At 66.1% G+C, this 57,671-nt stretch carries 49 protein-coding genes, 1 other RNA gene and 5 pseudogenes (1 of these 55 running past the window's edge); 32 read left to right on the top strand and 23 right to left on the bottom strand.

What is annotated here, in order from left to right:
• Positions 1–1,504, bottom strand: partial view of a TonB-dependent receptor gene (locus A7D16_RS04480; RefSeq protein ID WP_064630212.1) — the 5' portion only. 1,265 nt of this gene lie to the left of the window's left edge; only the first 1,504 of its 2,769 coding nucleotides appear in the window; the start codon lies at positions 1,502–1,504; its stop codon lies off the left edge, out of view.
• A gap of 285 nt (positions 1,505–1,789) precedes the next feature.
• On the opposite strand from A7D16_RS04480, the gene A7D16_RS04475 reads away from it, so the two are divergent.
• Entirely contained in the window at positions 1,790–2,812 is a 1,023-nt protein-coding gene (locus A7D16_RS04475; RefSeq protein ID WP_064630210.1) for a sugar kinase, read from the top strand.
• A 401-nt stretch (positions 2,813–3,213) separates the two neighbouring features.
• Here the strand turns inward: A7D16_RS04475 and fabV are convergent, their stop codons facing one another.
• On the bottom strand, positions 3,214–4,422 hold the full coding sequence (fabV, locus tag A7D16_RS04470; protein ID WP_064630208.1) for an enoyl-ACP reductase FabV: 1,209 nt from the start codon (positions 4,420–4,422) through the stop codon (positions 3,214–3,216).
• A gap of 297 nt (positions 4,423–4,719) precedes the next feature.
• On the opposite strand from fabV, the gene A7D16_RS04465 reads away from it, so the two are divergent.
• Both A7D16_RS04465 and A7D16_RS04460 read left to right on the top strand, forming a co-directional pair.
• On the top strand, positions 4,720–8,067 hold the full coding sequence (locus A7D16_RS04465) for an nSTAND1 domain-containing NTPase (RefSeq protein WP_064630206.1): 3,348 nt from the start codon (positions 4,720–4,722) through the stop codon (positions 8,065–8,067).
• On the top strand, positions 8,064–8,462 hold the full coding sequence (locus tag A7D16_RS04460; protein ID WP_064630204.1) for a hypothetical protein: 399 nt from the start codon (positions 8,064–8,066) through the stop codon (positions 8,460–8,462). The genes A7D16_RS04465 and A7D16_RS04460 overlap by 4 nt, the downstream gene beginning before the upstream one ends.
• Positions 8,463–8,638: 176 nt before the next feature.
• Here A7D16_RS04460 and A7D16_RS23595 read toward each other — a convergent pair whose 3' ends face one another.
• From A7D16_RS23595 to A7D16_RS04450, 3 genes and pseudogenes are all read right to left on the bottom strand, one after another.
• Complete coding sequence (locus tag A7D16_RS23595) at positions 8,639–8,902, bottom strand: hypothetical protein (protein WP_095522256.1); 264 nt, start codon at positions 8,900–8,902, stop codon at positions 8,639–8,641.
• Positions 8,787–9,116: pseudogene (locus A7D16_RS04455) on the bottom strand (hypothetical protein); the annotation flags it as partial. The gene A7D16_RS23595 and the pseudogene A7D16_RS04455, both read right to left, overlap by 116 nt.
• 328 nt (positions 9,117–9,444) lie before the next feature.
• On the bottom strand, positions 9,445–9,942 hold the full coding sequence (locus tag A7D16_RS04450) for a hypothetical protein (RefSeq protein WP_239686945.1): 498 nt from the start codon (positions 9,940–9,942) through the stop codon (positions 9,445–9,447).
• 388 nt (positions 9,943–10,330) lie between these two features.
• On the opposite strand from A7D16_RS04450, the gene A7D16_RS04445 reads away from it, so the two are divergent.
• Positions 10,331–11,704 carry a hypothetical protein gene (locus A7D16_RS04445; protein ID WP_064630198.1) on the top strand — a complete coding sequence of 458 codons (1,374 nt, stop codon included), beginning with the start codon at positions 10,331–10,333 and terminating at the stop codon, positions 11,702–11,704.
• Positions 11,705–11,800: 96 nt separating this feature from the next.
• Here A7D16_RS04445 and A7D16_RS04440 read toward each other — a convergent pair whose 3' ends face one another.
• The gene (locus tag A7D16_RS04440; protein ID WP_064630196.1) at positions 11,801–12,433 is read right to left on the bottom strand and encodes a response regulator transcription factor; all 633 of its coding nucleotides are present in this window, start codon (positions 12,431–12,433) and stop codon (positions 11,801–11,803) included.
• Positions 12,430–13,629, bottom strand: a complete 1,200-nt coding sequence (locus tag A7D16_RS04435; RefSeq protein WP_064630194.1) for a sensor histidine kinase — start codon at positions 13,627–13,629, stop codon at positions 12,430–12,432. The genes A7D16_RS04440 and A7D16_RS04435 overlap by 4 nt, the downstream gene beginning before the upstream one ends.
• A gap of 60 nt (positions 13,630–13,689) precedes the next feature.
• Here A7D16_RS04435 and A7D16_RS04430 point away from each other — a divergent pair, with 60 nt between their 5' ends.
• Both A7D16_RS04430 and lldD read left to right on the top strand, forming a co-directional pair.
• Complete coding sequence (locus A7D16_RS04430) at positions 13,690–14,256, top strand: methyltransferase family protein (RefSeq protein ID WP_064630192.1); 567 nt, start codon at positions 13,690–13,692, stop codon at positions 14,254–14,256.
• Between the two features lie 134 nt (positions 14,257–14,390).
• Positions 14,391–15,557 (top strand): FMN-dependent L-lactate dehydrogenase LldD, encoded by a 1,167-nt coding sequence (gene lldD / locus A7D16_RS04425; RefSeq protein ID WP_064630190.1) that lies wholly within the window; start codon positions 14,391–14,393, stop codon positions 15,555–15,557.
• Positions 15,558–15,699: 142 nt separating this feature from the next.
• Here the strand turns inward: lldD and ku are convergent, their stop codons facing one another.
• Together ku and A7D16_RS23465 are read right to left on the bottom strand one after the other, a co-directional pair.
• Positions 15,700–16,659, bottom strand: a complete 960-nt coding sequence (gene ku / locus A7D16_RS04420) for a non-homologous end joining protein Ku (RefSeq protein WP_064630188.1) — start codon at positions 16,657–16,659, stop codon at positions 15,700–15,702.
• Positions 16,659–17,057, bottom strand: a complete 399-nt coding sequence (locus tag A7D16_RS23465; protein WP_064630185.1) for a hypothetical protein — start codon at positions 17,055–17,057, stop codon at positions 16,659–16,661. Before A7D16_RS23465 ends, ku begins: the two co-directional genes overlap by 1 nt.
• 148 nt (positions 17,058–17,205) lie before the next feature.
• On the opposite strand from A7D16_RS23465, the gene A7D16_RS04410 reads away from it, so the two are divergent.
• Positions 17,206–17,385, top strand: coding sequence for a hypothetical protein (locus tag A7D16_RS04410; RefSeq protein WP_064630372.1), 180 nt, complete (start codon positions 17,206–17,208; stop codon positions 17,383–17,385).
• 240 nt (positions 17,386–17,625) lie between these two features.
• Here the strand turns inward: A7D16_RS04410 and A7D16_RS04405 are convergent, their stop codons facing one another.
• Both A7D16_RS04405 and adh read right to left on the bottom strand, forming a co-directional pair.
• Positions 17,626–18,021, bottom strand: coding sequence for a DUF779 domain-containing protein (locus A7D16_RS04405; RefSeq protein WP_064630370.1), 396 nt, complete (start codon positions 18,019–18,021; stop codon positions 17,626–17,628).
• A gap of 144 nt (positions 18,022–18,165) precedes the next feature.
• Positions 18,166–18,789 (bottom strand): annotated as a pseudogene (adh, locus tag A7D16_RS04400) (aldehyde dehydrogenase); the annotation flags it as partial.
• 63 nt (positions 18,790–18,852) lie between these two features.
• Here adh and A7D16_RS04395 point away from each other — a divergent pair.
• Positions 18,853–18,920: non-coding RNA, sX9 sRNA (locus A7D16_RS04395), on the top strand.
• 32 nt (positions 18,921–18,952) lie between these two features.
• Here A7D16_RS04395 and A7D16_RS04390 read toward each other — a convergent pair.
• A complete protein-coding gene (locus A7D16_RS04390; RefSeq protein WP_064630182.1) occupies positions 18,953–19,474 on the bottom strand; it encodes a hypothetical protein in 522 nt (173 codons plus the stop codon).
• Positions 19,475–19,665: 191 nt separating this feature from the next.
• Positions 19,666–21,804, bottom strand: a complete 2,139-nt coding sequence (locus A7D16_RS04385) for a TonB-dependent receptor family protein (RefSeq protein ID WP_064630180.1) — start codon at positions 21,802–21,804, stop codon at positions 19,666–19,668.
• 156 nt (positions 21,805–21,960) lie between these two features.
• On the opposite strand from A7D16_RS04385, the gene A7D16_RS04380 reads away from it, so the two are divergent.
• The 14 genes from A7D16_RS04380 (at position 21,961) to A7D16_RS04325 (ending at position 39,526) form a co-directional block, all read left to right on the top strand.
• Positions 21,961–23,163, top strand: coding sequence for an amino acid aminotransferase (locus tag A7D16_RS04380; protein ID WP_064630176.1), 1,203 nt, complete (start codon positions 21,961–21,963; stop codon positions 23,161–23,163).
• 267 nt (positions 23,164–23,430) lie between these two features.
• Complete coding sequence (locus A7D16_RS04375; protein ID WP_064630175.1) at positions 23,431–24,441, top strand: class 1 fructose-bisphosphatase; 1,011 nt, start codon at positions 23,431–23,433, stop codon at positions 24,439–24,441.
• Between the two features lie 309 nt (positions 24,442–24,750).
• On the top strand, positions 24,751–25,203 hold the full coding sequence (locus A7D16_RS22910; RefSeq protein ID WP_153043124.1) for a hypothetical protein: 453 nt from the start codon (positions 24,751–24,753) through the stop codon (positions 25,201–25,203).
• A 240-nt stretch (positions 25,204–25,443) separates the two neighbouring features.
• Entirely contained in the window at positions 25,444–25,971 is a 528-nt protein-coding gene (locus A7D16_RS04370) for a hypothetical protein (protein ID WP_064630368.1), read from the top strand.
• A 376-nt stretch (positions 25,972–26,347) separates the two neighbouring features.
• The gene (locus A7D16_RS04365) at positions 26,348–27,976 is read left to right on the top strand and encodes a TldD/PmbA family protein (RefSeq protein ID WP_064630174.1); all 1,629 of its coding nucleotides are present in this window, start codon (positions 26,348–26,350) and stop codon (positions 27,974–27,976) included.
• Between the two features lie 146 nt (positions 27,977–28,122).
• Positions 28,123–29,757 (top strand): TldD/PmbA family protein, encoded by a 1,635-nt coding sequence (locus A7D16_RS04360; protein ID WP_064630172.1) that lies wholly within the window; start codon positions 28,123–28,125, stop codon positions 29,755–29,757.
• A gap of 14 nt (positions 29,758–29,771) precedes the next feature.
• On the top strand, positions 29,772–31,106 hold the full coding sequence (locus A7D16_RS04355; RefSeq protein WP_064630171.1) for a TldD/PmbA family protein: 1,335 nt from the start codon (positions 29,772–29,774) through the stop codon (positions 31,104–31,106).
• Complete coding sequence (locus A7D16_RS04350) at positions 31,103–31,930, top strand: DUF4159 domain-containing protein (protein WP_193395437.1); 828 nt, start codon at positions 31,103–31,105, stop codon at positions 31,928–31,930. The genes A7D16_RS04355 and A7D16_RS04350 overlap by 4 nt, the downstream gene beginning before the upstream one ends.
• Positions 31,931–32,036: 106 nt before the next feature.
• Entirely contained in the window at positions 32,037–33,029 is a 993-nt protein-coding gene (locus A7D16_RS04345; RefSeq protein WP_064630170.1) for an AAA family ATPase, read from the top strand.
• Positions 33,030–33,048: 19 nt separating this feature from the next.
• A complete protein-coding gene (locus A7D16_RS04340; protein ID WP_283161857.1) occupies positions 33,049–33,939 on the top strand; it encodes a DUF58 domain-containing protein in 891 nt (296 codons plus the stop codon).
• Positions 33,940–34,084: 145 nt separating this feature from the next.
• Positions 34,085–35,284 carry a BatA domain-containing protein gene (locus A7D16_RS04335; protein ID WP_064630169.1) on the top strand — a complete coding sequence of 400 codons (1,200 nt, stop codon included), beginning with the start codon at positions 34,085–34,087 and terminating at the stop codon, positions 35,282–35,284.
• A complete protein-coding gene (locus A7D16_RS04330; RefSeq protein ID WP_064630162.1) occupies positions 35,281–37,575 on the top strand; it encodes a hypothetical protein in 2,295 nt (764 codons plus the stop codon). Before A7D16_RS04335 ends, A7D16_RS04330 begins: the two co-directional genes overlap by 4 nt.
• Positions 37,572–37,736, top strand: coding sequence for a hypothetical protein (locus A7D16_RS23460; protein WP_161945018.1), 165 nt, complete (start codon positions 37,572–37,574; stop codon positions 37,734–37,736). Before A7D16_RS04330 ends, A7D16_RS23460 begins: the two co-directional genes overlap by 4 nt.
• Positions 37,733–39,526 (top strand): hypothetical protein, encoded by a 1,794-nt coding sequence (locus tag A7D16_RS04325; protein ID WP_064630160.1) that lies wholly within the window; start codon positions 37,733–37,735, stop codon positions 39,524–39,526. Before A7D16_RS23460 ends, A7D16_RS04325 begins: the two co-directional genes overlap by 4 nt.
• Positions 39,527–39,709: 183 nt before the next feature.
• Here the strand turns inward: A7D16_RS04325 and A7D16_RS04320 are convergent, their stop codons facing one another.
• Entirely contained in the window at positions 39,710–40,357 is a 648-nt protein-coding gene (locus A7D16_RS04320) for a DUF938 domain-containing protein (RefSeq protein WP_064630157.1), read from the bottom strand.
• A 191-nt stretch (positions 40,358–40,548) separates the two neighbouring features.
• Positions 40,549–41,343 (bottom strand): EcsC family protein, encoded by a 795-nt coding sequence (locus A7D16_RS04315; protein ID WP_064630155.1) that lies wholly within the window; start codon positions 41,341–41,343, stop codon positions 40,549–40,551.
• Between the two features lie 172 nt (positions 41,344–41,515).
• Between A7D16_RS04315 and A7D16_RS04310 the strand changes: the two genes are divergently transcribed.
• On the top strand, positions 41,516–41,989 hold the full coding sequence (locus A7D16_RS04310; protein ID WP_064630362.1) for an SRPBCC family protein: 474 nt from the start codon (positions 41,516–41,518) through the stop codon (positions 41,987–41,989).
• 22 nt (positions 41,990–42,011) lie between these two features.
• On the opposite strand, the gene proP is transcribed toward A7D16_RS04310, so the two are convergent.
• The 5 genes from proP to A7D16_RS04290 all read right to left on the bottom strand — a co-directional run bounded on the left by proP (position 42,012) and on the right by A7D16_RS04290 (position 46,017).
• Complete coding sequence (gene proP, locus A7D16_RS04305) at positions 42,012–43,502, bottom strand: glycine betaine/L-proline transporter ProP (RefSeq protein ID WP_064630153.1); 1,491 nt, start codon at positions 43,500–43,502, stop codon at positions 42,012–42,014.
• A 410-nt stretch (positions 43,503–43,912) separates the two neighbouring features.
• Complete coding sequence (locus tag A7D16_RS04300) at positions 43,913–44,242, bottom strand: thioredoxin family protein (protein WP_064630360.1); 330 nt, start codon at positions 44,240–44,242, stop codon at positions 43,913–43,915.
• A gap of 145 nt (positions 44,243–44,387) precedes the next feature.
• Positions 44,388–44,786: a host attachment family protein gene (locus tag A7D16_RS04295; protein WP_064630151.1), complete on the bottom strand. Its 399-nt coding sequence runs from the start codon at positions 44,784–44,786 to the stop codon at positions 44,388–44,390.
• Between the two features lie 103 nt (positions 44,787–44,889).
• Positions 44,890–45,030, bottom strand: coding sequence for a hypothetical protein (locus tag A7D16_RS24515; RefSeq protein WP_239686944.1), 141 nt, complete (start codon positions 45,028–45,030; stop codon positions 44,890–44,892).
• Between the two features lie 543 nt (positions 45,031–45,573).
• Positions 45,574–46,017, bottom strand: a complete 444-nt coding sequence (locus A7D16_RS04290) for an NUDIX domain-containing protein (protein ID WP_064630149.1) — start codon at positions 46,015–46,017, stop codon at positions 45,574–45,576.
• A gap of 258 nt (positions 46,018–46,275) precedes the next feature.
• On the opposite strand from A7D16_RS04290, the gene A7D16_RS04285 reads away from it, so the two are divergent.
• The 3 genes and pseudogenes from A7D16_RS04285 (at position 46,276) to A7D16_RS04275 (ending at position 48,400) form a co-directional block, all read left to right on the top strand.
• Positions 46,276–46,932, top strand: coding sequence for an SDR family oxidoreductase (locus A7D16_RS04285; protein ID WP_064630148.1), 657 nt, complete (start codon positions 46,276–46,278; stop codon positions 46,930–46,932).
• 109 nt (positions 46,933–47,041) lie between these two features.
• A pseudogene (locus tag A7D16_RS04280) lies at positions 47,042–48,092 on the top strand (M4 family metallopeptidase).
• Complete coding sequence (locus A7D16_RS04275) at positions 48,089–48,400, top strand: protealysin inhibitor emfourin (protein WP_064630146.1); 312 nt, start codon at positions 48,089–48,091, stop codon at positions 48,398–48,400. Before A7D16_RS04280 ends, A7D16_RS04275 begins: the two are co-directional and overlap by 4 nt.
• Before the next feature lie 318 nt (positions 48,401–48,718).
• On the opposite strand, the pseudogene A7D16_RS04270 reads toward A7D16_RS04275, so the two are convergent.
• Positions 48,719–48,988: pseudogene (locus tag A7D16_RS04270) on the bottom strand (SRPBCC domain-containing protein); the annotation flags it as partial.
• 204 nt (positions 48,989–49,192) lie between these two features.
• On the opposite strand from A7D16_RS04270, the gene A7D16_RS04265 reads away from it, so the two are divergent.
• From A7D16_RS04265 to A7D16_RS04255, 3 genes and pseudogenes are all read left to right on the top strand, one after another.
• Positions 49,193–50,362: an HDOD domain-containing protein gene (locus tag A7D16_RS04265; RefSeq protein ID WP_064630144.1), complete on the top strand. Its 1,170-nt coding sequence runs from the start codon at positions 49,193–49,195 to the stop codon at positions 50,360–50,362.
• A 124-nt stretch (positions 50,363–50,486) separates the two neighbouring features.
• Entirely contained in the window at positions 50,487–50,942 is a 456-nt protein-coding gene (locus A7D16_RS04260; protein ID WP_147308489.1) for a hypothetical protein, read from the top strand.
• Between the two features lie 14 nt (positions 50,943–50,956).
• A pseudogene (locus tag A7D16_RS04255) lies at positions 50,957–52,078 on the top strand (XVIPCD domain-containing protein).
• Positions 52,079–52,372: 294 nt separating this feature from the next.
• On the opposite strand, the gene A7D16_RS04250 reads toward A7D16_RS04255, so the two are convergent.
• Positions 52,373–53,341 (bottom strand): hypothetical protein, encoded by a 969-nt coding sequence (locus tag A7D16_RS04250; RefSeq protein ID WP_064630140.1) that lies wholly within the window; start codon positions 53,339–53,341, stop codon positions 52,373–52,375.
• 162 nt (positions 53,342–53,503) lie between these two features.
• Between A7D16_RS04250 and A7D16_RS04245 the strand changes: the two genes are divergently transcribed.
• The 3 genes from A7D16_RS04245 (at position 53,504) to A7D16_RS04235 (ending at position 57,157) form a co-directional block, all read left to right on the top strand.
• A complete protein-coding gene (locus A7D16_RS04245) occupies positions 53,504–55,024 on the top strand; it encodes a helix-turn-helix transcriptional regulator (protein ID WP_064630138.1) in 1,521 nt (506 codons plus the stop codon).
• Between the two features lie 132 nt (positions 55,025–55,156).
• On the top strand, positions 55,157–55,336 hold the full coding sequence (locus tag A7D16_RS04240; protein WP_047693228.1) for a CsbD family protein: 180 nt from the start codon (positions 55,157–55,159) through the stop codon (positions 55,334–55,336).
• A gap of 639 nt (positions 55,337–55,975) precedes the next feature.
• Positions 55,976–57,157 (top strand): MFS transporter, encoded by a 1,182-nt coding sequence (locus tag A7D16_RS04235; RefSeq protein ID WP_064630137.1) that lies wholly within the window; start codon positions 55,976–55,978, stop codon positions 57,155–57,157.
• An 81-nt stretch (positions 57,158–57,238) separates the two neighbouring features.
• Here A7D16_RS04235 and A7D16_RS04230 read toward each other — a convergent pair.
• A partial coding sequence (locus tag A7D16_RS04230; protein WP_064630136.1) for an IS481 family transposase occupies positions 57,239–57,671 on the bottom strand: 433 nt, incomplete at its 5' end.

Raw genomic sequence — 57,671 nt, 5'->3', positions numbered from 1 at the left:
TGGCGCGGCGCAGTTCGACGGTGCTGAAGGTGTAGTTCTTGGCCAGCACGCCACCCTTGAGGCGGAAACCGGGGCTGACGTTCCAGTTGAAGTCGATCTGGCCGGTGTCGAAGTCGTTGTCCACCGACTGCGGACGCAGGCGGATTTCGGCCAGCTCCCATCCGTTGGGATTGGTCGGGTCTATCCCGTAGTTCAGCACCGGCGCGCGGTTGTTGCCGCGGTAGTCGTAGCTGTACCCGTCGACGTCGTACTTGTCCATGATGATGGTGGTCTGGATCGGGTTCTCGTGCGCAGAGCGCGAGGTGCCGACCCGGGCATTGACGCTGAAGGCATCGTTGAAGCGATGCTCCATGTCGAAGCTGATCTGCTTGAACTCGGTGTTCCATTCGTCGTGGCGGTTTTCGGTGCGGATGTCGACATTGTCGAACTCGCCGTAGACCAGTGCGTTGTTGCGGATCTCGCCGTTGCGCACGACGGTGGCCGGCTTGCCGACGAGCACGGGGCGGGCATTGCCGCCGCGGCTGAAGGAGATCGCTTCGATGTAGTGCTCGTCGCGCTTGGCATCGATCTTGGAATACAGCATGTCCAGCGACAGCGTGGTGCGGTCGGACGGCTTCCACTGCAGCGAGCCGGTGACGCCCAGGCGCTGCTGGTCGTGGATCTGCTGGGTGTAGCGCGGGAAACGCGGGTGATAGACATTGGCCGAGCGCGCCGCGGCGAACGGCGAGGCGGCACTGAAGCCGCCGTTGCTGGGGCCATTGGCCCAGCGGCCGGTGTTGGACCCTTCTTCCAGCACTTCGCGCTCGGTGTAGGCCACCGACAGCAAGGCGCCGAAGGTGTTGTCGGCCCAGGTGTTGGCGATCAGGCCGGCCACGCGCGGGTTGGCCTTCTCGGCCATGGCGTTGTAGGCGGCCTGGGTGCTGGCGGCGAAGGTGAAGCCGTTGTAATCGAACGGACGCGCGGTACGCAGGTCGACGGTGGCGCCGAGCGAGCCTTCTTCCACGTCGGCCGAGGCGGTCTTGCGCGCGATCAGCTGCGAGAACAGGTCCGAGGCGAACACGTTGAAGTCGAAGCCGCGGCCGCGGTTGGTGCCGCCGCTCTGGTCGCCGGCGCCCACGGTGGTGAGCGCCTCCATGCCGTTGATGCGCACGCGGGTGAATTCCGGCCCCAGGCCACGCACCGAAATGGCGCGGCCTTCGCCGGCCTCGCGGGTGATCACCACGCCGGGGATGCGCTGCAGCGACTCGGCCAGGTTGAGGTCGGGGAACTTGCCGATGTCCTCGGCGACAATGGCATCGACCACGCCGGCTTCGCCGCGCTTGATGTCCAGGGCCTTTTCCACCGAGGCGCGGTAGCCGGTCACCGTGACGGTGTCCAGGTCCACGGCGGGCTCGACGGGTGGTTGGGTGGTGTCCTGCGCAGCAACGTGGCCGCTCAGCGCCAGGCCGATCGACAGTGCAAGCAAGGTAACCGGTGTCTTCCGGTTGGTGGTCCGAAATTGCATGTCCTCCCCTCCCAAGGGTCCATGAACAATGTGAAATGGCAGGTAGTGAGCGGCAATGACACCGCTGGTCAAAACGACGTTACCAGCTGAATCGTCGTTCAACATCTTGCAGCGCAGCACAAATGCGTCCGGAATTCGCCTAAATGGGGCGCAAGCCGTCACGCCGTGTCGCATAGTGGGTCTCACCCACCGTGTTCCCGGAGGGCTAGAATGACACCGATGGTCATCCTAATGCGCAGCGGCTTCCCCACCCCGTGACGCACCACACAGCCGAGGTACTACCGCATGAGTCGAGCCCGCATCCTGTGTTTTGGCGAGTTGTTGCTGCGCCTGGGGGCGCCTGGTCATGGGCTGCTGCTGCAGCAGCCTCGGCTGGACGTGCACTGCGGTGGCGCAGAGGCCAATGTCGGCGTGTCGCTGGCGCATTTCGGCCATGCCGTGGCCATGGTCAGCACGGTGGCGGACAACCCGCTGGGTGCGGCGGTGCTGGGTGAGTTGCGTCGCCATGCGGTCGATACCCGCCATGTACGGCAGGTGGAAGGCCGCATGGGCCTGTACTTCTTGACCACCGGTGCTATCCATCGCCCCAGCGAAGTGGTCTACGACCGCGCCGACTCGGCGTTCGCGCTGGCGCCGGCCGATGCCTACGACTGGCCTGCCCTGCTGGAGGGCGTGCAGTGGCTGCACCTGTCCGGGGTGAGCCCGGCGCTGGGCGCAGACGTGGCGCAGGCCACGCTGGCAGCGGCGCGTGCCGCCCGTGCGGCCGGGGTCAAGGTGTCCTTCGACGGCAATTACCGGCCCAAACTATGGCAACGCTGGCAGGGCGATGCCCGCGGCATCCTGCATCAGCTCTTTGAATGTGCGGATGTGGTGTTTGCCGATTACCGCGACATCGGCGTGGTGCTGGGCGGCCAGTTCCCGCAGGACACGCTGGAAGCACGCGTGGAAGCGGCCGCGCAACAGGCGTTTGCGGCCTTCCCGCAGCTGCAGTTGATGGCCTGCACCCAGCGCGTGGCGCACAACGTGGACCACCACAGCCTGGGCGCGATGCTGGTGCCGCGCGAAGGCGCGGTGGCGCGCGCGCCTAGCGAAGAACTCACCCCCATCATCGACCGTATCGGCGGTGGCGACGCCTTCGCCGCCGGCGTGCTGCACGGCCTGATCGAAGGCTGGCCGCTGGAAGATACCGTGCGCTTCGGCCTGGCGGCAGGTTGCTTGAAGCATTCGATTCCAGGCGATTTCAATCCGCTCTCGGTGGCCGATGTGCAAGCGTGCGTGGGGGATGCGCGGTTTGATGTGCGGCGCTGATGCGCCGGGAATCGGGAATCGGGAATCGGGAATGGGAAAGCGGCGCGTGCTGCGCGTTTCTCCCTTCTCCCCTCGGGACATTGTCCCCCTTTATGGGGGAGAAGGTGCCCGAAGGGCGGATGAGGGTACGGCCGCTCGACGTCGCGCCATCTGCCGCGTTGACCCAATGGCGGCGTTACAGATTCGTCGACCAACTCACCGAAAGCCGCGACGCATGCACTGCGGCAGCGCGTCATATCAGCGCGCGTCGATAACGCATCGCGCCGCGGAGCCAACCACCACTGCCCGCCCCACTAAAAAAAACAGCCGGCAGTGATGCCGGCCGTTTTTATTGCGCTATGCGCCCGGAAATTCAAAGAAATCAGGGAACCATGCTCTTGCGATTCCCCATTCCCGATTCCTCACCCCAACTCGATGCAATCGAAGGTGACATCCGTCGCCACATCGGCGTCGTAATCCACATCGTCGCGCTCGAAGCCGAACAACTTGAGGAACTCGTGCTTGTAACCGGCGTAATCGGTGAGTGCGAACAGGTTCTCGGTGGTCACCTGCGGCCATAGCGCCTTGCAGGCGTCCTGCACGTCGTCGCGCAGTTCCCAGTCGTCCAGGCGCAGGCGGTTTTCGTCATCCACCTCGGCCGGCTGGCCGTCTTCGCGGTACAGGCGCTCGCGGAACAGGCGGTCCAGCTGGTCGATGGTGCCTTCGTGCAGGCCTTTCTCTTTCATGATCTTGTAGACCATGGAGATGTACAGCGGCATCACCGGGATGGCCGCGCTGGCCTGGGTGACCACCGACTTGAGCACCGCCACATTGGCGCTGCCGCCGCGGGCGGCCAGGCGTGCGTTCAAGCGCTGCGCAGTGTGGTCCAGATCCACCTTGGCCTTGCCAAGCGCGCCGTGCCAGTAGATCGGCCAGGTGATTTCGGTGCCGATATAGCTGAAGGCCACGCTGCGCGCGCCGTCGGCGAGCACGCCGGCGCCGTCCAGCGCGTCGATCCACAGTTCCCAATCCTGCCCGCCCATCACGGTGATGGTGTCGTCGATCTCCTGCGCGCTGGCCGGCTCGATCGAGGCCTGGATGATGCTGTCCTTGTTGGTGTCGATGGCGGTGGCGGTGTAGGTGTTGCCGATCGGCTTGAGCGCCGAGCGCTTCACTTCGCCGCTGCCCGGCAGCTTGCGCACCGGCGAAGCCAGCGAATACACCACCAGATCGACGCTGCCGCCCATTTCGGTCTTGATCAGTTCGATCACCTTCGCGCGCGCCGCGTCGGAAAACGCATCGCCATTGATCGACTTGCTGTACAACCCCGCCGCCTTGGCATGTTTGTCGAATGCGGCCGAGTTGTACCAGCCGGCGGTACCGGCCTTGGTGGCAGTGCCGGGCTTTTCGAAGAACACGCCCAGCGTATCTGCGCCGAACCCGAAAGCGGCGGTGATGCGCGAGGCCAGGCCGTAGCCGCTGGACGCGCCGATCACCAGCACCTTCTTGGGGCCGTCGTTGCGCACGCCACGTGCACGCGTTGCGGCGACCTGCTCGAGCACATTGCGCTCGCAACCAAGCGGATGCGTGGTGGTGCAGATGAAACCGCGCACTTTGGGATGGATGATCAACGTGGACTCCTGGTCAGCAAGATGCTGGCGGCATCTTAATCGGTGCATCGCATGCGAAACAGCCTGATGCGCAACACACGCTGCTGTATGGAAGCGCGTGAAGGCCGCCGCAGGCGCCGCACGATGCCAGCACGTGCGTGCACGCGCAGCACGAACAGCACGAACAGCACGAACAGCGACCGCAATCGAATTACAGGGCAGGCAGCTGTGCTACGTTTCCGGCCTGCCGTGCCGTGCCTGGCCGCGCCTGTTGGCGATTGTCGAGGCCCCTTCCACCGTGCGACCGGTATCCGAGCGATGTCTCTTCGAAGCGAGCGCGTCACGCAGCTAGGCTCCGTTCCGCGGTTTCGGCTTGGGCCATTGCTGGTCGAGCCGGAGCGGCTGACGCTGATCGACGACGGCCAGACCATCGCGCTGGAACCGCGCATGATGGAAGTGCTGATCGCCCTGGCCGAGCGCGCCGGCGAGGTCATCAGCGCCGAGCAGTTGTTGATCGAGGTGTGGCACGGCAGCTTCTACGGCGACAACCCGGTGCACAAGACCATCGCCCAGCTGCGCCGCAAGCTGGGCGACGACAGCCGCCAGCCGCGCTTTATTGAAACCATCCGCAAACGCGGCTATCGGCTGCTGCCGAAGGTGGTGTTTCCGGACGATTACCGCGGCGCGGTGATCGGTACGCAGGCGTGGGGGCACGGCAACCCGTACATGGGGCTGCAGGCATTCGACCCGGCGCATGCAGACGTGTTCTTCGGCCGCAGCCATGCGATTGCGCAGGTGGTGGGCGCGTTGCGTGCGCAGTTGCACAGCCGGCGCGGGTTGGTGCTGGTGAGCGGCGCCAGCGGCTGCGGCAAGACCTCGTTGCTGCGCGCCGGCGTGGTGCCGTTGCTGTGCCAGCCCGGCGGCCTGGACGGGCTGGAAGCTGTCGCGGTGGCGTACTGCAACCTGGCGCAATGCCGCGGCGGCGACGTGCTGGGCACGCTCGCGCGCGCACTGGGCGAATGGACACCGGGCGAACGCGCGGTGTTTTCGCCGGCGCAGATGGCACACCTGCCAGAGTGGCTGCAGCAGCCCACCTGGCTGCATGCTGCCATCGACGCGGCCGTGCGCCAATGCGCCCCAGCGCGCGACAGCGCACAGACCCAGCACCATCTGCTGCTGGTGATCGACCATGCCGAAGCAATGGTGGCCACGCCCGGCATCACCACCGCCGATCGCGCTGCGCTTGCTGCGGCCTTGCAGGCATTGTGCGCCAGTACGCATGTGGCCGTGCTGATGGGCACCCGCAGCGATTTTTATCCGCGCCTGATCGATGCGTTGCCAGACATCGTCGAGCTCAAACGCGGCGATGGGCATGTGGATCTGCTGCCGCCAGGCGATGGCGAGATCGGGCAGATCATCCGCGTGCCGGCGGCAATGGCGGGGCTGCGCTTCGAAGAAGACCGCAACGGCGCCGGCCGCCTGGACGATGTGCTGCGCGATGCCACCACACACCAGCCCGATGCCTTGCCGTTGCTGCAACATCTGCTGCATGCCTTGCACGCACAACGCAGCGACGACGGCTTGCTGACGTTTGCGGCGTATCGCGCCCTGGGCGGGCTGGAAGGCGCGCTTGCGCATCATGCCGAGCACACCTTCCGCGCATTGCCCGGCGATGCGCAGGCCTCGCTCGGCGAGGTGCTGACCCTGCTGAGCGTGATCCACCCCGACAGCGATGCAGTGACCGCGCGGCGTGCGCTGTGGGCGGCATTGCCGGCAAGCAGCGCAGCGCGCGTGCTGGTAGATGCGTTCGTGCATGCGCGCCTGTTCGTCAGCGAGCTGGTGGCCGGAGACCCGGGCTTTGCGGTCGCCCACGAAGCGGTGTTGCGGCAATGGCCGCGCGCGGCCGAGTGGATCCATGAAAATCGCCGCCTGCTGCAGGCGCGCAAACGCCTGCAACTGGCCGCGCAACGCTGGGCCGCCGAAGGCCGCCGCACCGACCACCTGCTCAACAGCGGCCGCCCGCTGAGCGAAGCCCGCGAGGCGGCGCGGCGCATGCCGCAGGACCTGGATACCCTGGACCACGCATTCCTGCACGCCTGCGGGCGCTCGCAACGCCAGCGCCGCGGCCTGTACGCCGCCGCCGCCGCCTTGCTGGTGGTGCTGGCCAGCTCCTCGCTGCTGCTCGGCTGGCAGGCACGCCAGGCCCAGCAAGTGGCCGAACAACGCCGCGACCAGGCGCAGCAACTGGTGGGCTACATGCTGGGCGACCTGGCCGAGCAGTTGCGGACCGTGGGCAACCTGACATTGCTCGACAGCGTGGGCAGCCGCGCGCTGCGCTATCTGGAAGATTTGCCTAGCGCCAGCATGCACACCGGTGATTTGATCAACCACGCGCGCGCCCTGCGGACCACCGGCGAAGTGTTGATGAACCAGGGCAAGGTCAAAGAGGCCCATGCCGCGTTCACGCGTGCCGCCGCTACCGCCGAACAGGCGCGCATGCGGGCGCCAGATGCATTGGAAGCGCATGCGGAAACCGGTCAGGCCGCGTACTGGCTCGGCTATCTGGCGTATCAGGCCAAGCAGCTGCCGTCGGTGCGCACGTACTGGTCGCAGTATCTGGCGGCTTGCGAACACCTGATACGCGCAGCTCCGCAGGATCCGCGCTGGCAGCTGGAGTTGTCGTATGCGCTCAACAATCTGGGCACATTGTCCAAAAGCGAAGGTCACGCAACTGCGGCGATCGAGTTCTTTGCGCGTTCCATCGCACTCAAGAGTCAAGTATTAGCGCGCACGCCACATAACGCGGCCGTGCGGTACGAACTTGTCGATAGCCTGTCCTGGCTAAGCCTGGCGCAGGAAAATCAGGGCTTGCTGGCGCCAGCAGAACAAGGCTACCGCGAGCAGATCGCGGTGCTGCGCGTGTTGGTGAAGAACGATCCGGATGCCGATTCATGGCGACGGCGCATGGCTACCTCGTTGCTACGCACCTCCAATCTGGCGCTGGCGCGCGGCCAGCTTGCGCAGGCGCAGGCAGACGCGCAAGCCAGCGTACAGATACTCAAACCGCTGGTCGCGCAGCAGCCGGACAACCGGACGTGGCAACGCGATCTGGCGCATGCCTACGCGCAGGCCGGTTGGGTCGCCGCGCTGGACGGGCACGCAGACGCGGCCACCCAACAACTCGCACAGGCGCGGCAAACGCTGGCAGGCGTGCTACAGCTCCAGCCGCTGCCGGAGTGGCAATGGCTGGACGCCATCATCGCGCTGCGGTTGAACCAGGTGCAGGGGCTGCATGGCAGCAACCAGACGTCCAGCCTGGCGACGATCGTGGCGCGGCTGGACGCCTTGCATCGGGCCAGGCCCGCCGATCTGCTAGGTGTCTCGTCGCTGGCGCATGCCCTGGTTTGGTATGGCGAACAACTGGACGCCAGCGGCGATCACGTTGGTGCACGCGCGGCCTGGCAGCGCGCGGTGGCAGTGGTCGGCGTCGATATCGGCAATAGTCGCGACAAGACCTTGCTCGACCCATGGATTCGCGCACAGATCCATCTGGGTCAGCGCTCTGCCGTTTCGCAACAGCTCGGATGGCTGTATCAAGCGGGCTACCGCCACCCGGGATTCGTTTCCCTCTATGCCCCGCTCTTCAAGGAATTACCAACGTCATGACGGACTCCAAGATCATCCCCATCGAACTGACCGTGGCGCACGTGGCCTTCGGCGGCAATACCGGCAGTGGCGCCTACTTCTACAGCTTCTCGCCGGATCTGCTCATCTGTGGCAAAGGCGAACAGGGCGTGATCCTACGCTATGCGTTCTGCAAGTCGGTGCCTCACCACTTCAAGATCATCAGCCTGCTGAATTCGGATGCGACGGGGCAGATCGGCCCGCAGCAGATCGACCCCGACGGTCGTGGTGTGCAGGTGGTCAATGCCAATAAAGAACGGACATTGATCTTTTTCAGCGTGGTGGTGAAAGACACCCACACCGGCGCGCATTTCAGCTGCGACCCCCAGGTCGGCAACGATCCAGAAATTTCACCGCAGGAATTTGGCCGTAGCTGACAGGCAGACACCTTCCCGTCCGATGGTTCCCCGCCGGACGGGAGCACGCCGGGCGATCGACGGATAGCGCAGTCGCAACCTGGCGGCATGTCCGCTCGCTACAGCCGGTGAGGAAGAGAAAAAGAGTAGCGCTGCACCGGATGTCCTGTGCGCGCGATACGCCTTCATGCGGGCGATCAGTTGGTGTCCCGAACGTAGGTATCGATTGCCTTGGGCGTCAGGGCAATCACCCGACCGGCAGGAAAATTGGATATCGCATAGTTGTCTGGCGCATCGCTTCTGAAAGGCAAATCGGATGACCACGTCCCTTTTTCCAGCATCGGCGCCTCGACGGTCACGATCACCGGCCATGCCGGGGCCGGTACCCGCGCAATCAGGGCCACCGGTTTGGCCGAACTTGCGTGGCCGACGCGCCAAGCCTTGCCGACAACCCTCCTCATCCAAGCGCCTGGTCGGCCGATCGCAGGCGTGGGCAGCAGCTCCCTGCACAACCGACCCGCATCCCACGACGACGCGCATGTCGCGTTCGGCGACCGCTTGGGGCGGCAACGCTGCGCGGGGCCAGCTGATCGACAATTCGGCCTGGGTCGACGCGCCCGAGGCGCTGGTGGACAGCACGACGATCAACACGAACCACGACCGGGCCAGGCGCACGACGGACTCCGTAGCAGACCGGAGCGCGGCGCGTCCCCGAGCAGCCTTGATGGCCGCCGGATCACCTTCGTGCATGCCCGCGCGCTGGACCTGACGGCAACCTTACGGTTGCTGGTCGCCTACTCCGAAACTTGAAAAATTCGTTCAGAACAAAAATTTGCTACACCTGGACGGGCGTTTCGACAGGCCCCGACAGATCGGCCGGGCCGCGGTGGCGCCGGACTGGCGTACCGCCTGCTGCGTTCGCTGTGGATACCCGGACCGCGCTGCGGCGAGGTTGCCGTCGCCGCAGCGTCCCTGGCGGATCGCGTCCGCCAGGGACCGCCGTTCAGTCCGCGATCTTCTTGCAGTCGTTCAAGGTGCTGGTTGCGTTTTTCAGCGCGAGTGCGTGCCCCGGCTGGCCGTCCTCGATCTCTTTGATCAGCGCGGCCATGGCGCTCCTGCCCTGCTGTTTCCAGTTCTTGTAGCTCGGCCCCGTCTTGAACGAATTCAGGTCCCTGAACGTGCTGTCGAACGCACCATTGATCAGGGTGCGCCGGTCCACGCAGTTCTGCCACGCAGCCAGGCGCAAGCGGTTGGCGTCTTTGCCGGCCGCCTTCTGGCACGCCAGCGCATCGCAGGCAGTCGGACCATGCAGGCCCGCATTCTGGTCCACGCAGGTGCTGCGCTTGGTGTCGTAAGGGATCAGCTGACAACCTTTCAGCTTGGAGCGCCTGATCACGTCGGTTTCGGAGACGTCGATGCTCTTGAACAGCGCCTGCGGCGGCGTCGCGGGCGCGGAACGCGGGACGGGCGCGCTGCATGCCGCGAACAGCATCGACAACATCAACAACACAAACTTACGGAACGAGCTCATGGCGGTGGTCCTGGTCGGAGGCCGGAGTGCGCGATGCGGTCTCCGGGCGGCGCAAGGGCCGCCGCGCCACCCTGTCGGCAACCCGCCGCGCACACCTGACCGGCAGCTTACGGTTGCGGCCCGCGCGTTCGGCCGCTCGTCTCGCACGCTGGCGCCGGCGCCGCCCCCAATGCCGCTACACCACCAAATTGCTTTTTGGATCAGTTACTTGCATTCGGGCAGGTTGCGGTAAGGCGGCGCCGAGGCAGGGTCCGGCACGGTGGATGGCGTCCGGCTCCGTGCCAACCGGACGCCACCGCCATGCCGGCGGCCCCAGGCACCTGCCGCGGCGACCGTCGCGATCCACCGAGACACACCCATGCTCACCCGTACCGACACTGTTTCCCATACCCGGGCCACCGAAGAACACGATTCCCCGGTGTCGCTGTTCCGACAGACCGCCTTGCAACGCCGCCAAGCCGATACCGGCGCGCTGCTGGCCGCGGACTACGACCAGAAGCCCTGGGGCCTGCTATACCGCGCGCTGACCGACGCCATCGGGGCCAGCCCGGATAACTTCCAGATGGTCTATCCGTTCACCACCTGGGCCTGGCCGTTGCAGCAGCCCGGCTTTATCGGCACCGCGCAGTACGATTTCTGCTCCACATCGCCGCAATGGAGCGCGGTGGGCGCCTTCGTCTCCAGCGGCGACCGCCTCAACCAGGCTTACCAGGAATTTCTCAATGTGATTCCGGCGGCGACCGACGACGCCTCGCTGCGACAGCAGATCAAGGCCGCCGACGACGCGGTGACCGCCGCCAGCAATGGGTACACCATCGCCTACAACCAGGCGCGGTCGGTGTACCAGGACGAGGTCGCCGATAACACGCCGACCTTCACCGATTGGCTGGGGTCGCCGGCCGGCGCCGGTTGGCAGACCAAAATCGCCAGTACGCAGACCAAGATGCTGCAGGCGCAGGTGACCTACAACGCACTGGTGGCGCAGGCCAACACACCGGGTCTGGGCGAGGCGCAGAAGCAGATGGCCAACCAAGACTTCTACGCAAAGCTCAACGACCCGGCTCTGTCTAAGTTCCCGTCGGTGCCGAACTGGTCGGTCGCGCAGAGCGCCAGCGAATGGGTCGATGCCGTGCAAGCCGGCCAGGGTCCGGCGGGCGCCACCATGGGCTTCAGCAGCCGCGATGCCTCATACGACTACAGCAAGACCTGGGCCGGCGGGTCGGCCAATATCCGCCAGTTGTTCTGGGAGGTGCGCGTGGCCGGCAAGTGGGAGCGCATCAACGAGTTCGAGACCGACAATGAACTCAACGTCTCGGTGGAGTTCGAGGCGCTGGACCTGATCCAGATCCAGCCCAGCGATTGGTACAACGGCCCATTCGTGCGCAGCAAGCGCAGCGGCCCGTTTGTGAAGGGCTACAGCGCCTTCGGCGAAGGCGGCACCCAGGCCGTATTCGGCGAGAAGGGCTTCTTCGGCCTGCTCAAGACGGGTATGTATGTGGGCTACAAGCCGACCTTCACCATTACCACCAGCAAGGCGTCCTTCACCAAGTTCTCTGAGAAGTTCAAGGCCTCGACCGGACTGCGCATAGGGCCGTTCACCTTCGAGGCCGAAGGCGGCAGCGAGAAGGCAGGGTGGAGCCTGAGCGAGTCCGGGCAAAGCTTCACCGGGACCACAACCTCCGAGCAGCCGCTGATCGTCGGGGTTGCAATCTCCAAGCTGCCGCCGGAGTAATTGCCGGCCGTCGCTGCATGCGCGGCGCCGCAGCTGCGGTGCCGCGTTTTGCGTTTTTGGTTGCGCTGCGGGGAATGGAACGGCGGGCGCGCCGGCTCAAATCACCCGCAGCGTGATCGCCTTCAACACCGCCCGGGTGCGGTCGCGGGTGCCGAGCTTTTCCAGAATGGTGGAGATGTAGTTCTTCACCGTGCCTTCGGCCAGGAACAGGGTGCGGGCGATCTCCTTGTTGGAATAGCCACCGGCGAGCAGGCGCAGGATCGCCACCTCGCGCTCGCTGAAGGTCTCGCGCGGGGGCTGCTGGTCGCGGAACTGGTAGCGGGCGCGCACCGGGTCGGTGCTGACCGGCTGCAGCAGGGTCTCGCCGTTGGCCACGCGTTCGATCGCCTCGCGCAGGTCTTCCGGGGCGGCGTCCTTGAGCAGGAAACCTTGCGCGCCGGCCTCGGTCGCCCGCAGCAGCAGGTCGCTGTCGTCGAAAGTGGTGAGCAGCAGCACCGGGGTGCGGTCGCCACGGTCGCGGAGGTGTTGCAGCGCCTGGATGCCGTCCAGGCCGGGCATGCGGATGTCGCTGAGCACCACGTCCACCGTGTTGATGACGAGCGCGTCCAGCAGGCTCTGGCCGTCGTCGGCCTCGCAGACCACCTCCACGCCCTGCTGCTGCAACAGCGCGCGCAATCCGGCGCGCACCAGCACCTGGTCGTCGGCCAATGCGATACGGCGCGCGCTCATGCCGGCAACCTCGCGGTCAACTGCATGCCGCCGTGCGCGGCGCGGCCGAGCTGCAGTTGGCCATGCAAGGCCGCCAGCCGCTCGCGCATGCCGGCGATGCCGTTGCCCTCGCGGATCTGCTCGGCGCAGTGGCCGTCGTCCTGGATGTCGATGTGCAGCTGGCCGTCATGGGTCTGCAGCGACACCTGCACGGTGTCGGCCTCGCCATGGCGCGCGGCATTGGTCAGCGCTTCCTGTACCAGCCGCAGCAGGGCTTCGGCGATTTGCGGGTCGCTCACGCGTACGGCCGGGTCGATCTGCAGCTGCAGCACCGGTTTGGGAAACGGCGCGGCCAGGGCATGCAGCGCGGTGTGCAGATCCAGCCCGGCATCGTCGCGCAACGACTGCACCACGCTGCGGATGTCGCCAAGCAACTCACGCGCAAGGCCTTCCAGCATCGCCAGCTCCTGGCGCGGCGCCAGCGTGGGGTCGGCACGCAGCAAGCGCAGATGGATGCTCATCGCGGTGAGTTTGTGCCCGGCCACGTCGTGCAGCTCGCGCGCCAGGCGCAGGCGCTCGGCATCGCGCGCACTGTCGGCCAACAGCGCGCGGGTGGCCAGTAGATCGGCGTTGACGTACGCCAAGGTGTCGCGCGCACGCTCGGCACTGCGCGCGTAATGCGCGGTGAGTGCGGCAAAGGCCTGGAAACCGGCATAGATGCTGACGATCGACCAGGCGCGATCGAAGCCTGCGTGCACCAGCACCGCGTACATGCCCGCGTTCAATACCAGTGCCAGCAGCAGCACGCGCAACGGCGGCCAGGCCATCCCTGCCTGCGCCACCAGCAACACCAGCAGCACCGGGGCCGTGCCGGCATGCGGCTCCATCCACACCAGCAGCAGCGCCATGACCGCTTGCAGCAGCAGCGCGCCGTTGCGCAACGCAGGCAGCGGCCGCAACAGGGAGTGCAGCAGAAACAACGCGGTGAAGCCGGCCAGCACGCCCCAGCGCCAGGCGCCGTGGGGCGAGGCATCGGGCATGAACGACAGCGCCACTGCAGCAATGGTGAACGCACCGGCCAGACGCAGGGGATGCAGAAGATGCGGCAGGGAAGAGTTCATGCGGCGATGCTGACGGCCGCGCGGCCACTCGGCAATGGCGCGCATGTAGAAAGTGACTTCCGGCAGGTGGGATCGATGACCTGCGGCCCCTGGCATGGGTGCAGCGGGTGCGCACACCGGCATCACCAACCCACCCCATCGCCAAGGAATTACGCCATGTCTGCTTCCAGTCTGTTTGTTGCGCTCAATCTGGTCTGGGGCGGCTATGAGCTGCTGCTCAGCCGTCGCCGCCGTGCCAGCGATGGCGGCGCGCTCAATCGGGGCACGCTGCAGCAGTTGTGGCGGGTGCTGTCTGCGGCAGTGGCGGCTGCGGTGGTGCTGGCCTACAGCGGCCTGGCGCATTGGCCGCAGGGCTGGGGTGCCTCGCTGCAGTGGGCCGGCTGCGCCTTGATCGGCAGCGGGCTGGCGTTGCGCGTGTGCGCCATCCAGGTGCTGGCACGCTGGTTCACGGTGGATGTGACCATCCAGCCGGATCACCAGCTGGTGCGCCGCGGCCCGTATCGCTGGCTGCGCCACCCGTCCTATACCGGCGCGCTGCTGGCGTTCTACGGGCTGGCATTGGGCATGGGCAACGCGTTGTCGGTGGCGGCGCTCGTGGTGCCGGTGACCCTGGTGTTCCTGCACCGCATCCGCATCGAAGAAGCCGCGTTGCAGCGCGCCCTCCCGGTGGCTTACCCGGCGCATGCGAAGCAGAGCCATCGGTTGCTGCCGTTGGTGGGGTGAGCACAATGCTGCCATGCAGCCGATAGCATGCTGCTCGCCAGACGGCTCGCACACCTTCGCAGCAGCGCCATCCACCTGCTGCACCGATCGCCTTACACTCGGCGGCTCCCCTCGCAGCCGCCGTCCCGTCTTCGATGATCATTTCCGCCGCTTCCGACTACCGCGCCGCTGCGCAGGCGCGCCTGCCGCCCTTCCTGTTCCATTACATCGATGGCGGCGCGTATGCCGAGCACACCTTGCGGCGCAATGTCTCGGATCTGGCCGATATCGCGCTGCGTCAGCGGGTGCTGCGCAACATGACGGACCTGAGCCTGAGCACCGAGCTGTTCGGCGAAACGCTGGCGATGCCGGTGGCCTTGGCGCCGGTCGGGCTCACCGGCATGTACGCGCGGCGCGGCGAGGTGCAGGCCGCGCGCGCGGCGGCGGCGCGCGGCATTCCGTTCACCCTGTCCACGGTGTCGGTGTGCCCGATCGAAGAAGTGGCGCCGGCCATCAGCCGGCCGATGTGGTTCCAGCTGTACGTGCTCAAGGACCGCGGCTTCATGCGCAATGCGCTGGAGCGTGCCAAGGCGGCCGGGGTGACCACGCTGGTGTTCACCGTGGACATGCCCACGCCCGGCGCGCGTTACCGCGATGCGCACTCGGGCATGAGCGGGCCCAATGCCTCGCTGCGTCGCATGTTGCAGGCGGTGACGCATCCGCGCTGGGCGTGGGATGTGGGCCTGCTCGGCAAACCGCATGATTTAGGCAATATTTCCGCTTATCGCGGCAGCCCCACCGGCCTGCAGGATTACATCGGCTGGCTGGGCGCCAACTTCGACCCGTCCATTGCCTGGAAAGACCTGGAATGGATCCGCGAGTTCTGGACCGGGCCGATGGTGATCAAGGGCATCCTGGACCCGGACGATGCGCGCGATGCGGTGCGTTTCGGCGCCGACGGCATCGTGGTCTCCAACCATGGTGGGCGCCAGCTCGACGGCGTGCTGTCCAGTGCGCGCGCGTTGCCGGCGATTGCCGATGCAGTGAAGGGCGAGCTGAAGATCCTGGCCGACTCGGGCATCCGTAGCGGGCTGGATGTGGTGCGCATGCTTGCGCTCGGTGCCGATGCGGTGCTGCTGGGCCGCGCCTTCGTCTATGCGCTGGCGGCCGGTGGGCAGGCCGGCGTGGAAAACCTGCTGAGCTTGATCGAAAAGGAAATGCGCGTGGCGATGACCCTGACCGGCACGCATTCGATTGCCGAGATCAGCGCCGATGCGTTGAGCCGGGTAACGCGCGAGCAGGCGGGCTCGGTATCGCCTTAACGGCCGCATCGTGGTGGATGTTGTCGCAAGGGCAGGCAAAACGCTGAGCGGTCGAACGTGCGGTGCACTCACCGCTCGCGGAACACGTCGCCAACCCGTCCATGAGGGACCGCTGGCGGCATCCATGCCTGCGTATGCCCGCCTACCCTGCCTTGCGCCTCGGCGCAGCGGCCTTGGCGGCGGTCTTCTTGCTGGCCTTGCCTGCAGTTTTCTTGACGGCCTTCTTCGCAGCCTTCTTGGTTGCGGTCTTTTTCGCAGGCGCGCTGGCCGCTTCGGCCGTACTGGCCTTCTTTGCCGGCGTACGCGTATTGGCCTGCAGGCTTTTTTGCAGCAGCGACATGAAATCCACCACGTTGGTGGTGGCGTCTTCGTGTTGCGTTGGCTCTACATCCACCGTGGTGGTGCCGCCCTTGTCCTGGATGCGCTTGCGCAGGATCTTTTCCAGCTTGCCGCGGAACTCATCGTGATAATCCTCCGGCTGCCAGCTGCCGGACATCGATTCGATCAGCTGCTTGGCCATCTCCTGTTCCTTGGGCGTGATGCGGTACTCGCCCACTGCACCGGCCGGCAGCTTGAAATCCTGCGGGTCCACCACTTCCTGCTGGTAGCGCAGCAGCAGCAGGATCAACGCATCGCCATGCGGCATCACCGCGGCCAGATATTCGCGGGTTCGGATGACCACTTTTGCGATGCCCACCTTGCCGGTGTCGCGCAAGGTCTCGCGTAGCAACACATAGCCTTTTTCCGCTTTCTTGCCGGGTACCAGGATGTAGGGCTTTTCGAAATAGCGCGGGTCGATGTCGGCGGCGTCGACGAAGGTGTCCACCTCCACGGTTTCGTGGCTTTCCGGCGAGGCCGAGCGAATATCCTGCTCTTCGACGATGACGTAGCTGCCCTTGTCGTATTCGAATGCCTTGACGATCTCCTTCCACGGCACCTCATCGCCGGTATCGGCATTGACGCGTTCGAACCGGATCGGCTTCTTGTCACGCGAATCGAGCATGCGGAAATGCAGATCCACCTTGCGTTCGCCCGACATCAGCGCCACCGGCACATTGAGCAAGCCGAAAGACAGGGTTCCGGTCCAGATCGGTCGTGCCATCAGTGCGCTGCTCCATGGATTGCTGCATCGGGAATGTGGTCCAACGCCAGCCAGGCGTCCTCGACAATGGCGCGCACATGCGGCCAATCCAGCCGCGAGGCGCCACGCATGCTGTCCCACTGCGCGGCCAGGGCCTGCTCGCAAGCGGCATCCGCACCGCGCGGCCAGTCGGCGGCGTGGGTGATGCGCGCGAACGCATAGGCCGGCGACAAGTCACGCCAGGTGGGTCCACCACGCCGACGGCGACGCTGGTAGTCGGCCAGGCTGTAGCACTGGAAGTCCTGCGCCACACCCACCGTGTCCGGCACCCGCGATTTCCGATGCGCGCGCGTAGGCGGTACCGGGTCGACATGGGCACTGAACAGGCGACGATCGGGACGGCGGTCCAGGGGGCGCATGGGCGGCTCCACGGTGCGGCATGGGGCTGACATCAGTAACGCCGCCGCCGTGAGCCATGCGTGAGAAATGCGCATGCACGTTGCGATTTGCGTGTTCTTCACCGCAGGCGCGGTGAACTGCGGCTCCTACTTGTTTCAGGAGCACGCCATGTCCCGCGACCCGCTACGTGACCAGCCCACCCAACCCGGCGAGCAGCATGGCAAGCGCGATGCCGAACATTACGAAGACCGCGGTGCCGGCGACACGCCCGGGCGCCTGATTCCTGCCGATGGCAAGACGCCGGCCAAGAAGCCGGGAACTGCGCCGTCGACGGCGACGGGGGACTAAACCGCCAACAACGCGTAGGGTGCAGTCGTCAGATGCGGGCAGACATTGCGGCAGCGCCGCCCTGCATGCCGCATCATCCGGGCACCACCTGCCCTGCCCGGATGGCGATGAGTGCAGTCGTTGTGTTGGCCGCTCCAGGCGCGTGGTGTGCGGGTTTCTTGTTGGAGGGATGTTGTCGAAGGCAAACCAGCTGGCGTCAACCTGCTACGTGGCGAGAATTGCTGATCGCACGGCCACTGCCTACGCCCGGCCGGCGCGCTGCAAGCGAGCGAATTGGCCATCGTCAAACAGCCGCGACCGCACCAGGAAGCGCACGCCTTCGCCGTTTTCCAGCGAGAACATGCCCCCGCGCCCCGGCACGACATCGATGATCAGCTGGGTGTGCTTCCAGTATTCGAATTGCGGCGCGCTGATGTAGAACGGCGCGCCGCCAATCTCGCCCAGCAAGACGTCGCGGTCGCCGACGAGGAACTCGCCGACTGCAAAACACATTGGCGAGGAGCCGTCGCAACAGCCCCCGGATTGATGGAACACCACATCGCCGTGCCGTGCGCGCAGCGTGTCGATCAACTGCAGTGCGGCCAGCGTGGCTGTCACCTGCGCCGGTAATTCCACTCGCGTGTCGCTGTCCTGCATGGGCCGATTCCCGCGGCCAGCTGCGGCCGCCATGCCGCGCACGATACGCCTGCGCGCGTAGCGGCGTTCATACACCCTCGATGCGGACACGCGGTGCCTGCATTGTGTCTGGCGTGCCGCCCGAACAGGCGGCCCGCCGTCGGCTCAAAAGAACCCCAGCGCCTTGGGCGAATAACTCACCAACAGGTTCTTGGTCTGCTGGTAATGGTCGAGCATCATCTTGTGATTCTCTCGCCCGATGCCCGACTGCTTGTAGCCGCCAAACGCAGCATGTACCGGATAGGCGTGATAGCAGTTGGTCCACACGCGGCCGGCCTGGATTGCGCGGCCCATGCGATACAGGCGCGATGCGTCGCGGCTCCACACGCCGGCGCCCAGGCCGTACAGCGTGTCGTCGGCAATCGCCAGCGCCTCGGCTTCATCCTTGAAGGTGGTCACCGAGACCACCGGGCCGAAGATCTCCTCCTGGAACACGCGCATCTTGTTGTGGCCCTTGAACACGGTCGGCTTGACGTAGAAGCCCTCGGCCAACTCGCCGTCGAGCGTGTTGCGCTCGCCGCCGATCAACACTTCGGCGCCTTCCTGCTTGCCGATGTCGATATAGGACAGGATCGTTTCCAGCTGCTCGCTGGAAGCCTGCGCACCGACCATGGTGTTGGGGTCGAGCGGGTTGCCCTGCTTGATCGCGGCCACGCGCTTGAGCGCCTTTTCCATGAACTTGTCGTAGATCGATTCCTGGATCAGCGCATGCGACGGGCAGGTACATAGGCTTTACAGCAGCGGGTAAAGGACGGCCCAGGCGCGCGTACGGCGCGCGGAATGGCGTCTACCACGCATACGCTTCGGTTCCTGTGCGCCGTCCACACCGTCTGACGACTGCTCGCCAGGTGTTGTTGCCCGCTCATGGTCAGGCTGGTCTGCCCATCACGCGCTACGGCTTGTCAGCCACCCCCACTGCATCGTGCCTTGCGGCTGTTTCGATGGGTATGGGCTCTTCCGCCGGCACCTGGCAGTCGGCTACCGTTTGCTGCCGGTACGAGCGCAGCTGCCATGCGGCGCTGGCACCGGCCTGCGCCCAGGCGTAGACCCAGCGATAGCGTTGGCCGGCATTGCAGGCGTCGATGCTGATCTCGTCGCGCGGCTGGCCACGCACAGGCAGCGGGGCCGTGTTAGTCGCGGTATCGGCACGCGTGCTCAACGGACGATCGAACAGAGCGGTGCTGATGCGCACCGGGCCTAACGCGGCGGCAGCGGCCGGCGGCGGTGTTTGCCTGGGCTGTGTACTCAGTCTGGATTGCTGCTGCAGCCAGGCGTGTATTTTTGCGATGGCGGGGGAGCCGGCTGGATAGTCGCGCACGATGCGCATATCCACGTGGTCTGCCCACGCTGCGCTGCAGACCAGCAGGCCGGCCGATATCGCCGAAGCCATCATCTTTCGTTTCCACATCCTCATCGTCGCACTCCATGCCGTGAATGAGTGGCAGAATTTAGCATGCCGCTTCCACAGTCTCCGGTCTCACGGCCGACCATCATGCTGGTGCGGTATGGCAGGGTGGTATGTGTTATCGGGAAGGCTTCATCGCGCCCGGGGGCGCTCCTGCAACGCCAGGGTGCGTGTTGTCGTGCGGGGCGTCGGTGGCTTGCTCACCCACCATAATCCCACTGCAGCCCCACCGTGTAGGTGCGGTCAGGACCCGGCTCGTAGTAGCGCCCATTGCCGTCGTTGACGATCACCGAGCCGACGTACTGGCGGTCCAGCGCGTTGTCGATGCGCGCGAAGGTGCGCAGTGCGCCATACGTGGTAGTCCAGCGCCGCGAGGCTTCCAGATTGAGCAAGGCATAGCCGGGTGCGCGCTCGGTGGCCAGGTCGTTGACCACGGTGGCGCCGGAGGCCACCGATTCGGCGGCGAACTGCCATTGCGCGGGCTGCCACTGCCAACGCGCGAACAGCTGCTGCCGCGGCACGCCCGGCAGGCGCGCGCCGCTGGCCACCGACGCGGTGGGGGTGGCGCAGCCGCTGCTGGCACAGGTGAGGTAGCCATCGCGCACGGTGGCGTCGACAAACGTATACGCCAACTGCACTTGCTGGGTGTCGCCAATTGGTTGCTGCCAACTCAACTCCGCGCCCTGGCGGCGGGTGGCACCGATGTTGCGGAAGGTGCTGCGGCCGTTGGTGTTGCTGGCCACCGCCAGCTCGTCGTCGGTGTCGGCGCGGAACAACGCGAACTCCACCGCTGCTCCGCTTTGCGCGCGCCACTTGCTGCCCACCTCGTAGTTGCGGCTTGTCGCCGCGCCCAGATCCAGCGCCAGGCCGGCGCCGCCATCGTTGCGGTAGCCCAACTCATTGAAGGTGGGCGTTTCGAAACCGCGACCGACCGAGGCATAAAAACGCAGATCTTCGTCGGCACGGAACACGATGCCGGCCACCGGCGTGGTGGCCGAATAGTCGCGTTGGCCGCTGTCGTCGGGATTGCGCCCAATGATGTAGTGGTCGTCCGAATCGAAGCGCACCTGGCTATGGCGCACGCCCAGCAGCGCGGACCAGCGCTCGCTCCACTGCCACCACAGCTGCGCGAACTGGTCGATGTTTTCCACCTGATCGCGCTGGTTGCGGCGCAATGCGCCCTTGACGCCCAGCGTGTCGCCGACGAAGTTTTCGTAACCGGTGCGGTGCTGCCGCTGGCGATCGACATTGGCGCCGACAGTCAGCTGCAATGGCCGGCCCAATGCCTGCCCTTGCCAGGCCCAGCGCGCATCGGCGCCTTCGTAATTGCTGTCCAGATCGATCACGCCGCCCGAATGCAGCGGGTTGCGCTGCACCGCGACCGGGATCGCCAGATACTGCTCCACGCTGCGCTGCCCGCCGTAGGCCATCAAGCGCAGCGTCTGGTTGTCGAATTGCTGGGTGAAGATCGCCCCGGCCTGCGACTGACGCACCGATTTGCGGGTGTTGAACTGGGTCGCCACCGAAGTGGCTTGCGCCGGGTCGGCGTTGAACTGGGCGCGGGTCAGGCCGAGCGGGTCCTGCGCATCCGGTGCGTCCAGGTAATTGAGCACCAGGTCCAGCCGGCTGCCTTCGGCCAGGTCGAACCCGAGCTTGGCATTGACCGATTCGCGCCTGGCGCGGCTATGGTCGCGAAAGCCATCGGTTTCGAAATGATTGGCGGCCAGGTTGTAGTGCACCGCGCCCTGCTGGCCGAGCAATTGCGCGCCCGTGTTGACGGTGGCATTGCTGCCATAGGTGGCGCGCAGCCGCCATGGGTCGTTTGGGGCGCCATCCGCACTCCACAGCTGCAGCACGCCGCCGGACGAGTTGCCGTACAACGCCGAAAACGGGCCGCGCAGCACTTCCACCCGCTGCGCGCCCAGCACGTTGAAGTGCGAGAGCTGGCCCTGGCCGTCGGGCATGCTGGCCGGGATGCCATCCACCAGCAGCCGTACCCCGCGCACGCCGAAGGTGGAGCGCGCGCCGAAGCCGCGGATCGACAGCTGGGTGTCCTGCGCGTAGTTCTGGCGGTCGCGCGCCACCAGCCCGGGGATGCCGTCCAGCAGCTCGGACACCTGCGCGCCGCGCCGGTTGTCGTCGTCGGCCGACACCACGGTGAACGAGGCCGGCAAGTCGAAATCGTCCACCCCGTGCACACGGGCGGCGTCTACCTGCACGGCGGGCAAGCGCTGGTTCGGTGCGGATAAGGGCGGCGCCGGTTCGGCGGCCAGGGCGAGCGGCGCGAAGCCACCGGCGAACAGGCCGCACGCAGCGGCCAACAAGGTGAGTCTGAGCATGGGAGTAGTGTCCCTCATCCGTACTGTAGCCGCATCGTTGCGTACGGAACGAAGCATGCTACGCCGGCCATGGGCTGCTACGATGAAGTGGTTTGGTCCAGCAGCGGCCAACGATCCGGAAGTACCCCACTCTTTCGTCCTTCAGCGAGTCATGCCGTGTCCTTCTTTGCAAACGTGGAACAGGTTCCAGGCGATCCCATCCTGGGCCTGACCGAGGCCTACAACGCCGACAGCCGCCCCAACAAGGTCAACCTGGGCGTGGGCATCTATTACGACGAAAACGGGCGCATCCCGCTGTTGCGCGCCGTGCACAAGATCGAGCAGCAGCTCGCGCAGGAGGCCAAACCGCGCGGCTATCTGCCCATCGACGGCCTGGCCGCCTACGACAAGGCTACCCAAGAGCTGCTGTTCGGCGCCGAGTCGGCGCTGGTGGCCTCCGGGCGCGTGGCGACCTCGCAGACCGTCGGCGGCAGCGGTGCGCTGCGCGTCGGCGCAGACCTGCTCAAGAAGCTGCTGCCCACCGCCACCATCGCCATCAGCAACCCAAGCTGGGAAAACCATCGCGCGGTATTCGGCGCGGCCGGCTTCGAGGTGGTGGATTACACCTATTTCGATGCGGCCAGCCATGGCCTGAACTTTGGCGGCATGCTCGCCGACCTGGCAAAACTCGAACCGGGCACGGTGGTGCTGCTGCACGCCTGCTGCCACAACCCCACCGGCGCGGACCTGACCAAGGACCAGTGGAAGCAGGTTGCCGGCGTGCTGAAAGAGCGCAACCTGTTCCCCTTCGTCGACATCGCCTACCAGGGCTTCGACAAGGGCATCGAGGCCGATGCGTATGCGGTGCGTCTGCTGGCGGCCGAAGGCATCGACAGCTACGTGGTGGCCAGTTCCTATTCCAAGTCGTTCTCGCTGTATGGCGAGCGCGTGGGCGCATTGTCGGTGGTCTCGGCCACCGCGGCCGAAGCCAAGGCCGTGCAGTCGCAGGTCAAGCGCATCATCCGCACCATCTACTCCAGCCCGTCCACGCACGGCGCCGCCCTGGTGGCCGGCGTGCTGACCAGCCCGGAGCTGCGCGATCTGTGGGAGCAGGAACTGACCGAAATGCGCGAGCGTATCCACGCCCTGCGCGCGGGGCTGGTGGAAAAACTCGCCACGCTGGGCGCGCCGGAGTTCGACTTCATCCAGCGCCAGGCCGGCATGTTCTCGTACTCGGGCCTGACCAGGACCCAGGTGGACCGCCTGCGCGACGAGTTCGCGATCTACGCCGTCGGCACCGGCCGCATCTGCGTGGCCGCATTGAGCCAGCGCAACCTGGAATACGTGGCACAGGCCGTGGCGACTGTCAGCCGGGTGTGATCCAACGCGCCAGCTGACATCGGCCACAACGGCCAACTGAAAACCGGGAGCGCACACGCCTCCCGGTTTTTTTTATGGCGGTGTGCCACGCGTTAGGGCGCGGCGCAGTGCGCAACGTGGGCGCGGCATGCCAGCGGCCAACACGATCGGCAACACATGCGCGCATGTTCGATCAGTTTTGCTGCAAATCGCGCAGCAAGTGATCGAAATCTAACGGCGCAATGGCGACAATGGCGGCCCACTTCCTACAACAGGCTGCCCGTTCCCATGTCGCGTCCCTCGCTGACCCGCTTCCTGATCGAAGAACAACATGCCGGCCGTATCGATGCGGAATTGCGCCAGCTGATCACCATCGTTTCGCGTGCCTGCAAGCGCATCTCCATCGCCGTGAGCAAGGGCGCCCTGGGCGGCGTGCTCGGCGATGCCGGCACCGGCAACGTACAGGGCGAGGCACAGAAAAAGCTCGATGTGCTGAGCAACGACATCCTGCTCGAAGCCAATGCCTGGGGCGGCCATCTGGCCGCGTGCGCGTCCGAAGAGATGGATCACAGCCAGCCGGTGCCCGACCAGTATCCCAGCGGCGATTTCCTGCTGCTGTTCGACCCGCTGGACGGCAGCTCCAACATCGACGTCAACGTCTCGGTCGGCACCATCTTCTCGGTGCTGCGCGCGCCCAAGGGCACCGAAAAGCCCGGCGACGAGCACTTCCTGCAACCGGGCACCCAACAGGTCGCCGCCGGCTACTGCATCTATGGCCCCAGCACCATGCTGGTGCTCACGCTCGGCCACGGCACCCACGCCTTCACCCTGGAGCGCGAGGAAGGCAGCTTCCTGCTGACCCAGGCCAACATGCGCGTGCCCGACGACACCGCCGAATACGCCATCAACATGTCCAACCAGCGCCACTGGGAACCGGCGATGCAGGCCTATGTGGGCGACCTGCTGGCCGGCAAGGACGGCACCCGCGGCAAGGACTTCAACATGCGCTGGATCGCCAGCATGGTCGCCGACGTACACCGCATCCTCACCCGCGGCGGCATCTTCATCTACCCCTGGGACAAAAAGGACGCATCCAAGCCCGGCAAGCTGCGCCTGATGTACGAAGCCAACCCGATGAGCATGCTGGTGGAGCAGGCCGGCGGCGCGGCCACCACGGGGCGCGAGCGCATTCTGGATATTCAACCGACGCAACTGCATCAGCGCGTGCCGGTGTTTTTGGGCTCGAAGAACGAAGTGGCCGAGGCCACGCGGTATCACCTGGAGGCGGATAAGGCATAAGGCTACGAGCCTGCCTTAGAAACCAGCAGTCGTGTTTGACCAAAAGACACCCGCGTACTGCGGGTGTCTCTTTACCCGGCGCCCCAACGCTGTATCGGCGGGATGCCGGTTGAAGCAGTTGCAGATCCCAGGTGTCTGGTGCACGCGCGCACATTGTGGAACGACACGTGGCGATCTCCAGTTAGCGCGTGCCAGCGAACAGCTGCGCATCAAGCAAGACCTGAGCTTCCAGCTGTCTCCTGCTGACTGCCCCCTCATCGGAACCGGCTTGCTGAGCGCGCATATCATTTTTTCTTCGAGGAAACCCGCGTGAGAGACGCCTTGCTCGCAACCGCACGCGCAATAAAAGTGAGTCTGGTCTTCTTGGGTTCGGTGCTGTTGTCATGCGTCGCCGCGACGATACTGAGCGGCTTTCTCATTGCTGTTGTCGTAGCAATGTCGGGCAGTGGCGGGATGGCGACTACATTTTTTCTGTATTACTGTTTTTTCGCATTTGGCATTGGCTCACCTTTCTTTCTTCTATTGGGTGTCCCAACGCTGCACTTTGTTCCTGGACTGAAGCATGCACATCCCTACAGTGCGGCAGTCGCTGGAGCAGCAATTGCGGGCTGCCTCTATCTACTCTTGCGCGTAATGCACGGGTCTTCAGGGCCATTCGACTCATTGGCCTCATCGGCCTCGTTTGTCGCTTTTCCATCGCTTTGGGCAGCAACTGCAAGCTGCATTTATCAGCGCACCAGAGAACTGAGATCTGCTGCGTGATTGCAGTGCCGGGCTCTGTCGGCAATCTCGTTTCAAAAATCCAGTCGCGGCTTTCTTGCGAGGGTGCAACCAGTTGGCGAACAGCTGCTTGTGTTCCTGCAGAGCAGGCTGCGCAACCAGGCACGCTCTGCCGAGAGCCGATTGCCTTGCTGGAAACATTCCTTGGTATTATCTCCCTGATTCGATCCAGTACCGAAGCTCGCAGGCTATAACGAAATGCTGATCTCATACGACTCTGCAATGCGCTTTATCGAAGCGTACAAAGCGGTGTTGTTGCATATCTTGGCCGATGCCAAGCTGCGAACGACCACGTCGATCCACCACAACCTGATCTCTGCCCGGACGTTTGCCTCGAAACACCCAGGCTTGCTCGGCAAGACCATCGATGCAATGGAAGCGGCCCAAGAGCCACTTGCGCCTTCGGTCGCCAGCGCTGTGCGAAGCATGCAGGTGAAGCAGTGGATTTACCTGCGGCAGACCACGCGCTATGCGGTCTTTCTCGACACCGATACCGACAATGCATTCGAAGTTCGGGCATTGACCGATCCGCTGAATGCAGTCGCTGAGGCTCCTCCGATCTTGGTCGAGACCGGCCTATTCCGCTACGAAGGCGTCGTGGTCTGTGATGGACTTCTGCTCAACACTATTTTCCTGGGGCGAGGCTACAAGGCCAGCTTCGACGCGAATTACACGCGCTTGCGTAAAGCTGGCCGGCTCTACAAAACAGCAGAGCAGTTCGAGCAGGTGTTTATGCCTGTGCAGCGTTGATGTACCTGCATAAGTGCCGCAGCGTGACGGCGACTGAAATGCGCCAGATCCGGGGCGTGCCGGTTGAAGACCTCACCGCTATCGGCACCGGGTACGGGTAGAGGCCGCTGTTACGCCAGAAGCCACCGGCCTTGAAGCCAGTGCCGCCGCCTAGCGGCGCCATGTCGGTCTCGAAACCGTTGTGGGAGGCCCCGTTGGATGGTGGCGCGGCCGACACCGCGCTCCGGTTCGGTTATCGCAACCCGTCTTCCGATAGGCGCGCGCGTGATGAGCGAAGTGCGTGCTAGCCAGCACTTGACCAATCGGGCCTGCGCGGTAAGTCTCGGGCATTGGCGTGCGGCACTGGCCACGCACGCATCGATCGGAGAGACCGCACGTGGACCGTCGTACCTTTCTCACCCTGTCCGGCATCGGTGCCGCCGGGTTGCTGCTGCCGCACACACGCCTGATCGCTGCAGAGCAACTGCTCACCCCTGCCGATGCGGCGCGCAACCGGCGCCTGGCCGACAGCGCGCTCACCACCGCCAAGGCCGCCGGTGCCAGCTACTGCGATGTGCGTGTGGGGCGCTATCTGCGCCAGTTCGTGATCACCCGCGAGGCGCAGGTAGAGAACGTAGTCAACGCCGAATCCAGCGGGGTAGGCGTGCGTGTGCTGGCCGATGGTGCATGGGGCTTCGCTGCCACCAATACGTTGACCAGCGACGGCGTGGCCACTGCCACGCGGCAGGCGGTCGCCATTGCCAGGGCGAATGCGCGCTTGGGCGGCACGCCGGTGCAACTGGCGCCGGTGACGCCGGCCGGGCAGGTCAGCTGGAAGACGCCGATCAAGAAGAACGCCATGGAAGTGCCGCTGCAGGACAAGGTGGCGCTGTTGATGGACGTCAACGCTGCGGCGCTCAACGCCGGTGCCACCTTCGTGGCCTCGCGCATGTTTGCGATCAACGAGCACAAATATTTCGCCAGCAGCGATGGCTCCTACATCGATCAGGACGTGCATCGTTTGTGGCTACCGTTCACTGTGACCGCAGTGGACAAGGCCAGCGGCAAGTTCCGCACCCGCGATGGGCTGTCTTCGCCGATGGGCATGGGCTACGAATATCTTGACGGCGATGCCAGCCAGAAGCACCGCCTGCCCGGCGGACTGGTCGGCTACGGCCACAGTTACGACGCGCGCGAAGATGCGATTGCCGCGGCCAAGCAGGCACGCGCCAAACTCACCGCACCGTCGGTGAAAGCCGGCAAGTACGATCTGGTGATCGACCCGAGCAATCTGTTCCTCACCATCCACGAATCGGTGGGCCACCCACTGGAGCTCGATCGCGTGCTCGGTTACGAGGCCAATTACGCCGGCACCAGCTTCGCCACGCTGGACAAGCGCGATGCCAGATTCCGCTGGGGCAGCGAGGCGGTGACCTTTGTCGCCGACCGCACACAGCCGGGTAGCCTGGGGGCGGTGGGTTACGACGATGAGGGCGTCAAGAGCAAGCAGTGGGAACTGGTGCGCGATGGCATCCTGGTCGATTACCAGTGCACACGCGATCAGGCGCACCTGCTCGGCAAGACGGCCTCCGATGGCTGCAGCTATGCCGATTCGTGGTCAAGTGTGCAGTTCCAGCGCATGCCCAACGTGTCGTTGGCGGCAGGCAAGCAACCGCTCGGCGTTGCCGAGATGATAAAGGATGTGGAGCGCGGGTTGTACATCCACGGGCGCGGTTCGTATTCGATCGACCAGCAGCGCTACAACGCGCAGTTCGGCGGGCAGTTGTTCTACGAAATCGAAAACGGCCAGGTCACGCGGTTGGTGGAAGATGGCGCGTATCAGATCCGCACGCCGGAATTCTGGAATGCCTGCAGTGCGGTATGCGATCAACGCGACTTCCGTCTGGGTGGTTCGTTCTTCGATGGCAAGGGCCAACCGAGTCAGGTCTCTGCGGTGTCGCATGGGTCATCCACCACACGCTTTGACGGCATCAACGTGATCAACACTGCGCGCTCGTTGGGTTAGGCGGACAACGTTTGCCCACCGACCCCTGCCGAAAGTCATTTGACGCAGCATTCATCGCCCGGCAAGAATCGGGGATACCGCGCGCAGAGCCATGCGCGTGTCACCACACCACCTGCGCGCCGCGCGGGACTATTGGGGAGTTGCCCGTGCAGCGACGTGATTTCCTGGCCCTGACCGGGCTGACCATGGGCGGGCTGATCGTGCCGGCCTACTTCGGCAAGGCGATCGCCGCCGAGCAGTTGTTGACGCCCTTCGATGTGGGCCGCAAGAAGCGCCTGGCCGATGCCGGGCTGAATGCCGCGCGTCAGGCCGGCGCGAGCTACTGCGATGTGCGCATTGGACGCTATCTGCGCCAGTTCGTGATCACCCGCGAAGACAAGGTGCAGAACGTGGTCAACACCGAGTCCATCGGGGCCGGCATCCGCGTCATCGTGGGCGGTGCGTGGGGCTTTGCGGCCACCAACGAGCTGACCGAACAAGGCGTGGCCAAGGCAGCCGCGCAGGCAGCGGCGATCGCCAAGGCCAACACCAAGGTGCAGGGCACGCCGGTGCAGCTGGCGCCGACACCGGGCGTTGGCGAAGTCAGCTGGAAGACGCCGATCAAGAAAAACGCGATGGAAGTGCCGATCAAGGACAAGGTAGATCTGCTGCTGGGTGTCAATGCCGCCGCCACTGCCGCCGGCGCCAACTTCGTCAATTCGATGCTGTTCGTGGTCAACGAACAGAAGTACTTCGCCAGCACCGATGGTTCCTACATCGATCAGGACGTGCACCGCATCTGGGCGCCGATGAGCGTGACCGCCATCGACAAGGCCAGCGGCAAGTTCCGCACCCGCGACGGGTTATCCGCCCCGATGGGCCTGGGCTACGAATATCTGGATGGCGCCGCGTCCGGCAAGTTCGTCTCGCCCAACGGCGTGGTGAATTACGGCCTGTCCTACGACATGAAGGAAGATGCGATTGCCGCGGCCAAGCAGGCGCAGGAAAAACTCAAGGCACCGTCGGTGAAGCCGGGCAAGTACGACCTGGTGCTGGACCCCTCGCACACCTGGCTCACCATCCACGAATCGGTCGGCCATCCGCTGGAGCTGGACCGTGTGCTCGGCTACGAGGCCAACTACGCCGGCACCAGCTTCGCTACGCTGGACAAGCTCAAGGCCGGTTTCCAGTACGGCAGCGACAAGGTGCACATTCTCGCCGACAAGACGCAAGCAGGCAGCCTGGGCGCGGTTGGCTACGACGATGAAGGCGTCAAGACCAAGCAGTGGGATCTGATCCGCGACGGCAAGCTGGTGGATTACCAGGCCATCCGCGATCAGGCGCATATCCTGGGCAAGACCGCCTCCGATGGCTGCTGCTACGCCGACTCGTGGTCGAGCGTGCAGTTCCAGCGCATGGCCAATGTGTCGCTGGCGGCCGGCAAGACGCCGCTGAGCGTGAGCGATTTGATCAAGAACGTGGAAAACGGCATCTACATCATTGGCGATGGGTCATTCTCCATCGACCAGCAGCGCTACAACGCACAGTTCGGTGGCCAGCTGTTCTACGAAATCAAGAATGGTGCGATCACCCGCATGCTCGAAGACGTGGCCTACCAGATCCGCACGCCGGAATTCTGGAACGCCTGCAGCGCCGTGGCCGACCAGCGCGACTACCGCCTGGGCGGCTCGTTCTTCGACGGCAAGGGCCAGCCGAGCCAGGTCTCGGCGGTCTCGCACGGTTCGTCCACCGCACGCTTCGATGGCATCAACGTCATCAGCACCGCCCGCTCGCTCGGCTGACAGGAGAAACCCACATGAGCATCCTTACCGAAGCGCAGGCCAAGGCCATTCTGGACAAGGTCATCAAGCTGTCCAAGGCCGACGAGTGCACCGCCACGCTCACCGGCTCGATCGACGGCAACATCCGTTTTGCGCTCAACAATGTGTCCACCAGCGGCATCGTCGACAACACCGACCTGCAGGTGCAGGTCGCATTCGGCAAGCGCGTGGGCATCGCCACCATCAACGAGTTCGACGACGCCTCGCTGGAACGGGTGGTGCGCCGTGCCGAAGACCTGGCGCGGCTGGCGCCGGAAAACCCGGAGTTCATGCCGGCGGTCGACAAGCAGACCTACAAGCCCAGTCCGACCTTCAGCGAATCCACTGCCGCTGTCGACCCGGCGTTCCGTGCGCAGGTGGCCGCCGATTCGATTGCACCGTGCAAGGGCAAGGGCTTGATTGCGGCCGGCTTTCTCGAAGATGGCCAGAGTTTCACCGCGTTCGCCAACAGCAAGGGCAACTTTGGCTATCAGCGCGGCGCACGCTTCGACTACACCTGCACCGTGCGCACCGAAGACGGCCGCGGCTCGGGCTGGGTGGGGCGCAACCTGAAGGATGCCGCCGACTTCAAGGCCGAGCAGGACATCCGCATCGCGATGCGCAAGGCCAGCGATTCGGCCGAAGCCAAGGCACTGGAACCGGGCAAGTACACGGTGATCCTGGAGCCGGCCGCGGCAGCCGGGCTGATCTCCTTCATGATGAATTTCTTCGACGCACGCCGCGCCGATGAAGGCCGCAGCTTCCTGTCCAAGAAGGGCGGCGGCAACAAGCTCGGTGAGCAGGTCTACGACCCGCGCGTGAACATCACCGCCGACCCGTGGGATGCGCGTGCCGCAGTGTTGCCGTGGGACGAAGAGGGCCTGCCGCGCGAGAAGATGTCGATCGTGGAAAACGGCAAGATCGCCAACCTGCAGTATTCGCGCTACTGGGCGCAGAAGAACGGCAAGCGCGCGATCGGCGAGCCCGGCAACCTGCTGATGGCCGGTGGCGACAAGAACATTGCCGAGCTGGTGCGTGGCACCGAGAAGGGCATTCTGGTCACGCGCACCTGGTACATCCGCATGGTCGACCCGCAGACCGTGCTGCTCACCGGCCTGACCCGCGATGGCACGTTCTACATCGAAAACGGGCAGATCAAGCACCCGGTGAAGAATTTTCGCTTCAACGAATCGCCGGTGATCATGCTCAACAACATCGACGAACTCGGCAAGCCGGTGCGCGTGGCCGGTGACGAGTCCAACTTCGTGATGATGATTCCGCCGATGCGGCTGCGCGACTTTACGTTTACCTCGTTGTCGGATGCGGTGTGAGTAGCGGCCGGGACCGGGGACCAGGGACCGGGGACCGGGGAAGCAAGAGCGCGTTGCTGCAGCTTGGAGCTTCACCGATCCTCGCACTCCGGGTCCCGGGTCCCCGGTCCCCGGTCCCGGATTCACCTGCGCGTCGCCACTTCCTCGGCCTGTTGCTCGGTAGCGCTGCCACATTGGCGCTGCCGCAACGCGCGCGTGCGGCCGGTAGTTACGATTTCTGGTTCACCCGGCTGCGCTACGACTCGGGCGATTGGGACGTGGATGCGCGCATGCCGTCCAACCTGATCACCTCGTTGATCGACTACACCCAGCTGCGCGTGGACCCGCAGGAACATGTGCTGGATCTGGCCGATGCGCGCATGTTGCAGGCGCCGTTCTGCTATCTGTCCGGGCACAAGCTGGTCGAGTTCAATCCGGCCGAGCGGCGCAACTTCGAACGCTATGTGCGCAACGGCGGCTTCGTGTTCGTGGACGATTGCAATCACGATATCGACGGCTTGTTCGCCACTTCGTTCGAAGCGCAGATGGCATCGCTCTTCGGCAAGACCGCGTTGCAGAAACTGCCCAACAGCCATCGTCTCTACAACGCGTTCTTCAAGTTCCCCGATGGCCCGCCGGCCACCGGTTTCGAGCTCAATGGCTGGGGCGACGACCTGGTGCACGACTATCTCAAGGGCATCAGCATCGATGGCCGCCTCGGTGTGCTCTACAGCAACAAGGATTACGGCTGCGAATGGGATTACGACTGGCGCAACAAACGCTTCCTGGCCGAAGACAACACCAAGTTCGGCGTCAACATCGTGATGTATGCATTGACCAATTGAGATCGATCCGTAGGAGCGCGCTGGCGCGCGATGCCGCTTTATCGGTAACGCCACATCGCGCGCCAGCGCGCTCCGACGCCAGCAGCCACAGAACGAGACGTTTTCCATGACTTCCCCCAACGACGACACCCTCACCGCCCAGCTCTCCCAACTCGGCGCGCTGCGCGCGGCCTTGGCCCAGGCGGTGGTCGGCCAGGACGCGGTGGTGGAGCAATTGTTGATCGGCCTGCTGGCCGGCGGCCATTGCCTGCTGGAAGGTGCGCCCGGTCTTGGCAAGACGCTGCTGGTGCGCTCGCTGGGCCAGGCATTGGAACTGCAGTTCCGCCGTGTGCAATTCACCCCCGACCTGATGCCCAGCGACATCCTGGGCACCGAGTTGCTGGAAGAAGACCATGGCACCGGGCATCGGCATTTCCGTTTTCAGCAGGGGCCGATTTTCACCAACCTGCTGCTGGCCGATGAACTCAATCGCACCCCGCCCAAGACCCAGGCCGCTTTGCTGGAAGCGATGAGCGAACGCACGGTGAGCTATGCCGGCACCACCTATGCGCTGCCGGCGCCGTTCTTCGTGCTGGCCACGCAGAACCCGATCGAACAGGCCGGCACCTATCCGTTGCCGGAAGCGCAGCTGGATCGCTTCCTGCTGCATGTGCGGGTGGATTATCCCAGCGAGCAGGAAGAGCGCGACATCCTCACCCAGACCACCGGCAGCGCCAGCGCACAGGTGCCCAAGGTGATGGACGCCGCCAGCGTGCAGGCGCTGCAGCAGCATGTGCGGCAGGTGCACGTGGGCGCGGAGTTGCTGACCTGGATCAACCGTCTGGTGCGTGCCAGCCGTCCCGGCGCGCAGGCCAGCGAAGAAGTGCGCCAGTGGATCAAATGGGGCGCCGGCCCGCGCGCCGGGCAGTCGCTGGTGCTGGCCTCCAAGGCGCGCGCATTGCTGCATGGCCGCTTTGCCGCCACCCGCGAGGATGTGATTGCGCTTGCGGCGCCGGTGATGCGCCATCGCCTGCTGCTCTCGTTCGCCGCCGAAGCCGAACAACGCACAGCCGACGATGTGGTCGCCGCGCTGCTGCGCGCCGTGCCGTTCCCGGCGTGAGGCGCAGCCCCGCGTGAGCATGCAGGTGCCGGCCCTGATTCCTGTGGACGTACGCAGCCGCCTGCGTGGCCTGCAGCTGCGTGCGCGTCACGCGCAGGGTGCGCACGGCATCGGCCAGCATGCCAGCCGCAGCCGCGGCGCCGGGCTGGAATTCGCGCAATATCGCGCTTACGAACCGGGCGATGCGCTGCGCCAGATCGACTGGAAGCTCTACGCGCGCTCGGACCGCTTCTTCGTGCGCGAAGCCGAGCGCGAAAGCCCGCTCACGCTGTGGCTGTTGCTCGACGCCACCGCCTCTGCCGGCCAGGCCGACCAGGCGCGCCCCGGCCACACGCGCCTGCAGGCGATGGCGACCCTGGCCGCCTGCGCTGCGGAGATCGCGCTGCAGCAGGGCGACCAGGTCGGCCTGTTCGCGGTTCATGGCGGCGGCCTGGTGGCGGTGCCGGCCGGTGGTGGGCCGCGGCAACGCGACCGGCTGTGGCTGGCCCTGCACGGATTGCGTGCTGGCGGGCAGTGGCCGGGCATGGACGCGGTGCGCCCGCTGTGGGAACGCATCGCCACGCATGCGCTGGTGCTGTCCATCGGCGATGGCTTCGACGAAGAACTGAACGCTGCGCTGGAAAAACTCGCCGCCGCGCGCCGCGAAGTGATCCAGCTGCAAGTGCTGACCTGCGACGAACGCGATTTCAGTTTCAGCGGTGGGCACCGGTTTCGCGACCCGGAAACCGGCGAAGAACTGCTCGGCGATGGCGCAGCGATGCGCGCGGACTACCTGCAGCGCTTTGCCGCCGCACAGCGCGCGCGACAGGCGCGCTGGCAGGCCGCCGGCATTGCGCATGCCGTGCACTATCTGGATGCACCGCCCGACGCCACCCTGCGCCAGGTGTTCGCCCGGAGCATGACGCGATGAGCGCACGGGTGCAGCGCGCCGTACGGCGGGCGTGGTTGGCGGCCAGCCGGTCAGCGGCCGGCACCCCCGCCTCGCAGTGGCGCCGTCCACGCTCCTGCAGCGCAGCCGCGGTACGACCGTGTTGCGGTAACGCCGGAGCGTGGCAATGAACCTGCTCCTGCTCTTCCCCGCCGGCCTGGCCGCGCTGGCGGCGCTGCTGCTGCCGCTGCTGATCCATCTGGCCCGGCGCAGCGAACACCGGCCGACCGACTTCGCTGCGTTGCGCTGGTTGCGTGCAATGCCGCGCCCGCGCCACCGCGTGCGTTTCGACGAATGGCCGCTACTGCTGGTGCGCTTGCTGCTGCTGGCCGCTGTGGCGCTGCTGCTGGCCGAGCCGGCCATGCGCGAGCATGACGATGCACGGCCGCGCGTCGCGCTCAGCCCGGGGGTCGATATGGCCGCCGCACGCCAGCTCGGCCACGCCGCGAACGCGCAGTGGGTCTGGCTGGCACCGGGTTTCCCGCCGGTCGATGCAGATGCGGATGCCGATACCCCGACCACAGCCGCCACGCCCGCCAATGCCCCGCAGCCGGTCTCCAGCCTGTTGCGCGAACTCGATGCCAGCCTGCCGCCGGGCGCCGCGCTCAGCGTCGTCGTGCCGGCCCAGTGGGGCCCGCTGGATGCGCAACGCCTGCAGGTATCGCGCCAGGTGCGCTGGCACGTGGTGCCCGGCCGTTCGCCGGTGACGGCGCCCGCCGCTGCCGCGCCGCTGCGCCTGCAGGCGATTGCCGACGATAGTGCCGCACCGGCCCTGCGCTATCTGCGCGCCGTGCATGCCGCCTGGGCGCTGCCGGGCAGCCTGCCGGTGGGCACGCCGGCCGCGGCCCAGCCGGCGCGCTGGGCTCCCGGCATGGTGGTGGCCTGGCTGCCGCACAGCGCCCCGCCGGCGCCGGTGATGGCCTGGGTCGCAGCCGGTGGGCAGCTGCTGGTGGATGTGCAGACACCCCTCCCGCCCTCGCTCGCCGCCACGCTGCAGCCGGTGCAACAGGCCGCCTCCGGCGAACCAGTGATCGATGCCGCCGCACTCGGCCGCGGGCGCGTGCTGCGGTGGGCTGCACCGCTGCAGCCGCAGCAACTGCCCGCGCTGCTGGAGGCCGATTTCCCCACCCGCCTGCACGACGCCCTGCAGCCGGCGCCCACACCACAGCGCGCGCTGGCGCAGACCCAGCAACCGCAGCGCGGTGCCGCCACGCGCCTGAGCACCGCACCCTGGCCGCTGGCGCCGTGGCTGATCGGCCTGGTGCTGCTGCTGTTCGCTCTCGAACGCTGGCTCGCCACCTCGCCGCGCCGGGCCAACGCCGCATGAGCACGCCGGCGCTGCAGCAGGCGTGGCAGGCGGCACGGCGGCGCCAGGCCGCAGGCGTGCTGCTGTTCGGGCTGCCGCTGGCGGCGGTGCCGGCGGCGCTGGCGTGGCGGGCCGGTGCGCCGGCAGCGGTGGTTGCGCTGCTGCTCCTGGGCCTGCTGGCAGTGCTCGGCGTGGCAGCGCTGGCGGCGCGGCGGCTCGACCAAACCTGGCTGATCCGCCGGCTGGACCGCGAGACCGATCTGGAAGACAGCAGCGATTTGCTGTTCGCCCCGCTCACCCAGCTCGGCCCGCTACAGGCCTTGCAACGGCAACGCCTGGAGCAGCGCCTGCGCAGCAGCCCGCGCGATCTGCGCCCGGCCTGGCCGTGGCGGCGCGCATGGCCGTGGAGCGCGGTCGGTGTGCTCGCCTGCGCCACGTTGCTGCTGTGGCCATCACCGGCCACCCAACGCACGCCGCCAGCCGAGCGCGTGGCCGCCGCGCGCGCCGGCAGCGGCGCGCCCACGCTGCGGCAGGCGCAGCTACGCAGCAGCCCGCCCGCCTACACCGGCCTGCCTGCCACGCGCCTGCCCGGGCTGGATGCGCGGGTGCCCGCCGGCACCCGGCTGGATTGGCAACTGCAGGTCAGCCCAGCGCCGCGCAGCGTGGCGCTGCGGCTCACCGATGGCCGCACCGTCGCACTGGCCCGGCAAGGCGGCAGCGATACGTGGCAAGGCCACTGGATCGCCGAGCGCGCCAGCCTGTACCGCGTCCTCATCGACGGCAGCCCGGCGGACCGCCAGCTGCATCGGCTGGACGTGCTGCCCGACCGCCCACCGCAGGTGCGCGTGCTCGCGCCCGAGCAGAGCCTGGTGCTGTGGACGCCGGCCAATGGCAGCTGGGCGTTGCGCTTCGAAGCCAGCGACGATTACGCCGTGGCCGCCAGCGCCGAGCTGCGCCTCACCCTGGCCCAGGGCAGCGGCGAAAACATCACCTTTACCACCCAGCGCCGCACGCTCACCGGCAGCGGCCCGGCCCGGCAACGCAGCTTCGCCACCACGCTGCAGCCGCAGGCCTTGGGCATGGCGGCCGGCGACGACCTGATTGCCCAGCTCATCGTGCACGACACCCGCCAGCCCGCCCCGCAGGAAGGCCGCAGCGCCAGCGTGATCCTGCGCTGGCCGCCGCCCGAACAGACCATGGCCGCCGGCCTGGAAGCCAGCGTCAAGCAGACCTTGCCGGCCTATTTCCGCAGCCAGCGCCAGATCATCATCGACGCGCAGGCGCTGCTGAAGGAACAGCCGCGCCTGGACGCCGCCACGTTCCTCAAGCGCTCCGACGCCATCGGCGTGGACCAGCGCCTGCTGCGGCTGCGCTACGGCCAGTTTCTGGGCGAAGAAAGCGAAGGCGCGCCGCAAGGCCCACCCACTGCCGACGCGCCCCCCACCAGCGACGCCCCGGCCAACGACCTGCCGACCGCCGACATGCCCACTGCCGATGCGCCAAGCCCGCCCGCCGCTCCTGCAGACACCCATGCGCACGCCGGGCATGACCACGACGATCACGACCAGGCCAGCGCCGCCGAACCCGGCGCCGCCGCGCTGGACGATCACGATCACGATCACGATCACGACCACGGCAGCGACCACGGCAGCGGCCGGCCCGAGCGCAGCAGCTTCGGCCAGGCGCAGAACGTGCTGGCTGAATTCGGCCATACCCACGACCACGCCGAAGCCGCCACCCTGCTCGACCCACAGACCCGCGCCCTGCTGCGCGCCGCGCTGGACCAGATGTGGCAATCCGAAGGCGAGCTGCGCCAGGGCCTCCCCGTGCGCGCGTTGCCATACGCCAACAAGGCGCTGGGCTTCATCAAGCAGGTGCAGCAGGCCGAGCGCATCTACCTGGCGCGGGTCGGCACGCAGCTACCGCCGATCGACCCCAGCCGGCGCCTGAGCGGCAAGCGCGATGGGCTGGGCGACCGCGCCGCCGGGCTGGACACCCGCCCGGACCCGGACCCGTCGGCGTTGCAGCTGTGGGAGGCACTGGGCGAGCCAGCCGCGGTGCCCGACGCCACCCTGGCCCGCTACGCGCAATGGCTGCAGACCCGGCAGGACCAGCTGCACGACCCGCTGAGCCTGGCCGCGGCCGTGGAAACCCTGCGCGCAGAACCCGGCTGCGCCAGCTGCCGCGCCCAGCTGCGCGCCCAGGTCTGGCGCACCCTGCTCGCCCCGCCGGCAGCGCCGCATCGCCGCGCCGCACCCGACGCCCGCGGCCAGCGCTACCTGGATGCGCTGCGCCAGGAGACGCAACCGTGAGTCCGCGCCTGATCCGGCTTCTTCCGATGCACCCGTCGATCGGCCCGACGATGTTTGCAGGCGTGGCAGCAAACAGTCCGCTTGCGTGGGCGCAGACCGCATCGCCAGGTGTGTCCGACCGCTGCTCTCTGGATGCGCTGCGCCAGGAGCAGCAAGCATGACGCTCGCCTTGCCCTGGCTGGTCGGCGCGGCATTGCTGCTGATCGCCGGCATCGGCTGCACGCGCCTGCTGCGGGCGCACGCCCGGCAACCGCGTTCGCGCACCCGGCTGTGGCTGCTGCTTGCTGCCCAACCGCTGCTCGCCGCATTGCTTTATCCGGTGCTGCTACCACCGCCGCGCACCGCCAGCGGTGGGGAACTGCATGTCGCCACCGCCGACACCACCGCCGCGCAGGTCCCCACCAGCGATGCTGCACACTGGGTCGCCTTGCCCGAGGCGCCCGCGCTACCTGGCGTGACGCGGGTGCCGGATCTGGCCACTGCGCTGCGCCGCGCGCCCGGCACCACCGCGCTCGTCGTGCATGGCAGCGGCCTGCCCGCGCGCGACCGCGAAGGCATGCGCGTCCCGCTGCGGCTGGCGCTCAATCCGCCGCCGCACGGGTTGGTCGCCGTGTCGACAGCGCCGCCGGTGGCGCCGGGCGAGGTCATCACGGTCAGTGCGCAGCTGCAGGGCATGCCGGGCGGGCGCGTGGAACTGCTTGATCCGGCCGGCCAGGTGGTGGACGGCGCAGTGGCCGATCGCGCCGGGCGCGTGCGCCTGCGTGGCCTGGCCCGCGCGCCCGGCCAGGTGCTGTTCGCCGCGCGCGCGCGCGATGCCGATGGTGTCGAACGCAGCCGCGTGCAGGTGCCGGTGCTGGTTGCCGCTGTAGCGCCGGCGCGCGTGCTGCTGCTGGCGGGCGCGCCGCAGCCGGAACTGAAATACCTGCGTCGCTGGGCCAGCGATGCCGGGCTGGAGGTGCGCAGCCAGATTGTGGTCGGCCCCGGCATCCAGCTCGGGGACGGCGCCACGCTGGATGCGGCCAGCCTGGACCGGCTCGACCTGCTGGTGGTCGACACACGCCGCCTGGTCGCACTGGGCAACGCGCAGCGTCAGACCGTGCACGCGGCGATCCAGCGCGGCCTGGGCGTCCTGGTGCGCACCGACGGGCCACTGGACGCCGCCACCCGCGCCGCCCTGGCCGAGCTGGGCCTTGCGGTCAGCGGCGGCAGCACCAGCAGCCCGCTGCCCGCACCGCAGCGGCTGGCCTCGCCAAGCTTGCCCACCGAAGCGGCCGGCCCCCTCGGCGACACCCCGACGCTGGCGCCGCTGCAACGTCGCGAGCTGCAACCGCAGGCCACCGACGCCCTGATCGCCGCACGTGCCGACGACGGCAGCGCCCTGGGCTGGTGGCGCGCACAAGGCCGCGGGCGCATCGGCATCGGCCTGATCGAAGACAGCTTCGCGCTGGTGCTGGCCGGCCGCAGCGACCTGCATGCCGCGCTCTGGGCGCAGTTGTCCGGCGCCGTCGCCCGCCCCGGCGGCGGCGCCCCCGCCCCGGTGCAGCAAGGCTGGGCGCAGCAACGCATCACCCTGTGCGACCTCGGTGCCGGCGCCTTCGTGACGGACCCCAACCAGGCCCGCCAGCCGCTGCTGCCCGAGCGCAACGGCAACGCGCCGCCCTGCGCCGGCTACTGGCCCGCAACCCCTGGCTGGCAGCGCCTGCACAACGGCACCACGCAACGCTGGCTCTACATCCGCGCGCCCAACGACGCCCCGGCCATGTACGCGCAGCAACTGCGCGCCGCCACCATCGCCCTGGCGGCAACCACCGTCTCGGCTCCCATCGCCACTGCTGTCTCCCAACCCGGCGCGCGCTGGCCGTGGCTGCTCGCCTGGCTCAGCGTGGCGGCAGCGCTGTGGTGGCTGGAACGGCGGCGACCTTCGCCACCGGTTGCGGTGGCAGGCGCTTGAACGCTCTACAAGCCAACCTTGCAGATGGCATTGCCCGGCGAGCTAACCCGCTGCGGCAACCAGCGCCACGCATGCTCAAGCGCAGCGTGTGCTGGTCCAGATCAGATAGCCCTGCCGATCACACCGTTCGCTCGTAGCATCGATAACCGCTTCTCAATCGGCTGCGCTCGGCGAGCCGGCGATTCAATTCTCAACCGTCATCCGCCGCCACACCCGGCAGTGATTGTTCGCCGGCATTGCAATGTCGTCGATCAGCTGCAACCCAACCGATGCTGCCAGCGCATCCACCGCTTCGGCATCGCGGATGCCCGATGCAGGGTCGCGTTCGCGCAGCATCGCATCGAAGGCGCGATTGCTGTCGCTGGTGAACTGACCATCGCGGTTGAACGGCCCGTACACCACCAGCACTGCCTGCGGTGCCATCACTGCGGATAAGCCTGCAAACAGGGCCTGCACCTGCGGCCAGCCCATGATGTGCAAGGTGTTGGCGCTGTAGATCGCATCGAAACCATGCTGGCCATCGAGCAGTACGGGCAAGGCCGGCAGTGGCGCCAAACCAGGCGTCGGCGTCAGCACCGCCTGCATGGCGATGGGCCGCAGCGTATTGGGCAACGCGGCCTCGTCCAGCCAGAGCTGCATGCCCGGCAAGTGATCTGCATGGTCGCTGGCCTGCCACTGCAACCACGGCATCGCCGCGGCGAAATACACGGCGTGCTGCCCGGTGCCTGCGCCGATTTCCAGCACGTGCTGCCGGTCGGCGAAGTGCATACGCAACACATCCAGAATTGGCTCGCGGTTACGCGCAGAGGCAGGAGAAAAGGGTTTGGTCATGATCAAAATCTGTCGTGGTGAAGACGATTATCGCGTAGCAGAAATGTTCAGCGGCAACCACTCAGCAGCATGATGCCGCACGGGCTCATTGCAGTTGGCCTGCGCCGCATGTCACTACCTCGGCCGCACCGGCAACACGTCTTGCACAGCAAAGACCCACGCAGTGTCAGCGTCGCATCACGTGGTTCGCATCACCGCGGCGGTGGCAATGCCTCATACGCGCGCCGCACCGCATCTTCGCCGAACTGCCGTTCCAGCCGGCGCACGATGAAATGCCCGCGCGCCATCGCCTGGAAGTGGCGCATGAACACGGTATTGAGCGTGGCGCCACTGACCGCGCCAACCAGCGGCACTGCCTGCACGGCAAGTTTTTCGCCCACGTTGACCGAAAACTTCGCCGCGACACGCGAGACCAGCGAGACCAACGCCGGTGCGCCTTTGCTGGCGAAGCCGTGGGCGGCCACATAACTGGCGGCGGCGCTCAATTGCTGCGCCATTGCCGCGCGCACTGCGAAATAGCCCGATTCGGCACCATCGTCGCTGGCGCTACGGCCGCCATGCGCCAGCACTTCCAGGCAGGCCAGCGCGGTTTCCGGGTCGTGCAGCGATTCGCCTTCGGCGCGAGCGATATCGGCGATGGAGCGCAGCATCACCGTGGTGGTCACCGGCAGCTCCACCATCAGCCCCGGCAGGCCGAAAAAGCCGCCCGCGCCCCCGGCAACCGCCACCGCCAGCGTGTGCCGCGTGGTGGATGCCGGCTGCTGCACCGCAGCCTTGCCACGCAGGCTCAGCAACGCCGATTTCATCGCCACCTGCAACGCGCGGCGGGTCACGCCATCGATGCTGCGGGTCACCATCTTGGGCAGCCGTTTGCTGATCAGGCTCTCGATCGGGGCGCCCAGCGCATTGGCCAGTTGCGCCGCAACACCGGGGTTTTCCAGCAATGCGTGGGCGATGGCCAGATCGCGCTGCGCGGCAGCGTCCATCACCGGTATCGGAAGCGTCGTCATGCCTGGCTCTTCGTGGTTGGGGCCTGGGCCGATGGTACCCAGCGCCATGTGAGCGCCGTACAAGCGAACGGGACCCTATTGGGCTTGGGGCGCAATTGGCTGTTAAAATGCGCGATCATCGGTGTCTACGCAGTGATTGCCTACCATGATGAATCGTGAGATCCGCCATAGCGTCGTCATTGCTGCTGCACCGGAAGTGGTGTCCGCTGCACTGTCCGAGCCCCGGCAGTTCACCGGTTGGTGGACGCGCGAAGTGAGCCTGATCGACGATCTGGTGCGTCTGGACTGGCGCCAGCAGGGCTGGCGGGTGGAGTTGCGGATTGATGAAGGCGCCGATCATCGGCTGGTGTCCTGGCGCTGCCACGACTCCAACATGCTCGACAGCGATGCCTGGAAGGGCACGGTGATGCGCTTCGAGCTGCGCCCCACCAGCCAGGGCACGCAAGTGGATTTCGTGCAGTCCGGCTACCGCGATTCGCCCTGCAAGGAGGCCTGCGCGCGCGGCTGGCGGTTCTTCCTGGGCAGCAGCCTCAAACGCTATGTGGAAACCGGCGAAGGCGCGCCTTCGGCCGATATGCCCCTGCCCGAATCGCCCGATCAGCGCCCGCACGTAGCGCGTTGAGTACGGCGGAAACGCCGATCGCTCACGCCGTACGCGGCTGGCCCATCGAAGGCGGCGTGCTCACCGGCAACTGTGCATCCACCGTCACCGGGCTGTCGGCCTGCAACAGCGCGCGCGCTTCGGCAGCGCTGGCCACCGCCGGCGGTGAGCCACGCAACGGCAGGCCTGCGGTTTCGCGCACGAACAGCATGGTCACCAGGCCAATGGCCGCCGCGCCCATCAGGTAGTACGCCGGCACCAAGGGGTCGCCGGTGCGCTCCACCAGCCAGGCGGTAACCAATGGCGTGGTGCCGCCGAACAACGAAACAGAGACGTTGAAGCCGATCGACAACGCGCTGTAGCGCACCGGTGTGTAGAACAATGCCGGCAAGGTGGACGGCATCGAACTGGTAAAGCACACCAGCGCCAGACCCAGCAGCATCAGGCCGAGGAAGATCAGCCCGTCGTGGCCGCTGCCGATCAGCAGCAGGCACGGGATCGCCAACGCAAACAGCGCAATGCAGGCGCCGATGATCATCGGCCGGCGGCCCAGTTTGTCGCTGAACATGCCGCCGACGATGTTGAGCGGCATCATCACCAGCATCACCAGGATGATCAGCAGCAAGCCCTTGCTTTCGGCATAGCCCATGGTGACGCTGAGATAGCTGGGCATGTAGGTCAGCAGCATGTAATCGGTGACGTTGAACACCAGCACCAGCCCAACGCACTTGAGCAATTGCGGCCAGTGCAGGCGTAGCAGCGTCATCAGCCCCTGCGCGGCGGTCTGCCGCTCGCGCTGCTCGGATTGTTCGGTGTAGGCGCGAAATGCCGGGGTTTCTTCCAGTTTCATGCGCATGTACAAGCCGAGCAGGCCCAGCGGGCCGGCGATCAGGAACGGCACGCGCCAGCCCCAGTCGAGCATCTGCGCCGGCGTCACGCTCATGTGCAATGCAGTGACGGTGGCGGCGCCGGCGATATAGCCGCCCAGCGTGCCGAATTCCAGCCAGCTGCCCATCAGGCCGCGATTGCGGTCGGTGGCGTATTCGGCAATGAAGGTGGCCGCGCCACCGTATTCGCCACCGGTGGAAAACCCCTGCAGCAAACGCGCCAGCAACAGCAGCGCGGGCGCCCACAGGCCGATGCGCTCGTAGGCGGGAATCAGGCCGATGCTGAAGGTGCCCAGCGCCATCAGGATCATCGTGGCCGCCAGCACTTTCTGCCGCCCGTAACGGTCGCCGAGCGGGCCGAACACCAGCCCGCCGATCGGCCGCACCAGAAAGGCCACGGTGAAGGTGGCGAAGGTGGCGATCAACTGTGCGGTCGGGTTGCTGGCCGGGAAGAACACCTGGCCCAGCGTCACCGCCAGATAGCCGTACACGCCGAAGTCGAACCACTCCATCGCATTGCCCAGCGCGGCCGCGCCCACGGCCTTGCGCAGCATGCCGCGGTCCACCACGGTCACCTCATCCAGTTGCAGTTGGCGGCGGCGTTTGAACCAACCGAAGTGCGAACGCATCGCGCGGGCATCGTGCATGTGTGGTCTCCGTAAGTGGCGCCTTGCGATTGCTCGTCGGGCGCAGGCCATCGCTGCCCGCTCGCCCTGGCAACGCGCAGGACACGGCACATCACGCAAGCACGGCAGCGCATTGCACTGGATGACGCCGGAGGCATTCCCGGACGGCCGCGTGAGGTCAGCGACGCTGCGGGACAGACGACCAAGGGATGGGCAGTGCCCAGGGGCTTGAGCAGCGCGCCATGTTACACCAGCGTGCAATGTGCTGCAGGCACAGCTGTGCGCGGCGCTGAATTCGCCGTGTTTTTCAGGAGTTTCAGCCGCAACCGCGCATTCACCACCATGCACACATCGTGCAGGAGCGCACTTGCGCGCGCTGCGCATTCCAATGAAGCGCTATCGCGACCGAGGTCGCTCCTACAACAGCGGTATCAGGCCGCGTCGAGTACCGACAACAGCGGTTGCAGATCCTCGCGCGTCTGCGGCCGCACTGCGCGGGCGACTTCTTCGCCGTCGCGCAACAGGATCACGGTCGGCCACAGCTTGACGCGAAACGAGCGGCCCAGCGGCCGCCCTTTTCCATCTTCCAGCTTGCGGTACTCGATCGCCTCATAGCCGCCCAGCAGTTTCTGCAGCAGCGGTTGCGCCGCAATGCAGTGCCCGCACCAGTCGGTGCCGAATTCCAGCACCTGCAGCCCGGCCTGCGCATCGACATCGCTGCGCTCCGGTGCCTGCGTGGCGTAGTCGCAAACAAACCCCATCGGCGGTTTCTCCCGTGCGTTGGTGGCGATCAGAGGGAACACTATGTATCACGCCATTGGTAGGCCTGGGAAACGATGTGTACGGGACGCTACGCATCGATCCCAAACCCGGCGCTGCCGGTCGGTGGCACCCGGCAACGTTGGCTCAGGACAACGCGCGCTGGATATCCTCCAACGGCAGGTTGGTCAGATCCTTGGCCAGGTCGCCCACCAGACGCTGCTGGGTTTCCTTGTGCAGCAACGGTCGCACGCGGCCCAACGTGGTGGGGTCGGCCACCAGCACCAGGTGCGTGTATTCGTGCTTCAGCGCGCCGTCGTTCAAGGCATGCGAAAGCTGCTTGGCGAAGGTCATTTCGTCCCGGTCTGCCTCGGTGAGATCCTGCGGCGCCTTGCCGGCCGGGCCGTCGTCGTCGACGTTCTGCACGTCGGTACGCGCGTGCTGGCGCAGCACCAACTTGGACTCGTTGCCGGTGTTGGTGAACCAACGCGCTTCGCCGCCATCGGCCACAACCACCAAGGCGCCCTGAGGAATTTGCAGACTCATCTGATTTCTCCCGATCAATGTTGACGCCGCAGGTGCAGCGCCAGTCGGCCTCAACCTAGGCGAGAAGATGTAAGCGTTGCGCCTAGCCGGTGTCAGCGTGGCGTTAGTGCTGCGCTTGGTGACTGCGGCGCTGGCGCAGCAACGCATCGGAGAACACCGGCGACACCAGCGGGTCGCGGAAGTCCACGTTCTGGCCGTAGTACAGGTCTTCCATGATCGCCAGCGCGCCGCTCTTGTCCGGCAATAAGGCATCGAAAAGCCGCCGCCAAGCAATTGGATCAACAGCCGTTCGGCCTGTTCCGACGTGCGCATGCGCGGCTCCACCCGCAACACCGGCACGCCATTCCACTGCTCGGGCGTGCTCTCGACCGCGTAGCGCGTGCGCATCTCCGCAATCACGCCGGCGGCCCAGCGTTCGGTCTCGGCGCGAATGCCGGGCAGCTGCTTCAACAGCGTGGCGTTGTCGGCCTTGGCAAGCGGGTCGGCGCGTGCGACGTCGGCGGCCACGTGCGTGCGTGCGGCCGGGCTCAGATACTCAGAGACCGGCAGGTCGAACGCGCCGACATGCCGCACGCCATCGGATGTGGGTGCAGCGGGTGCTTGCGGCGCTGCCGCGCTCGCTTCGAACGCAAACGCAGTCGCCACCAATGCGAGCGTGCGCAATCCTTGTCGCCAATCACCTGTCATGCAGCGCCCTTCCAGGCGCTTTGAGCGAGGGAGGATAGCCAGTGTTTGGCAGCATTCGAGCGCAGCGCGCTGCATCGCTCACACGAGGCGGCGCATCACCTCATGCGTGCGTGGCGGCGCGCTCGGCCTGCACCTGGTGCACCGCCTGGATGGCCGAGCGGGTCAACGGGGCGGGCAAGGCATCGAGGGCGAACCAGCCGATCTCCAGCAACACCTGCGGCTCGCACAGCACGGCGTGTTCGGAGCCCTGGATGCTGGCCAGATACACCGGCGCCACCCAGTGTTGCGGCGGGTCCATGTCCGGCTCGAAGTGGCTAACCACGCACAACACGCGCTGCGGATGCACCTGCAGGCCGGTTTCTTCCAGCACCTCGCGCACCACCGTGGCTTCCACGGTTTCCATCCAGTCCACCTTGCCGCCCGGCAACCCCCAGTGGCCTTGCTCGGGCGCGCGCCCACGCAGCACCAGCAGCACATGGCCATCGGCACGCTGGATGAAGGCACCGCAGCCAACGCGCGGACGTAACTCGGTGGACGTGGGCATCACAAACGCTCGCAGACTCTGGCGCTTTAGTGTCCTAGATGTCGCGGCTGCGGGGAATGCTGGCAGGCAGGTTCGATCGCTACGCGCTCGGGCGTTTGAGGATCATCATGCATGCAGCAATCTCCGCGGCTTGCCGTGCGGCTGGGTGCACTGATCGCGGCGTGTCATTGATCATGCGCGATAACACCACCTTAGCGCCGCGTTGGCGAGGATGATCGGCCTGCGCGCCGTGCTGGCGCGCGTTCGTCGGAGGTGTGCATGTCTCGAATCCTGGTGATCGGCGGCCACGGCAAGGTGGCACGCCTGCTCACGCCGCTGCTGGTGCGCGGTGGGCATCAGGTGACCGCAGTGTTCCGCAATCCCGCGCACGAAAGCGACGTAATCGCCGATGGCGCCACCCCGGTGGGGTTCGACATCGAACATGCCGACACCGATGCCATCGCTGCGCAACTGGCCGGTCATGACGCAGTGGTGTGGTCGGCCGGCGCGGGCGGCGGCGATGCGGCGCGCACGTATGCGGTGGATCGCGACGCGGCCATCCGCTCGATGCATGCAGCCGAACGGGCGCGCGTACGCCGTTACGTGATGGTGTCGTATCTGGGTGCCGGGCTGGAACACGGGGTCGGGCCGGACGATGCATTCTTTGCCTATGCGCAGGCCAAGGGCGCTGCCGATGCGCACCTGCGCAACACCACGCTGGACTGGACCGTGCTCGGCCCCGGCCGGCTCACGCTGGATCCGCCATCGGGCCGCATCACCCGCGACCCGGGCAGCGACGCCGACGGCGGCGTCTCGCGCGCCAACGTGGCGCAGGTGGTCACCGCCGCACTGGCCACGCAGGCCAGCATCGGCAAGACGGTGGGCTTCATCGACGGCCAGACGCCGATCGCGCAGGCGCTGGCGCAGCTGGAATGAACGCAACACCCCTCGCAATGCGCACCGCATGCGTCAAGCGGCGCCGGCTAACGAATTCCTAAAGCCGGCGCCCGCATAGTCGCCAGCGCAGTCATTGTGGAGGTCGCTCATGTCCGCATTCGTCAGCCCGCGTCGTGCCGCCGTATCTGCTCGAACACGTGGCGCAGGCGGCGCCCGCGCATGCGCGCCAGTGCGCCGTGCTGTCGCGGCAGATCACCGCGCAGCTGCGGCGGCAGCGCGCGCTCGGGCTGCTGGCACGGGCCGACGCGCCGGCCGCAGACGCCCAGGCCGCCCAGGTGGTGCAGCGACGCATCTACGACGCCCGACAAGGCACCGCCCTGCCCGGCACGCTGGTGCGCGACGAAGGTGCAGCCGCCACCCAGGACGTGGCCGTGACCGAGGCCTACGACTACCTGGGCGCCACCCACGACTTCTTCCAGACGGTATACGGGCGCAATTCGATCGACGCGGCGGGCATGCCGCTGATCGGCACCGTGCATTACGAGCGCGGCTACGACAACGCGTTCTGGAACGGCGAGCAGATGGTGTTCGGCGATGGCGACGGCGAGGTCTTCAACCGCTTCACCATCGCCATCGATGTGGTCGGGCACGAGCTCACCCACGGGGTCATCGAGCGCACCGCCAACCTGATCTACCAAGGCCAGTCCGGTGCCTTGAACGAATCGGTGTCGGACGTGTTCGGCGTGCTGATCAAGCAGTACTCGCTGCGCCAGAGCGCCGACCAGGCCGACTGGATCGTCGGCGCCGGCATGCTGATGCCCGGCATCCAGGGCGTGGGCCTGCGTTCGATGCAGGCGCCCGGCAGCGCGTACGATGACCCGGCCCTGGGCAAGGATCCGCAACCGGCCACCATGGCCGGCTATGTCGACACGCAAGAGGACGATGGCGGCGTGCACTACAACTCCGGCATTCCCAATCACGCGTTTTATCGCGCCGCTGTCGCGATCGGCGGTGCCGCCTGGGAGAAGGCCGGGCGCATCTGGTACCGCGCACTCACCGGCGGCGAACTGGCTGCCGGTGCGGACTTCGCCACGTTCGCTGCGCTGACCGTCAGCGTGGCCAGCGCCGATGACGGTACCAGCAGCACCGAAGCCGCAGCGGTGCTGCAAGCCTGGCGCGATGTGGGCGTGCTCGCATGAGCCCGCAGCGACCACCGGTGGAGGCAGGCGTGACCCTGCGGCTGGCGCGCGAAGGTGGCGTGGCGGCGTTTCCGGCCATGCGCCGCGAGCGCCAGCTGCCGATGGATGCGCTGGACGATGCGCAGCGGCTGCGGCTGCGCGGCGTGCTGGACCAGTGCCTTGTGCACGCGCTGCCGCCCCCGCAGGCCGGCGGTGGCGACCGCCGCTATTTCAGCATCGCCTGGGATGGCGCCAGCGAGCCGCTGCGCATTCCCGAAGAACATGCGCCGGCCGAGATCGTGCGGCTGTGGAAGCAAGGCACGCTGTAGCGCAGGTCAGCGGCTGCATCGTCTGCTCGCATCACCCCACAGCAGCGCACACCGCACCGCGCCGCAAGCACCTGCTGCACAAACGAAGACACCGCGCGGTGCGCGGTGTCTGTCGGTAAAGCGAATGTGGTCCAACTGCGGATGCCTGCACCCTTTAAGCTGCCTAGATGCTCTAGGGCTGCACAGCTGGTGACGCATGGTGGGGCCCACCGCGTTAGCGTGACGTGCAGTGCGGCGGTCAGTATGAAGACACCACGCTCATCGCTGCACTGCACCACCTCTTGGCGTCACCACGCCATGCGGCGCGAGCCGCTAGTGGCCGTTGGCAAAATTGGCCAAGGCCATGCGGAAGGTACCGCCGACGTTCGCATGCAGTTGCTCGACGGTGCAGGTGAACCCGTTGGGCGGCAGCCACTTGGCCGCCGCATCGGCTTCGAGGAAGGCACGCTAGACCCGCTCTGGGCTGGCGCGTACGACGCGGTGCAGCGTGACGGTAGACATGGGCACTCGCTTGGGCAGAGGACGTGCCTGCGTGCTACCGAGGAACGCGGGAGTGCAGACATCGGCAGGCAATGCTACGTGCAGCAATGCCTGGCCCAGGCTGCGCTCGTCGGCGACGCGTCGGCCGGCTGCCCGACCCCTGCGATGCAGTGCCCGAGGCCGCTACAACCCGCGTTGGTTGCGCTGCGGCAGGTGCATCTGCCGGCCATTCGAAACCGGCACAGCGCGGGCTCACGTTGCCGCCGCGACCGGCTTCGCGGATAGTCGCCGCACTGATCGGACGATTTTTCCATGATGCTTGTGATTGTGTTGCTGCTCGCTGCCGGAGTGCTGGGCGCCGTTGCGCTCGCCGGGGGCATCTGGTGGTTGCTGGCGCGCCGTCGTGAGGCCGAGGCCGATACTATCGCCGCGCCCGCTGCCGACAACGCGCCCAGCGCGCACGCGCCGCCTTCGTCGATCACACCGAAGCAAGCGCCTACCGCGCCGCTGCAGCACCCAGCACAGCCGCCCGGCGCACAGCCGTTGCCGACCGAGCCGCCGCCGATGCGCGCGTTGTTGCGTCGCATGTATGCCGCAGTGATGGCCACGCCATCGCTGGCCGAGGGCAAGCTGCCGACAGACCCCGCCCAGGCTGCGGTGCTGGCCGCGGTCGGCGCTGCGCTGGAACATGTCGACCTGCGCCCGCAATTGCTGCCGCGCCGCCCGCACCTGTTGCCGCAGCTGATGCGTGCGGTGAACGACCCGGACGCCTCCGGTCGCGGCATCGCCGCCATCATCGCGCAGGACCCGGCACTGGCCGCCAACCTGTTGCGCATCGCCAACAGCGCGCTGTATCGCCCGCAAGGCGGCCCGCTGGAAAGCCTGGAGCGCGCGGTGGTGCATATCGGCACCGAAGGCGTGCGCCAGATCGTCGCTGCCGCCGTCATGCAGCCGGTGCTGAGCCTGGATGGCGGCCTGTACTCGCGCCTGCCCGCCGCCGTGTGGGATTACGCCCTGCGCACCGCCACCGCCGCAGCCGCCTACGTGCGCGAACGCGGCGGCGACACCTTGTCGGCACAACTGGCCGGCTTGCTGCAGGGTCTGGGCGCGGTGGTGATCCTGCGCGTGTTGCGCGACACCTACGCCGAGCGCCCCACCCTGCCCTACAACCTGGAGGTGGCCGCCGCCCTGGTCGAACGCCACACCGCGGCGGTGGCCAAGACCATTGCCACCGCCTGGGAGCTACCGCCACAGCTCGGCACCGCGCTGGACGAACAGCGCCCCGACCACGACACCACCCTGCTGGCCACCCCGCTCGGCCTGGCGCTGCGCTACGGCCGCCTCGCCGCCGCCCTGGCCATGCTCGCCCGCCACGGCGCCGAGCACGAAAACCATGCCCTCAACGTGCTGGCCACCCTGGAACCGGCCCGCGACGCCAATGCCGCACTCTGGCAACGGTTGGTGGCCGCCAGCGTGGAGTGAGTTGCTGCAATGCAGCTGCAGCGGCTTTACCGAAACAGCCAGCATCCGCCAATTGAGTTGCGTGTCGACCAACCATCCTGCACATTCCCACTCTGCTGCGACCCACGGCCTGTGAGCGATCAAAATGCGCGAATGGAATCCTGACGATGCACCTGGCAACCTCCACGGGCTGGCATTTGCCAAACATCTTGGATGGAAAATGCACTCACTGCACACGCATATCCAATCGGCGCGCGTTATTGCGCTCGCGGTCCTTTTATTCCTCACACCATTGACGGCGTGCACCATGCAAACAACACAAGACTTCGATGCAGCCATGTGGAAATCGCAACGCGGCGTTGATTTTGAAGACAACAAACGCATCTACATGGTGGGAGCGCTGAAACAGGTCATCCATGTGGGGATGCGCAGGGAAGACGTTATTGCGCTGTTGGGTCCACCCGATTATACGAAAGAGAGTGAAACCACCTCGACGGATGCATATTACCTCGGTATCTCGCCCTTCGCGGCTGATACAGAGAAATACACTATCCAATACCAGAACGGAAAATTGATCAGCCACCACACTGTGCAGGGCTAAGGAGAACAGCAAGGATGTCGGACAAACCTGATTTGGATCGGATCCGTAGCGAGTTTCAGGTGCAAGACGACGAGCTTATCCAGTATCACCCGCGGTTAGCGGGAAAGGTGGATATCCCGTTTTCGCCTTCGATGGATGTCACCAAAACCGAGGGGAAACTCTTGGACGAGATGACCTGGAGCAGAGGTCTGCAAGGCCTGTTCGAACTCAAGGAAACACACGATTTGGCTTTTCGCGAAAGCAAGCGGCACGTCCCAGACCAGCCAGTTCCCGACGGTATTCCAAAGGAACAAGCCCAGGAGTGGCAACTCAATGACGGGCACCGCGATGCCTTTCGTCATACCTATTGGAATGCACTGCTTGCCAAGGAATTCGGAAACGAATGGGCGCAGGCATTCGCCACCGCGCACGAGGGGAAGCCGGGCAATCCTGCTAGCCGCGAAGCAATGGACCTGTACAACAACCAGATCGGCAGAGGCATCGCCGCAGCCCACCCAGGCGCATCCAAAGAACAGCTTGCACAGCTCGTAGGCGAGGCAATGCAGGAAGGCAAGCTGATCCTCATGGATAACCAAGGAAATCTTGCTTGGAGTGATCAGGTGCAATTCGGACAGCATGGTCTATCACCTGAGGACACGATCCAGCCATATCTCCAGACACCCGCGGTCGTCCCTGCTGCGCCGCGTACGTCCGATTTTTTCGGCGCTGCTGGCCGGACAGACAATGCGCTGACGCCAGACCAGCCCGGCCATCCGCGTCACGCGCTACATCAGCAATGCCAGGCAGGCGTCGCCGCTCTAGGCGATCAATTCGGACACACGCCCGAGAACAACGCTTGCATGACGGCAAGCCTGACCAATCTCGCGGTGGCCAACGGTCTTGAGCGCGTCGACCATGTGATGCTGAGCTAGCAAGGCAAACACACCAATCAGGCACAGCATGTCTTCATCGTCCAGGGTGAACTCAGCGACCCCGCGCATCTACGTGCGCAGATGCCCGCAGCGCAGGCGATCGCCACGCCGGTCGACACCTCGTTTCGGGAGCTGGCGCTGATGGAACAGCGCACGCTTGCCCTGCAAGGCCAGCAACCTGTTACGCAGCAACACGATGAGCAGGTGAAGGCGCAGCGCGTTTAGCATCGAGAGTTGCGGGTGACTAGCGCACGTCTTGAAAGCTGCTCGAAGCACGCGCACGCACTACACACCTGCAAGTGCACATCTCCCGGATAAAAAACACCGGGCCACCCCAGAATGGCCCGGTGCCGAGCGAGTCCCGGCATCCGTCGCCGGGAAGAGTTGCCCCAGTGCCTTGCTCAGTGCCACTCCTTGCGAACGCGGCGCATGTCGCGTTGACGCGGTGACGATCACCTGCGTGCAGCAGGCGACGGTCCCCACCGTCGCCGCATGCACTGGCTTACACCTCCAGCACGCTTACACCTCCAGCACGGGGTCGGTGCGGCGGCCGGCGCGACCAGCGGCGAAGGCGATGCCGGCGCCCAGCAGCAGCAACACCAGGGTGCTCCAGGCAGCGCGCGAGACGCCACGGGCGGCCGCATCACCGGCCTGGCGGGCTTTCTGCTCGGCGGTGCGCTTGAGCGCTGCGTACTGCGCCACCGCCTTCTGGTAGCTCTGCGCATAGTTGTCGGCAATCTGCTCGGCTTCCGCGCGCGACTGACCGGTGCGCGCCACGATCAGGTTGATCAGGGCATCGCGGTCGGCGGCATCGATGGCCGGCTTGGCCTGGGCACGCACGCGGTCGAACCACGCGGCCAGTTCATCCGAGGCGGCCTGCGGCGTCTGCGCCACGTCGCTGGCGGTGGCCTTGCCGTCGTTGCTCACGTGTTCGGCCTGGTTCTTCAGGCGCTCGGGATTGAGCTCGGCCTTGCCGGTCTGGCGCAGCACCGTGTCCAGCTGGCCGCGCAGGTCGCCCCAATCCAGCGTGATGCCCTGCTGCTTCAGTTCTTCCTGCACGCCATTGCCCAGCGCCGGGGCGGCGGCGGCAATGCCCTGGCCGGTCAGCGACAGGCCCTTGCCGACCACACCCGATACCGCGCCCACCGCGCTGCTGGCCAGTGCGGCCACCAGCCAAGTGGTGATCAGCGAGGTCACCGCCCAGCTGAGCAGGCCGTGCAGGCCGCCACGCACGGTGGCCAGGCGGCCGGCGACAAACGCGCCCACCGCGATCGAGAGCAAGGTGCTCAACGCCAGCCAGATGCCGGCGCCGGTGCCCAGGCCGCTGACCGGGTTGGATTCACGCAGCGGGTCGATGGTGGATGCGCCGATGGCGGTGCCCAGCACGCTCAGCGTCAGATAGGTCACCAGCGCGAACGTGCAGCCGGCGAGCACGGCGCCCCAGGACATTCTGGGGGCCAGCGAGGAATGGCGAACGACCTGTGCCATGAAGTGTCTCACTGCGATTGGAAGGGGCGGCCAGTGTGCGAGCCGGGCCACCGCGCTGCCTGAGCCGAATGCACCAGTGCAACTAGCGCATTCGCGTCAGGCAGCCGCTACGGTGTGCCGCCACTGTTGGTTTTCATCGCCGTTGTTGCCTGAGGTAACCCCATGTCGTCAGCCAGTGAAGCGGCGCCGCCCAGCAGCCCGCCCAGTTCCACCAATCGCCGCCAGTTGCAGCAGATCATCACCGGCCTGAGCGAAGGGGTGATCCTGATCGAGCCGGACCAGTCGATCACCTGGGCCAACGACGCAGCCTTGGCCATGCATGGGGCAACCGAGGTGGCGGATCTGGGCGCCACGGTGAGCGACTACCGCGCGCGCTTCCAGCTGCGGTATCGCAATAAGCATCGCCTGAGCGCCGGCAATTACCCCATCGACCGCGTCATCGCCGGCGAGGTCTTCAACGACGTGGTGGTGGAAGTGTTTCGCGCAGACACCGACGCGCAATGGGTGCACCGCGTGCGCAGCCTGGTGCTCACCGACGCGCAAGGCCAACCGGATTGCCTGGTGCTGATCGTGGCCGACGCCAGCGATTGGGCCAGCGCCGAGCAGCGCTTCGAACGCACTTTCAACGCCAACCCCGCCCCGGCCTGCATCTGCCGGCTCGAGGACAAGCGCTATATCAAGGCCAATCAGGGTTTTCTGGAAATGACCGGCTACACGCGCGAAGCGGTGGTGGGCAAGAGCGTGTTCGAAGTGGATGTGATGGAAATGGCCGACCGCCGCGAGCTGGCGCTGGAGCGCCTCAATGAAGGCGCCACCATTCCGCAGATGCAGGCCGAGCTCAGCCTGCCCGACGGCACCACCAAACTGGTGGTGGTGGCAGGCCAGCCGATCGAAATCGGCGAAGAAGCCTGCATGCTGTTTACCTTCATGGACCTGGAACCGCGCCGGCGCGCCGAAGTGGCGCTGCGCCAGAGCGAAGAGCGCTTCGCCAAGGCATTTCGCATCACTCCGGTGCCCACGCTGATGTGCAATGCCGAAAGCTTGCAGATCGTGGAAATCAACGACGCGGTGTCGCAGATCACCCAATACGCCACCGAAGACATCGTCGGCCGGCCCATCGATGAAATCGGCCTGTTTCCCAGCCGCCAGGCGTATCAGCAGTTCTACCGTGCGTTGCAGGAAAGCGGCAGCATGCTCAATGTGGAATACGCCATTGCGCGCAAGGACGGCGAACAGCTGGATTGCCTGATTTCCGCAGAAACGGTGAGCATCCACGGCGTGCAGTGCTACCTGCTGTCGCTGATGGACATCACCGACCGCAAGCGCACCGAAATGGAACTGGTCACCGCCATCGAAGCGGTGATGCAGGACGCCTCGTGGTTCAGCCAGACCCTGCTGGAAAAGCTCGCCAACGTGCGCCGCGCCAACCGCCCCGGCCAGACCACCGGCTGCGGCATCGCCGAACTCACCGGCCGCGAGCGCGACGTGCTCGGGCTCATCGCCGAAGGCATGGCCGACAAGGAAATCGCACAGGAGCTCGGTGTTTCGCCCAATACGGTGCGCAATCATGTGGCGGCGCTGTATTCCAAGATCGACGTGCACAGCCGCGGCGAAGCCATCGTGTGGGCACGTGAACGCGGTTTCGCCGGCCGCAGCGCCAAACCGGCCACGCGCAAGAAGTAACTGCGTGCCGCTGGCGCGAATGCACTACCGCGGTTAGTGCATTCGCAACTGGGACATCCGGGTGCAAGCGCACATCATGCTCACACCGGCCCGCACAGACTGGACCGGTTCCCCAACTACGAGAGACATCCCATGGATAAGAACCGTATCGAAGGTACCGCCAAGCAGGTCAAGGGCTCGGTCAAGGAAGCCATCGGCCGCGTTACCGGCGACAAGAGCACCGAGTTGGAAGGCGCCGCTGAAAAGAACGTGGGCAAGGTGCAGGCCAAGGCCGGCGAAGTGGCCGACAAGGTGCGCGACGCTTCCAAGTAAGCATGGTGTATCGAAGAAGAGTGGCGCATCAAGTTCGCATGGTTGATCGACGCGTGCTGTCGAAAGCGCACAAGCAGTCATCGCAGCGTCTTCGTCAGGGGCGCTGTTGCCTGCGGTGTAGGCACTGTGACCTGCTGGCTTCGTGATTGGCGCCAACCTGTGTTGGCGTTGTTGCTGGCACCGCAGCTGATTGGCAGTGCGACGTTGTCGGTAACAACGTGTACCAGGTGACACGTGCCATGCCGCACCAAATACACAACAACGCCTCGACCAACTCGGGGCGTTGTTGTTTTCAGCCTTTAGCACGGACGTTTCTGAGTCTGATTGCGTACGTGCGCGGTTTCGCACATCCCTTGCTTATCGCATCCGACGATCCAACCAAGACCCTGCGCGGCGTCTCCCTTCTCCCCCCCCGGGAGAAGGTGGCCCGCAGGGCCGGATGAGGGGACGGGTGAAGCCTTGTGCACCGCTGCAACCCCTCCCACACTGTCGTCGTACGCGATGCCTGACAATTGGTCCAAGCTGACGCCGCTTTGCGCCGCCGCTTGGCTCCGATGTCAGGCCACCCCGTCCCCGCAAGTATGGATGCCTACCGCTATCCATTAAACTCACCCGATGCACCTGGCCGGTAAGACATCCATGCGATCCAGTACCGCACTCGTGGTCATCATCGTGGCGCAGTTGCTGGGCACCTCGTTATGGTTTTCTGCCAATAGCGCAGCCGACGATTTGATGCGGCAGTGGGACGTGGGAGCATCGGCGATCGGTTTGCTGACCATGGCCACGCAGGTGGGTTTTATCCTGGGCACATTGAGCTTTGCGCTCAGCGGGGTGGCCGACCGGTTTGCGCCCAGCCGCATTTTTGCCTGCTGCGCGGTAGCCGGGGCGACGTGCAATCTGGGCTTTGCTGTAGTTGCCAGCGATGTGACAACGGGGATGTTGTGGCGTTTTGCAGTGGGGCTGAGCCTGGCCGGTATCTACCCGATCGGGATGAAGCTGGTGGTGCAGTGGGCGCCGCAGCATGCAGGCAAAGCGCTGGCGTGGCTGGTGGGCATGCTGACGCTGGGCACGGCATTGCCACAGGGCATCAAAGCACTGGGCAGCGCGCTGCCGTGGCGAACGCCGATGGCGGTGGCGTCGGCACTGGCGGTCATTGCGGCGGTGATGATCCTGCGCCTGGGGCACGGCGCGGCTGCGCCGCAACGTGCTGGCGGCAAGCTGGCATTCGGTGCGGTGTTGCAGGCGTTTGCGTTGAAGGACTTTCGCGCGGCCACGTTTGGCTACTTCGGCCATATGTGGGAGCTGTATGCGCTGTGGACGCTGACGCCACTGCTGATCGCGCGTGCCGGGTTGGCGCAGGCACTTGGGCTAAGCACGGCCACGTTGGCGTTTACGGTGATTGCCGCCGGAGCGGTGGGCTGCGTGCTGGGCGGGCAGTGGAGTGCACGCATCGGCAGCGCGCGGGTGGCCGCGGTGGCGTTGCTGGTGTCGGCATTGTGTTGCCTGGTGTTTCCGTGGGTGGGTGCGCTGTCGGCGTATGCGACGCTGGCGCTGATGCTGGTATGGGGCGCCAGCGTGGTGGCGGACTCGCCGCAGTTTTCCGCATTGGCCGCGCGCGCGTGCCCGCCGGCCATCGTGGGCAGCGCGTTGTCGATGCAGAACGCCATTGGCTTTGCGATCACCGTGGTGGCGATCGGCCTGACCACGCGGCTGATGGAAACGCTGGGGCTGTACGTTGCGTGGGTGCTGCTGCCTGGTCCAGTGCTTGGGTTGGTCGCGCTGATGCCGTTGTGGCGCAGGCGGCCCGTACCATCGGCGTGATGTGAGGCAAGAAGCGAAAACCACGCACGGTGGGGCAATGTCCTATCCGGGAAGGCCGTCGCTGTTGGCACAAGAATGGCGCTAGCTGTTCAGTCCCGGCATTAGATGGATCGGGTCTACCTTGAACAAATCTGGTTCGGATGTCCACTGTTTGCAGATGAATTCATACGGTGTCAGACCCTTCAGGGCTTTGAGCCTGCGACCGTAGTTGTAGGCGTGGATGAAGTCGGCCAAATGCTGTTGCAGTTGTGCGTGATCGTCGGAATGGAAGCGTTTGACAGTGGCCTCCTTGATGGTCCGATTCATCCGCTCGACCTGCCCGTTGGTCCAGGGGTGCTTGACCTTGGTCAAGCGGTGTTCGATGCCGTGCTCCTCGCAGACTCGACCGAAAATGTGGGGGCAGGCATGGCGGTCGGAACTGCGGTTGGTGAACTGGATGCCGTTATCCGTCAGAACCGTGTGCAGGGTGTAGGGCACCGCCTGGATCACATTGCGCAGCAATTGCGCTGCAACC

The organism is Xanthomonas nasturtii (assembly GCF_001660815.1).
Taxonomy (GTDB): domain Bacteria; phylum Pseudomonadota; class Gammaproteobacteria; order Xanthomonadales; family Xanthomonadaceae; genus Xanthomonas; species Xanthomonas nasturtii.
This window is presented reverse-complemented; position numbering and strand designations above follow the sequence as displayed.

Coding starts and splice junctions, on each gene's coding strand:
- A7D16_RS04315 (WP_064630155.1), bottom strand. CDS start 41,343: ATGGACGCTGCCGCGCAGCGCGATCTGGCCATCGCCCACGCATTGCTG.
- A7D16_RS04265 (WP_064630144.1), top strand. CDS start 49,193: ATGATGCTTGTGATTGTGTTGCTGCTCGCTGCCGGAGTGCTGGGCGCC.
- A7D16_RS04295 (WP_064630151.1), bottom strand. CDS start 44,786: ATGAGTCTGCAAATTCCTCAGGGCGCCTTGGTGGTTGTGGCCGATGGC.
- A7D16_RS04390 (WP_064630182.1), bottom strand. CDS start 19,474: ATGAGGATGTGGAAACGAAAGATGATGGCTTCGGCGATATCGGCCGGC.
- A7D16_RS04250 (WP_064630140.1), bottom strand. CDS start 53,341: ATGGCACAGGTCGTTCGCCATTCCTCGCTGGCCCCCAGAATGTCCTGG.
- A7D16_RS04375 (WP_064630175.1), top strand. CDS start 23,431: ATGTCGCGTCCCTCGCTGACCCGCTTCCTGATCGAAGAACAACATGCC.
- A7D16_RS04370 (WP_064630368.1), top strand. CDS start 25,444: ATGCGCTTTATCGAAGCGTACAAAGCGGTGTTGTTGCATATCTTGGCC.
- A7D16_RS04325 (WP_064630160.1), top strand. CDS start 37,733: ATGACGCTCGCCTTGCCCTGGCTGGTCGGCGCGGCATTGCTGCTGATC.
- A7D16_RS04355 (WP_064630171.1), top strand. CDS start 29,772: ATGAGCATCCTTACCGAAGCGCAGGCCAAGGCCATTCTGGACAAGGTC.
- A7D16_RS04475 (WP_064630210.1), top strand. CDS start 1,790: ATGAGTCGAGCCCGCATCCTGTGTTTTGGCGAGTTGTTGCTGCGCCTG.
- A7D16_RS04345 (WP_064630170.1), top strand. CDS start 32,037: ATGACTTCCCCCAACGACGACACCCTCACCGCCCAGCTCTCCCAACTC.
- A7D16_RS04320 (WP_064630157.1), bottom strand. CDS start 40,357: ATGACCAAACCCTTTTCTCCTGCCTCTGCGCGTAACCGCGAGCCAATT.
- A7D16_RS04260 (WP_147308489.1), top strand. CDS start 50,487: ATGCGCGAATGGAATCCTGACGATGCACCTGGCAACCTCCACGGGCTG.
- A7D16_RS04330 (WP_064630162.1), top strand. CDS start 35,281: ATGAGCACGCCGGCGCTGCAGCAGGCGTGGCAGGCGGCACGGCGGCGC.
- A7D16_RS04465 (WP_064630206.1), top strand. CDS start 4,720: ATGTCTCTTCGAAGCGAGCGCGTCACGCAGCTAGGCTCCGTTCCGCGG.
- A7D16_RS04405 (WP_064630370.1), bottom strand. CDS start 18,021: ATGCAGGACAGCGACACGCGAGTGGAATTACCGGCGCAGGTGACAGCC.
- lldD (WP_064630190.1), top strand. CDS start 14,391: ATGATCATTTCCGCCGCTTCCGACTACCGCGCCGCTGCGCAGGCGCGC.
- A7D16_RS04310 (WP_064630362.1), top strand. CDS start 41,516: ATGAATCGTGAGATCCGCCATAGCGTCGTCATTGCTGCTGCACCGGAA.
- A7D16_RS04335 (WP_064630169.1), top strand. CDS start 34,085: ATGAACCTGCTCCTGCTCTTCCCCGCCGGCCTGGCCGCGCTGGCGGCG.
- A7D16_RS04340 (WP_283161857.1), top strand. CDS start 33,049: ATGCAGGTGCCGGCCCTGATTCCTGTGGACGTACGCAGCCGCCTGCGT.
- A7D16_RS23465 (WP_064630185.1), bottom strand. CDS start 17,057: ATGCGCCCCCTGGACCGCCGTCCCGATCGTCGCCTGTTCAGTGCCCAT.
- A7D16_RS04285 (WP_064630148.1), top strand. CDS start 46,276: ATGTCTCGAATCCTGGTGATCGGCGGCCACGGCAAGGTGGCACGCCTG.
- A7D16_RS04430 (WP_064630192.1), top strand. CDS start 13,690: ATGTCTGCTTCCAGTCTGTTTGTTGCGCTCAATCTGGTCTGGGGCGGC.
- A7D16_RS04410 (WP_064630372.1), top strand. CDS start 17,206: ATGTCCCGCGACCCGCTACGTGACCAGCCCACCCAACCCGGCGAGCAG.
- A7D16_RS04445 (WP_064630198.1), top strand. CDS start 10,331: ATGCTCACCCGTACCGACACTGTTTCCCATACCCGGGCCACCGAAGAA.
- A7D16_RS23595 (WP_095522256.1), bottom strand. CDS start 8,902: ATGAGGAGGGTTGTCGGCAAGGCTTGGCGCGTCGGCCACGCAAGTTCG.
- A7D16_RS04300 (WP_064630360.1), bottom strand. CDS start 44,242: ATGGGGTTTGTTTGCGACTACGCCACGCAGGCACCGGAGCGCAGCGAT.
- A7D16_RS04435 (WP_064630194.1), bottom strand. CDS start 13,629: ATGCCAGGGGCCGCAGGTCATCGATCCCACCTGCCGGAAGTCACTTTC.
- A7D16_RS04385 (WP_064630180.1), bottom strand. CDS start 21,804: ATGCTCAGACTCACCTTGTTGGCCGCTGCGTGCGGCCTGTTCGCCGGT.
- A7D16_RS04275 (WP_064630146.1), top strand. CDS start 48,089: ATGAGCCCGCAGCGACCACCGGTGGAGGCAGGCGTGACCCTGCGGCTG.
- A7D16_RS04235 (WP_064630137.1), top strand. CDS start 55,976: ATGCGATCCAGTACCGCACTCGTGGTCATCATCGTGGCGCAGTTGCTG.
- A7D16_RS04290 (WP_064630149.1), bottom strand. CDS start 46,017: ATGCCCACGTCCACCGAGTTACGTCCGCGCGTTGGCTGCGGTGCCTTC.
- A7D16_RS04245 (WP_064630138.1), top strand. CDS start 53,504: ATGTCGTCAGCCAGTGAAGCGGCGCCGCCCAGCAGCCCGCCCAGTTCC.
- ku (WP_064630188.1), bottom strand. CDS start 16,659: ATGGCACGACCGATCTGGACCGGAACCCTGTCTTTCGGCTTGCTCAAT.
- proP (WP_064630153.1), bottom strand. CDS start 43,502: ATGCACGATGCCCGCGCGATGCGTTCGCACTTCGGTTGGTTCAAACGC.
- A7D16_RS04460 (WP_064630204.1), top strand. CDS start 8,064: ATGACGGACTCCAAGATCATCCCCATCGAACTGACCGTGGCGCACGTG.
- A7D16_RS04240 (WP_047693228.1), top strand. CDS start 55,157: ATGGATAAGAACCGTATCGAAGGTACCGCCAAGCAGGTCAAGGGCTCG.
- A7D16_RS04450 (WP_239686945.1), bottom strand. CDS start 9,942: ATGTTGTCGATGCTGTTCGCGGCATGCAGCGCGCCCGTCCCGCGTTCC.
- A7D16_RS04440 (WP_064630196.1), bottom strand. CDS start 12,433: ATGAGCGCGCGCCGTATCGCATTGGCCGACGACCAGGTGCTGGTGCGC.